Source organism: Arthrobacter sp. 2MCAF15 (genome assembly GCF_052115605.1).
GTDB lineage: Bacteria > Actinomycetota > Actinomycetes > Actinomycetales > Micrococcaceae > Arthrobacter.
On sequence record NZ_JBFRGZ010000010.1, the window covers coordinates 1 to 56,550 of the forward strand.

Here is a 56,550-nt window from a genome sequence, read left to right on the forward strand (position 1 = left end):
GGGCTCGCCCTCGAAGTAGATCGCGACCCGGTCCCCGTTCCCGGCCTTCACGTGCCGGTCCAGGGCGTTGTACGCGGCGTTGACCTCCCCGCCGACGAACCACTTCGCGAACGGCGGCTCGGACCAGTCCAAAGCCTGGTCAAAGTCCCTGGACCAGTCCAGCAGCTCCCGGGCCTGCCTCGCCCAGAACGCGGGCCGGTCCGCGTCGGCCTCGGCATACTCACCCGCGGTCACCACCGCATTCGCCGCGAACTCCGCCGAGGGCGCGAACCGACGGTCCTCCTGCGACAGATTCTCAAACGCATCGCCGTTGGGAGCCGGAGTGGCCATGGAGCCGGGTGCCTGCTGGGACATGGTGAACCTCATCATTCATCGATCCGGTCTGAGCGGCCGTTCGCGTCGCCTCCGCACCGGGCCGCATGCGCGGCGTCGGGCAGTGGCAGACCTCGGCAGTGCCGCAGGAGCTGTCTGGAATAAACACTAATACGTGGGTCCGACCAAACGTGCGCCCAGTCACAAAGGGTGCCGTGAGCGGCGTTTGTTAAGCGCCGGGTGGCTTGTTGGCGGCGCTGGGCGGCGCTTCGGCATGCAGCGTCCGGGATTCGGAAAACGGGAGAATTCTGCTGTGTCCGCCCTCGGCTTGTCAGCTAGTGATCGGCCACCCACTTGGCTAGGCTGAGATGAAGTTGTGACATCCGATGGAGGCGACAGGACCCGCTGGCGGTACTGTCCTTGCCTGCCGTTAGACGGCGCTGTCCAGAGCGCCGCCATGCTAAGGAGATACGGAATGAACGAGCAAGACAACGGACAGCTCCGGGCGCCCGCCCAGGGCCAGGGCGGAACGGCGCAGCCGGGGCCCGCCGGGTTCGGGGATGCGCCGCGCTTCACGGTGGACAAAAAGTCCGCGAAGAGGAACGAAGCAGTCCTTGGTGCCTTCACCATCCGTGACCTCACAGTCTTCGGCTCGACGCTGCTGCTTTTCGTCGCCTCGCTGATTCCGATGTTCGCTTTCGCCTATAACCTGTGGAACCTCGGAAGCCTGTTCTTCCTGGGCCTGGGCATTGTGCTGCCGCTGATTGTCACCGCTTTGTTCGTGGCCCGCCGTCTGAGCCCGACGACGAAAATCCGGATCGGGTCCCTGTCGATCGACCAGTTCGCTTCCGTGGTGGCGTCCTTCACTCTGGCCTTCTTCTTCCTCGCGGCCGCCGGGGCGTTCCTGCCGAGCATGCTGATAGCCCTCCTGGGTGCCGTGGGGCTTTTTGCGGCCACTGTGCTGGCCCGTTGGATCCCGTTCTTCGCCGGAGACTTCCTGGACCGTGAGGAAGCGCCGGCCCACGTGGCGGCGCGTGAAGCGGCTGTCCCGGTGCGAAAGCCCCGTGCGCCCAAGCCGCCGAAGGTGCCCAAAACGGCCAAGGCCTCCGCGGGAACAGGCGAGTCGAAGGCTGCCGGGGCAGCCGCGGCCGCAGCGGGCTGGGCCAAGCGCCCGTTCGGCGGCGGCGCAGGGTCGGCGCCGGCCGCGACCACGCCGGCTGTGCCGTCGGCCCAAGCACCTGCGACGAGTGCCGCGTCCAGCGCGCCGGAAACCCAGATCTCCGGCGTCGTGCCGGCAGCCGGCGCGGCCACCCCCGTGTCGTCCGCGTCATCGGCATCGCCGACGACGTCGGCCACTGAGCCGGCAGCGGCCGCTACGCCCGCCGAAGAGACCCAGGCCGCGGCAGCCCCGTCCGCCGAAAAGACCCAGGCCGCCGGCATCCCGGCATCCACGTCCGCGGCACCCGCCGTTGCCGGTGCTGCCGCCGCCGGTGCCGCTGGCGCCGCGGCTGCCGCTCAGAAAACCCCGCCGGCCGCGGAACAGACCCAGGCGGCCGCCGTTCCGGCAACGTCGGGAGCACCCTCGGGCGGCAGCGCCCCCACCACTGTCAACCCCCAAGTCCGGCCGCAGGAACAGGCCCGGCCGCAGGAGCCCATCGGCGCCACCGTCGATCCTGCCAGCCGGCATGAGGAGGACCACGTCCACCCCGTGCACGAGGCGTTCTGGTTCGCCGTCGCGCAGCCCCGCACCGCCACCGACGAGCGCACCGGAGCTCCGGCGTTCGTCATTGAACCCGGCGGCTGGGTCCTTGCCCTAGAGGACCGGGGCAGCGAATTCCTGGTCCAGCACACCGACGGGCGGCTCGGCGTCCTGCGGGATCTCAGCAACATCGAACGCGGTTAGCCGCATCCCGTGACCACAGAATCCGGCACCGCGGAATCGGGCGCCACGTCCGGGAGCGCCACGCCCGGTGCCTCGAGGGCGTCAGGGGAAACTGTCCTGGCGCTCAAGCGACGGGCGCGCCGGATCAACCGCGCGCTGGCCGAGCAGTACCCCTACGCCCACGCTGAGCTGGATTTCCGCAACCCTTTCGAGCTGGTGATAGCCACGGTGTTGTCCGCGCAGACCACCGATGTGCTGGTCAACCAGATAACACCCCTGCTGTTCGCGCGCTACCCCGATGCGCGGCGGATGGCGGAGGCGGATCCGGCCGAGCTGGAGGCCATCCTTAAACCCACCGGATTCTTTCGCGCCAAGGCCAGAAACGTCCTGGCGCTGTGCAACCGGATAGTGGACGAGTACGACGGCGAGGTGCCGGGCCGGCTCGAGGATCTGGTGACGCTGCCCGGCGTCGGGCGAAAAACCGCAAACGTCGTGCTGGGCAACGCTTTCGGCATTCCCGGCATCACGGTGGACACCCACTTCGGCCGCCTGGCAAGGCGCCTTGGCTGGACGGAGTCGGATGATCCGGTCCGGATCGAGTCCGACGTCGCCGTGCTGTTCGAGCCCAAGGACTGGACCATGCTCTCGCACCGCGTCGTCTTTCACGGCCGGAGGGTCTGCCACTCCCGCAAGCCTGCGTGCGGCGCCTGCGCGGTGGCCAACTGGTGTCCCAGCTACGGGATGGGCGAAACCGACCCGGCGAAAGCGAAGAAACTGCTGAAGTACGAACTCGCCCCGGGGCAGGAGGAGCTGCTGGCCCGGCTGCAGGCCGAGACGCACCGTGCCGCGGAAATCCGTATGGAATCGCAGAGGAAGCAGCGGTGACCGCGCGCCAGGACCTCGTCGAACTCGTTGAGGCGGTGAAGGCGGGCACGGCTCCGGCACCGGATCCGCGCTGGCGGGAACTCGTCGTCGAACCCGGCGAGCGGGTCCGCAAGGCCGCCGTGCTCATGCTCTTTGGGGCGCTCGATAATGTCCCGGCGGTGTCGGAGAAATTGCTCGCTCCAGCCGATCTGGACGTCCTGCTGTTGCAGCGGGCGCAAACCCTTGAGGACCATCCCGGGCAAGTGGCCTTCCCCGGCGGCGGCATCGACCCCGGCGAGTCCGTCGTCAATGCTGCCCTGCGCGAGGCGGAAGAGGAGACGGGCCTGAACCCGGCGGGCGTGGACGTCCTCGGAGTGATGCCCGAACTGGCGCTGCCCCGGGGCAATTTCCTGGTCACCCCGGTCCTGGCCTGGTGGGCCGCCCAGTCGCCGGTCCGGGTGGTGGACTACGGTGAATCCGCGCAGGTGTTCCGTGTCCCGGTGAGGGACCTGCTGGACCCGGACAACCGGGTGCTGGCAACGGTCAGCCGAGCCGGCCAGACGTTCCAGAGCCCGGCCTTCACTGTCAACGGCGTGGTGGTGTGGGGGTTTACCGGGATGATCCTGAACCAGTTGTTTGACCAGCTGGGCTGGGCAGTTCCCTGGGACCGCACGCGGCTCTACGGGATCGATGTGTGAAACTCATTCGGCCGGTCCGATCTGACGGCCGATGTGCAGTGCCGGTCCCTAGGCCGTGGCTACGGCGCTGCCCGCCAGGGGAGCAACCGCCCGTACAGCCGACCTGCTGGTGGCTACTTTCCTGTGCGTACCGGACCGATCCACAACCAGGCCCGTCGCGGCGTTCTCGCGCACGGCATTAATGCCCGCCGCAGCGCTCTTGATGGAGCTGAAGAGCGGGGACACGGCCACTACCGTGCCGTCCGCCGCCGTCAGCCTGAAGAAATAAGCCTTGTCGCCAGCCTGCGCGATCTCAAAAATGCCAGCCAAAACGCTGCCTCCCCAATATTCCTTGCGTCGTTGCAATGGCCGGCGGTTCTTCGGGAAATTTGCCGGCCTTTTCGAGGGTAGCCCGGTGACGGAGCCCACACAACGCTACCGGCCGGTACGTTACAGGCGGTGACTTCTGCCACTCATTTGGCGTTGTCGTATGAGTCGACTACGGCCACGCTGACCGGAAATTCCACTGGAATGCGGCCGAACAGCAGCTCCTTGGCGGCAGTTGCGGAATCCTCGATCGCCTTCATGCAATCCGCGACGGCATTTTCGGGGCAGTGCACCATCACTTCGTCGTGCAGGAAGAACACCAGTTCGCCGGTGGCGGCGCCCTGGGCCCGCATGGTGCGCAGCCGGCGTCGCAGTTCCGCGAGCCAGCACGCCGCCCAGTCAGCAGCCGAGCCCTGGACCACGAAGTTGCGGGTGAAGCGGCCGCGTGAGCGGGCGATCGCGTCAGCCCGGCGCTGCTCTTCCGCGGTGGTGGACTGCTGGCTCTGCAACCAGCGGTCCGACGGCGGCGGGCTGCTCCGGCCCAGACGGGAAGTGACGGTCCTGCCGGCTTCGCCGTCGCGGGCGGCCTGCTCGACGAAGCCGACGGCGCGGGGGTAGGTGCGGGCCAATTGGGGCATCAGCCGCCCTGACTCGCCCGTGGTCGCCCCGTAAATGGCCCCGAGGAGGGCCACCTTGGCTTTTGCCCGGTCACCGCCGAAGCCCTGCGCCGCAATGCCGGCATAGAGGTCCTTGTCCCGGGCGGCCTCGGCCATTTTGGCATCCTGCGCGAGGGCCACGAGTACCCTCGGTTCCAGCTGAGACGCGTCGGCAACAATCAATTTGTAGCCGGGATCGGCGTGGACCGCGCCGCGGATCTGGCGCGGGATTTGCAGTGCGCCGCCGCCCCGGGACGCCCACCGTCCGGACACCACGCCGCCCACCACGTATTCAGGCTGGAACCTGCCGTCCTTCACCCACATGTCCAGCCATGCCCAGCCGTTGGCCGCATGCAGGCGAGCCAGTTTCTTGTAGGCCAGCAGTGGCTCGATCGCCGGGTGGCTGGATTCCTTCAGCTCCCATTGGCGGGTGGTCTTCACTTCGATGCCGTTGCGGTGCAGGGCGCGCATGAGATCCTGCGGGGAGTCCGGGTTCAGCGCCGGTGACTGCAGCAGCCGCCGGAGTTCGGCGGTGAGCGCTTCGAGTTTGGCCGGACGCTGGCCCGGAGCCGGCCGGGGTCCGAGATAATCCGCGAGAATCTGCTCGTGCAGTTCCTCGCGCCACGGGACCCCGGTGTGCTGCATTTCGGCGGCGATCATGGCCCCGGCGGATTCCGCCGCGAGCAGCAGCTGTAGCCGCTGGCGGCGGCCGGCATCAGTGACAATGGCTGTCCCCGCGTGGCGAAGCGCCTCCTGCTGCGCGGCGTACTCGGCGCGCAGGGCCTCAAGGGATTGGCCGGGGCGATGCCCGGGGGCCGGGGCATCGAACAGGGCCCCCTGTTCGGGCGGCGGGGGAGGGGGCTGCAGCCCCCGCGACGGCAGAGGCAGCTCGTCGTCCTGCGTCAGCTTCTCTGCGGCCTGCGCATAGCCGGTGTGGGCGGTGAATTCCGAGTGGGCCAGGATCGAACCGCACAACGTCAGGTCGTAGCAGCGTTCGAGTTCCACCCCGGCGCGCAGCAGCGCGGGATACCAGTCCTGCGTGCGGTGCCAGATCCAGCGCGGGTGCCGCTCCTCGAGCCCGCGAACCACTCCGGGCAGGTCTTCGGGCCTGACAACGCGCGGTTCCGGATTGGACGGTTCAGGGCTGCCATCTGCCGTGAGTTGCTGCAGCGCCGCGCCGTCGGCATGGGCGGCGAGCAGCAGGTACATAGGGTCAATTCTGCCCTGCTCCGGGGCATGGTCCGTGCGCGTGCCGGGGCGGCGGGTTCAGGACAGCCGCGATGCTTGTCCACATAGCCCACGACGGCGGTTACCCTGCGGTTCCGGGCGGGGCACAGTGGCAGCATGAACAGGCACCAGCAACCTGGGCCAGGCTCGCCGCCTCCGCAGAATCCGGTGCCCTGGATCCCCGGGGAATCCGCGGAAATTCTGCTCGTCACCGGGGTTGATGTGCTGCGGAGCGAAGTGGAACGCATCGTTGCCGCGGCCGGGGGCCAGCTGAGGACAGTGCAGAATGTTGCCGATGCGGCACCGTTCTGGGATGCTGCGGCCACCGTGCTGGTTGGCAGCGACATCCGCGACTTGCCGCCCCGGTGGAGGGCGCCCGCGGTGCTCGTCGGCCTCAACGGCGACGGTGGCGGGCTGTGGCATTTGGCAGCCGCCGTCGGGGCCGGACGCGTCGCGGTGCTGCCGGACGCGGCCGCGTGGCTGGCGGAATACCTGAGCCGGTCCCGCGCGCCGGAAGCCGGCGGATTCGTCCTGGGGCTCACCGGTGGCTGCGGCGGCGCAGGGGCCACGACGGCCGCCATCTGGATCGCGCAGGCCGCCGCCGGGGCCGGGGCCCGGGTGCTCCTGATTGACGGCGACCCCTGGGGCGGGGGCCTGGAGCTGGCGTTGGCCGCCGAGGACACCCATGGGCTCCGCTGGCCGGATCTGGCCGGCGCGAGCGGCAGCATCGACGCAGCCCAACTGGAGGATGCGCTGCCGGTCTCCGGCGGATTTTCCTTCCTGTCGTGGCCCGGCGCCCGGGACCGTGCGGCCGTTGTGGACGCCACCGCTGTCACCGCGGTTCTCGACGCCGCCCGGCGCGGCTGCGAGCTGGTGGTGCTGGATATTGGCCGGGACCGGGAGGCATTGCGGTCCTTCGCAAGGGAATGTGACCGGATCCTCGTGGTTGCGCCCGCACGGATCCGGGCCGCCGTCGCCACGGCCTGGCTGCTGCGGGAGCTTCCCGGGGTGGAAACCGCGCTCGTGGTCCGGGCCGGTCCGGGCGCAGCCCTGGAGGCGCCGCTGATCGCCGACTCCGTGGGCCTGGCCCTCGAAGGGATCATGCCGGATATCAAGGGGCTGGCCGCGGCAACCGAAGTAGGACGCCTGCTCGAAGCCGGCCGGCAGCGCGCCGTCCGCCGTTTCGCCGCTGGCCTTCTTGACCTGAATGGGAGAGATTCCAGATGAGTGGCCATGCCGCGGTGGAACCCGCCGATCCGGACCGGCCCTCCCGGAGGGCCCCAGGCCGCCGCCGCTCGCAGGGATTTCTCGACCAGAGACTGCTGGAATCGGTGCGCGAGTCCGTCATGGCCGATGCCTCGCCCGTAACCCCGTCGCGGGTCGCGGCCGCGGTTCAGGCCAGTGGGCGGCTGCTGGGCACGGCCGGTGCGCTGGCTGCGGTGGAGAGCATCAGCGCCGAACTGAACGGCCTCGGCCCGCTTCAACCGCTCACCCGTGATCCCGCCGTGACGGACATCTTTGTCAATGGGCCGGACTCGGTCTGGCTGGACCGCGGCAGGGGTCTGGAAAAGGCTCCGGTCGCCTTTTCCGGGGAGCCGCAGATCCGGGCCCTCGCCTCGAGGCTCGTGGCGGCCGGCGGCCGCCGGCTGGATGACGGTTCGCCCTGCGTCGACGTCCGGCTCGACGGCGGCTACCGGGTGCACGCGGTACTGCCGCCCATTTCCACGGCCGGAACCCTCCTGAGCGTGCGGATCCGCCGCGCTACCGTGTTCTCCATGCCCGAGCTGCGGCGGGACGGCATGTTCGGGACCGGGACGTCCGCGGATCTGGTCCAGACCGTGCTCGAACGCATGGTGGCATCCCGGCTGAGCTTCCTCATCAGCGGCGCCACCGGCTCGGGGAAAACCACGTTGCTGGCGACGCTGCTGGGACTGTGCCACCCGGGGGAGAGGCTTGTCCTGATTGAGGACGCCGCCGAGCTGAACCCGGTCCACCCGCATGTCGTCTCGCTGGAATCCCGGCACGGAAACCTCGAGGGCGGCGGCGCCGTGGACTTGGGCGAACTGGTCCGCCAGGCCCTGAGGATGCGGCCGGACCGGCTGGTGGTAGGCGAATGCCGCGGCGCGGAGGTCCGTGAGCTGCTCTCGGCCATGAACACCGGGCACACGGGAGGCGGCGGGACCCTCCACGCGAATGAGGCGGCGGCCGTCCCGGCACGGCTGGCGGCCCTGGGTGCGCTCGCCGGCATGGGCCAGGACGCGGTGCGGCTGCAGGTGGCGAGCGCGATCGACGCCGTCGTGCATGTCGAGCGGACAGAGGCCGGGCGCCAGGTCGCGAGCATTGGAATCGTGCAGGCCCAGGACTCAGGCCTGGCCGTCACCGCCGCCTTGGAACTCCAAGGGGGCCAGGTCCGCTCCGGCCGGGCCTGGCCGCAGCTGGCGAGCCGGCTCGGCCTGGCTCCCGGCGTGTCCGGTGCGGATACGTCCGGGCTGGAGGCGGCGTGGCTGGCCGAGTTGCTTCCGGGTTCCGGACATGAACCCCCGCAGCCGCGGACACCGCGATGACCGCCCTGCTGATCATTGTCTTGGTCCTCGCTGTGTGGCTGGCCTTGCCCTCACCGCACGCCGCCCGCGGCCGGGTCCGCCGGGCACTGCAAAGCACGCGTCCGCGAAGTTCCGGGGCCCGAGATCATCCGCGACCCGGCCGGCGGATACCCGGCCGAGGAATGCTTGCGACGGGGATGTTTGGGCGGGCGATGTTGGGGCGGGGAGCCGGAGGGAAAGCCCGCGAGACGGACGGCGGGAGAGCCCACAGGGCCGTAGGCCGTTGGCGGGCCCCGGGATCCGCGGGGACGGAACCAGTCCCCTTGACCGTGGTGGTCCAACAACTGGCCGCGCTGCTGAAGGGAGGGCGCATTCCGGCCCGGCTGTGGGATGAACTATGGGTCCTGTACGGCGGGGACGCTGCGCGGGACGGGACCGCGGGCCACATCCCGATTGGTGCTGGCCATGGCCCGGGCCAGGACCGGGGCCGGGAAGGCTCTGGGCCGGCGCTCGGCCCGGAGTCCCTCAGGGTTGTGGCAGCCGCACGAGCGGCCGCCTTGCGCGGGTCCTCCGTGGCCGCTGCCATCCGGCGCGAGGTCGCAACGGGGTCCTTCGGCGGGCGCACCGCCGTCGTCGTCGCCATGGGGGCGGTGAGCGCCCCGGCTGCCCGCGACGTGCGTGTGTGGGGCGAGCTCGCTGCTTGCTTTGACACCGCGGAGGCCACCGGGTGCCCGCTTGCCGACGTGCTGGCGCGCTTTGCCGCTCACCTTGAGACGGAGGACGACGCCGAGTCCGCCCGGCAGACGGCCCTGGCGGGGCCGCGGGCAACCGTCCGTCTCCTGACCGGGCTGCCTCTCTCGGGCCTGGGCCTCGGCCTGCTGCTCGGCGTGGACCCGGTGGCGACCCTTTTGGGCAATCCGTGGGGGCTCGCGGCGTTGGCCGCAGGCGTGGTCCTGACCGCCGTCGGCCGGTTGTGGTCCTCCTGGCTCGTCCGGGCCGCGGCGGAAGCCCAGCCGTGACTCCGCGGCCGCTATGAGCCCCGAACTGGCCGGCTTCGCGGTGGCAACGAGCCTCGCCGGTGCAGCAGCCATGCTCCTCGCAGGCCCGGGCCCTGTCCGCAGGAGGCTCCGGCGCCAGTTTCTGGGCCCGGCCGACGGAGCAACTGGCGATCCGGCGGGCCGCGACGCCGGCTGGCGCGGACGTCCCGGCTTCGCCGGTCTGCGGGACACCGCCATGATGCTGGAACTGATTGGCGCGATGCTGGACGCGGGAGCCGGCCTTGGCCGGTCCCTCGAACTCGTCGCCGCCCTGGCGCCACCGGAACTCGGGCGGCAGCTCCGTCCGGTGGTGTCAGCTCTCGCCATCGGAGCGGACTGGAACGCGGCGTGGTGGAGTTCCGGCACCCAGGCGCCCCAGCTCCTTGCCCTTCGGGACGCACTCTTCTTCGCCGCGCTCACTGGCGCGCCGTCCTCGGCGCTTCTCTACGCCCAGGCGGCCCGGCTGCGCCGCGAACGCAACCGGGCCGCGGAGCAGCGCGCGGCGGCCCTCGGCGTGAAGCTCGTTGTGCCGCTGGGCTTATGCTCCCTGCCGGCGTTTGTGTGCCTCGGCGTCGTGCCCGTGCTACTGGGGCTGCTCCCATCCTGAAGCCGGGGCCCGCGGCGGCTCGCGGGCCCAAGCTTTATTCAAGTTGTTGGGGGATACCGTTGGGACAGGCACCGTCGGAGTATGAGCGGTCTCGTGCATCGGCTTCTCACAGCGCTTCTGTGGCGCCTCGAACCTCGGATATTTCTGGGGTCTCGTACCGAGTGGGGGCCATGCCAGGGGGGCAGATCTATGATTCGACTGCATAAAGTGGGCGTCCTTGCAGCGCTCAACCTACTAGTTTTGGCCGGCTTGGCGGTGGGTTCCAGTCCGGCGTCCGCGGCCGTGCCGACCTGTCAGCCGGGGGCGCCGCAACCGACGAACCAGTACCCGGGCACCACGGTGATTGCGACCAACTTCGAGTCGGGAGCCCTCACGACCGCAGGCTTCAGCGCCGCCTTCACGGCCGGGACCGGGACGGCCGACGTTTCCTCCGCCCAGCAACACTCGGGCCGCTGCTCGGCACACGTGCACGTGACCACGGCGGCCGGTTCGGTGGCCAATTTTTCCGCCCCACTTCCCGCCGGCAGCAATGAGGTTTATGCCGACGGCTGGTTCAACGTCACCCAGGAAGGCGTCGCAGGCAACAACGTCCCCTACTTCCGCTTCTTCAACGGAAACACCCGCTTCGTGGACGTATACCGTTCCAATGGAGGCGGTGGGCCGCTGTGGCTGCGCGTCGCGGCGCCCGACGGAACCCTCGGCTACACCCCGATGAAAGTCAACGTCCCGCTCGGCACGTGGCACCACCTTGTCACGCACGTCGTGTCAAACGGGTCCGCCTCCACGGTGGAGGTGTGGTTCGACGGCACGCTCCTGTACTCCAGCAGGCAGGTCGCCACGGGCTTTACCGCGGTCACCAAGATGCAGCTCGGCGCCGAGCACCGGCGGCAGGCCGGCGACAGCTTCATTGACGACGTCGTCATCAAAGCCGGCAAAGCGGCCGGCCAGCTTCCCGGGACGTTTACCCCGATTGCCCCGCACCGGTTCCTCGACACCCGGAAATCATCGCCCGTGGGCGCCGACCAGGCCGTCTCCTTCCAGGTTGCAGGGGCCAACGGGATCCCGGCCAAGGTCGCGGCGGTCGTCTTCAACCTGACCGTCACCGAAGCGAAATCCAATGGCTTCATCACCGCCTACCCCTCCGGGACAGTAAAGCCAAATGCATCCAATCTGAACTTCGGAGCCAACCAAAACGTGCCGAACCTGGTCACGGTCCGGGTCGGTGCCGACGGTAAAGTGGCGCTGTTCAACAGATCCAATGGCACCTCCCACCTGATCGCCGATGTCACCGGGTACTACACCACAGGGACGCCGGCGACGCCCGGGGCCTTCCAAAGCCTCGCGCCCAAGCGACTGCTGGATACGCGGTCCTCGCTCGCGCTGGCCGGGGATTCCCCGGTGTCCCTGCAGGTTGCCGGCGCCAACGGCATACCGGCGACGGCCGCTGCCGTGGTCTTCAACCTCACAGTGACAGAGCCAAAGAAGATCGGATTCATTACGGCCTATGCTTCGGGCTCCCAGCGTCCCAACGCATCCAACCTCAACTTCAACGCAGGACAGACGGTGCCTAACCTGGTCACGGTCCCCATCGGTCCAGACGGAAAGGTCACGTTGTTCAACCGTTCCGGCGGATCATCGCACCTGATCGCAGACGTTGCCGGCTACTACCTCGGCGGCACGCCGTCGGCCACCGGAGCGTTCAAGGCCACGGGCCCGTCCAGGATCCTCGACACCCGAAACGCCACGGCCGTGCGGCCGGATTCCGAAGTGTCCTTCCAGATTGCTGGGACCACGGGCATCCCCGCCAAGGTCCTGGCCGCGGTCTTCAACCTGACGGTCGTCTCTCCGCAGGCCATCGGCTTTATCACTGCCTACCCCTCCGGCACCATCCGTCCGGACGCGTCCAACCTGAACTTCGTCGCCGGACAGACTGTGCCGAACCTGGTCTCGGTCCCTGTCGGCTCCGACGGAAAAGTGACGCTGTTCAACAGGTCCGCCGGCTCGTCACAACTCATCGCCGACCTCGCGGGGTACTTCCTCCCCTAGAGACGCGTGATGAGGTTCTGAACACAAAATTGAACCCGAGGGGCTGTGGTCGCAGGACGGACCGCGGCCCCTCGGGTTCAGTTCTGCGGGAAATGCTGTACGGAGCCGGGCCAACACCGTCACGGCACGGCCGCTGTGCGGGCGGCCCGGTAGTCCGGTCAGTTCTCCTCCACAGCCCGCCACGGTGCGGCCCACGGGCAAGTTTTCCACTTGGCGAACCTCACGGGTTACGAGGCACGGTCCCAGCCGGGAGAGTCGAATCAGCCGGCGGTTATGCCGGTGTCCCGGGGAAGGAAAACAATGGAAGGAAAACAGATGTCAATCAATCAGGACACACCTGCCGCACGCCGCTTGGATGCAGGGGCGGAAGGCGACGCCGAGGTGTATGAGATCTATCCCGGCGCCAGCTCGGTGGTCCCCATACAGCCGCGCGGACGGACAGGGCCACCGTCCGCGCAGGCGGGAATGGCCACCGCTGAATACGCCATTGCAACCCTCGCGGCCGTGGGGTTCGCCGGGGTCCTGGTGTTCATCATGCGCAGCGATGAAGTCCGGGGATTCCTGCTGAACCTCATCCGGACGGCGCTCGCGTTGCCATGACGGGCGTCCGGCGCGAGAGGGGGAGCGGCAGCGGCAGCCAGGGGAAGCGGACGCCACTCGCCAAGAGCCGCGGGGCTGTGACTGCCGAGTTCGCCGTGGCGTTGCCCTCCGTCATCCTCCTGCTTGCCCTGCTGCTCGCGGGGTCGGCGGCCGGCGTGACCCAGCTCCGCGTCGAGGAAGCGGCCCGCGGTGGTGCCCGTGCACTGGCCAGGGGAGCCGCGGTCGGCGAGGTCGGAGACATCGTCCGCCGGCTCGCCGGCGAAACGGCACGGTCCGAGGTGGCGCTCGACGGCGAGTGGGGCAGGGTCACCGTCACTGGCCGGGTTCCCGGGGCTGTCGGGACCCTTGTTCCGTGGGTCCTCAGCGCCACTGCCTGGGCGCGTCCCGAGGCCCCTGGCGCGGCAATTCAACCCGCGGTGGACGGTACCTCCCGCGAGGCGCGGCTGGGGACCTGATGCTGCCCACACGTTCCCTGGCCAGCAGGCCTTGGCCGCGGAATCCGTCTCCGGCCCGGGACCCGCGCCGTTCCCGGCCTTCAGAGCGGGGGTCCGGAACCGTCCTGGCTCTGGGACTCGGACTGGTGGTCATCATGGCCTTGGCCTTGCTGCTGCTTCTGGCCCAGTCGGCCGTCGCAGCGTCGAGGGCTGCGGCGGCGGCCGACCTCGCGGCACTGGCTGCCGCGGATGCCGCGCGGGGAATCACGTCCGGCGAACCGTGTGCCGTGGCCCGGGAAGTCGCGCTGAAGAACAAGGCCTCGATACTTGCCTGCGCTGAAGGCCCGGACGCCACAGTCCAGGTCCGCACCGAGTTCAGGGCGGGACCGTTCCTGGGGTCGGCCACTGGGCTGGCCAGAGCGGGACCGCCCCCTCGCTGAGACGCGGTTCAGTCGCGGCGGGGTCAGGCGCGGAGCGGTTGGGCGGGGTTTTCGCCCGTCCTCCCGGCCGCGGCTTGGTCGGCGTTGCCGGTGGACATCAGTTCGGTGGCGTCGTTGAGCAGCACGTCGATCAGCGTGACGGCAGCGCCCTTGTCGAGCGGGTTGTTCTTGTTGCCGCACTTGGGGGACTGGACGCAGGAAGGGCAGCCGGACTCGCATTCGCAGGCCTTGATGGCATCGCGCGTGGCGGTCAGCCACACCCTGGCTTTGTCGTAGCCGCGTTCGGCAAATCCGGCCCCGCCGGGATGGCCGTCGTAGACAAAGATCGTGGGCACGCCGGTGTCGGCGTGAATGGCCGTGGACACTCCGCCGATGTCCCAACGGTCGCTGGATGCCACGAGCGGTAGGAGCCCGATGGCCGCGTGTTCGGCAGCATGCAGGGCTCCCGGGAACTGCGCCTCGATCAGGCCCGCGCCGGTCAGTGAGCGGTTGTCCACTACAAACCAGACGGCCTTGGTAAACAGGTCCCTGGCGCCCAGCTCCAGGGGTTCTTCACCGAGGATCTCATTGGAAATCAACGCCTTGCGCTGGAAGGAGACCACCTGGGTTGTCACTTTCACATCGCCGAAATGCACGGCCACGTCTCCCCACTGGGTGGTGCGTTCCGTTTCCAGGACCTCGATCTGGGTCACGTCCCGGGCGGTGGTGTAGTAGTCGGGGTTCGCCCGGCGCACCATCACACAGTGATCGTCTTCGTTCAGGTCCTCCACCAGGTAGCTGTCACCTTGGTGGACATATATGGCGCCGGTGTGGGCCTGGTAGTGGGTTTGGGGCGAATCCATGGTGCCGAGCAAGGACCCGGTATCGGCATCTACGATGCTCACCGGCCCCCCGCCGTCGGCCCGGAGGTTCACCATCGCGGCGGCACTCTGCGGATGGGTCCAAAACCACCCCGCCGGCCGCTTCCGCAGGTAGCCCTGCACAACCAGCCGATCCAGCAGCTTCTCCGAGGTAGCCCCGAAGAGCTCCAGTTCGGCGAACCCCAGGGGAAGTTCCGCGGCCGCGGCGCAAAGATGCGGGCCCAGGACATACGGATTGGAGGGATCGAAGACCGTGGCTTCAACCGAGACGTCGAAAATCGCCTCGGGGTGGTTCACCAGGTAGGTGTCCAGCGGGTCGTCGCTGGCCACGAAGGCCGCGATCGCGTCCTGGCCGGCGCGGCCGGCCCGGCCGATCTGCTGGAACAACGACGCGCGGGTGCCCGGCCAGCCCGCGACCAGCACGGCGTCGAGACCGGGGATGTCGATGCCCAGTTCCAGTGCAGAGGTGCTGGAGACGCCCAAGAGTTCACCCGAGCGGAGCGACTTTTCCAGGGCCCGCCGCTCTTCCGGCAGGTAGCCCGAGCGGTAGGCGGCCACGCGCTGCGGCAGGCTGGGGTCCACCTCGTCGAGCAGGCGCTTGGCGATGGAGGAAATCGTCTCCGCCCCGCGCCTGGACTTGATGAACGCAATGGTGCGGGTACGGGAGGACACCAGGTTGGCCAGCAGATCCGCGGTTTCGGCGACGGCGGTCCGGCGCTCCTTGGCGCCGTTCTCGCCCCGGAGATCTGTCAGGGCCGGCTCCCAAAACGCCACGGTGGTGGACCCGTGGGGCGAAGTGTCGTCGGAAACGGCGCGCACTGGTGCGCCGATCAGCCTGCCGAAGGACCGCTCGGGGTCAGACGCCGTGGCCGACGCCGCGATGAACACCGGGCCGGGGTGTGAGCCGCCGGGACTGTAGTAGGCGCAGATCCGACGCAGCCGGCGCATGAGGTTTGCCACGTGGGAGCCAAAGACTCCGCGGTAGCTGTGGGCCTCATCGACGATCACATAGCGGAGGCGCCGGAAGAACCTGGCCCACCAGGCATGGTTCGGGAGGATGCCGAAGTGCAGCATGTCGGGGTTGGCCAGGATGAAGTTCGCATGGTCCCGGATCCAGCGCCGGGAAGCGGGGTCGGTGTCGCCGTCGTAGGTTTCGGCGCGGACGGTGGGGAGCTTCAGGGCCCGGATCGCGGCCAGCTGGTCGGCCGCCAGCGCCTTGGTGGGGGACAGATAGAGGGTCACTGCGCCGTCGTCGTGGATCTTGCCGGGATCGGACAGGACCCTGAGCTCGGAGCGGTGGATGGCGTCCAGGGCAGGCAGCTGATACGCCAGGGACTTCCCGGACGCCGTGCCGGTCGCAATCACCACGTGCTCCCCGGCATGGGCCAGCTCGGCGGCCTGGACCTGGTGCAGGTAGGGCTCGTGGATGCCCAGGGAACCGTAGGCGGCCACGAGATCCGGGTGGGTCCACTCCGGCCACGGCGCGTTGACGGCCTGGCGGGCCGGGATCGTCCGCACATGACGCAGCTGTTCCGGGTCCGGGCCTCGGCCCAGCAACGGAATCAAGGACTCATGCGGGTTCACTCACATATTCTTTCATCCGGCCTCAAATCGCCCGCACAGCAGACACTCCCGCACAGCAGACACTGCGGCGTGGGCGCGGTCGAAGCCCATCGGGGAACGCACGCAGAAGTGCACATTTCCCCCAGCCCGGGCCCTCGTGCGCTGCGGCCTTCATCAGCCGGCGCCCCGGAGGCGCCGCGGGCGCTCGCTGCGCCTCAACCGACGGACAAAGCTCTGAGCCTCCATCGACGGGCAGAGGCGCCAAGCGTCAACCGACGGACAGGTCCGAGCCTTCCTCCGACGTCGACAGCATCAGGACGTGGCACACCATGCGCCAGCCGAGGTGCGAATAGAGTTTCTGCCCGTCCAAGGAAGCGAGCAGCAGCCCGGAGTCGACGTCGTGTTCGAAGGCCTGGGCCGCCAGGGCCTTCATGATGAAGCTGCCGAGTCCCCGCCGCTGGTACATCGGCGACGTCACGATGTTGTCGAAGATGGCGGTGTGTCCGACCACAAACACGCGTCCGCTCGCGGCGACCTCATCGCCGCCACGGACCACGGCGTGGTGGACGCCGTCCGTCCTGGACGTCTCCAGTTTGAGGTCGTCGTCCGAAAGCCACGGGTCCTCCGAATCCTGGGTCTCCATGTCCACGATCATCATGGTCTGCGAAGCCGAGGTGACATGGAGGCCGTGCCGCGGTGCCAGGAACGTGTACTTGGCCACGTCATTGGTGAGGATCGTGAGGACCCTTGCCGGCGCTTCGGCCGTCTTCGCCGCCAGCTCCGCGAACTCTGAATCGGACGGGTCGAAGGCGAAGTATTCCCATTCGTGGGTGGTGTCCGCGCGATAGGCCGCAGGGAACCGTCCCTCCCTGCGCGTCTCATATCCGCGGCAACCTGCCCATCCGGCAACCCAGATTTCCAGCAGGTGAGTGGTGTCTTCAACCATGGCGTCAAGACTCATGTGATGAGCGTATTCCAGCAGTGCCACAAGCAACAGGGGCCGGATCGGGGAAGGTCTCTTGCTTATCCAATTGTGACTGTTGCCCGGCCGCCCATCCCAGCCAGTACCCTTAAATGTGTGGCTTTGAACAGGATTGTGCTCTTTTACGGATTCACCCCTCTCGCTGACCCGGACGCAGTCCGGCTCTGGCAGCGCGCCCTGTGCGAAAAACTCGGGCTAACCGGCCGCATCCTCCTTTCCAAGGACGGCATCAACGCCACCGTTGGCGGCGAAATCAACGCCGTGAAGCAATACGTCAAGGCCACCCGCGAGTACAAGGGATTCCACGACATCGACGTGAAGTGGTCCGACGGCGGCGCGGCAGACTTCCCGCGGCTCAGTGTGAAGGTGCGGGACGAAATCGTATCCTTCGGTGCCCCCGGCGAGCTCAAAGTCGACGCCGGCGGAGTGGTGGGCGGCGGGACCCACCTCAAACCCGAGGAACTCCACGAACTCGTTGAAGCCAAGAAGCAGCAGGGGGACGAGGTCGTGTTCTTCGACGGCCGCAACGGCTTCGAGGCACAGATCGGCAAGTTCAAAGACGCGGTGGTCCCGGACGTCGCCACAACCCACGACTTCATCAAGGAACTCGACTCCGGCAAATACGACGCCCTCAAGGACAAACCGGTCGTCACCTACTGCACCGGAGGCATCCGGTGCGAGGTGCTGTCCAGCTTGATGGTGAACCGCGGCTTCAAAGAGGTCTACCAGCTCGACGGCGGAATTGTCCGCTATGGCGAGACCTTCAAGGACAAGGGCCTGTGGGAGGGCTCGCTGTACGTGTTCGACAAACGCATGCACCTCGAGTTCAGCGGGGACGCCAAGACGATCGGCGAGTGCGTGCGCTGCTCGGCACCCACGAACAAGTTCGAAAACTGCTCCAATCCGAGCTGCCGGACCCTGACGCTCTATTGCGCCGAATGCGCGGCAAGCCCCGAAACCCTGCGATGCCCGGACGGCTGCACGGTCTAAGGCACCTTTTCGCTGAGGCAAGGTCTCGCCGAGGAACCGTTTCGCTAAAGCACCGTCGCGCTGAGGCATCGTCTCGAGATTTGGCCGGCCGGGACCCTCAGATTCGGTTCACCCGGTACGCATAGTTCGCCGGTCCGTTCGCGTCCACTTTGATCGAAAGCGCCGCAGCTGCGGGCAGATAAACCACGTTGACCCTGGACGTCCCGCACCGGAGACTCAGGTCCACGAGTTCGCTGTCACCGTTCTCGATGGAAAAGGACACCCGGAGGGCGCTTCGGCACGCCAGCGTCAGGGCGTAAGTACCCGTGGGCAGCACCGTTGTGGTCTCGGTCCGCTCCTGATCAGCCTCCAGTGTCCCGAAACCCCTATGGAAGACCTGCCCCTCGGCGTCGGGCAGTGCGTCGTGAACCCAGTCGTCCAGCTCCTTGCCGGACACGGGCTCGTTGAGGTGGGGGTCCCGGGGCAGTGCGGCGTCAGTGGTCGGCGGAGCGGCAACAGCGGTCGTTTCTTCCCAGTTGTCGGCGCTGTATTGATATTCGCAGCCGGACAGGACCGCCCCAAGAAACACCGCAACTGAGAGCACCACGGCGGCCGCCGGGGTGCGCCGTCGCGGCACCCTCCTGGCCGGCACAGTTGGCATAGTCTGAGATTAAGGTTGCCCCGGATCAAACGCTAGAGCCAAAGGTCCGGGTCTGACAGGCCAGTCGGAAGGCGCCGGTCCGGACGCCGGTGAAGCAGGCGCTGCGGGCGGGTCTTACTCCGACGGCACCAGGTGGTAGGCGTAAATCAGAGGGGCATCCACACTGGATGTGCTGAGCCGTACCGCGCCCGCGGCCGGTACTTTGATGCGGGCAGTTTCACGGCTGCCGTTGCAGGCGGCACCTGCCTCGGCCAACTGGCTGCCGTCCAGACTGACGGCGAAGAAGGCTTTTCCGCCGCCCTCGCACGTCATGGTCAGCGTGTACGTGCCGGCGGGCACGGCGGCGGACCGGACGATCGGGTCCCGGTTCAGGATCTTGCCGGCATCCTCCAGCACCGTCCCGGGGGCCGAGGGCAGCGCCGTGGCCTTCCAGGCGGGGACATCGGCGTTCTCAACAGAACCGGCCGGGGCGCAGGCCGCTGCGGCAAGCACGACGCCGACGGCGGTCGCAGCCATGAGCGTCCGCCGGACCAGCAGGGCGGCCGGGGCGCGGAAAGAAGGGAAAATCATGCCTCCAACTTACCGTCTTGCACGCACCCGTCCGGCCGCGCGGCCTTCCCTGCGCCATCTCCCGCGGACCCTTGACTTTGACGCAGCGTCAAAGTTTAGAGTCGAAGGGACGGGCCGGCAGCGGCCGGTCAGCACCGGGAGACCAGGCGCAGCAGAAGCCACAGCGGGACAGCAGAACAGCTGAACAGCAGAACCGCAGGACAGCAGCAGCAACAACAGGAACACGCGGCCCGAGGCATAAGAAAGGCGGAGGCATGGACTGGTCCGTTCAGCAGATCGCGAAATTAGCCGGGACCACCGGCCGGACTTTGCGGCACTACGACGACATTGGCCTGCTCAGGCCGAGCCGCACCGGGAACAACGGCTACCGGTATTACGGCCAGGAGTCGCTGGTCCGCCTGCAGCGGATCCTGCTCCTGCGCGAGATGGGACTTGGGCTGCCGGCGATTGCGGACGTGCTCGCCAACGAGGCGGATGCGGAACGGGCACTGGACCGGCATCTGGCATGGCTGCTGCAGGAGCAGGACAGGCTGGGGCGGCAGGTTGCGTCGGTCCGGCACACCATTGAGGCATTGCAAACAGGAGGAAAGATCATGGCAGAGGAAATGTTCGACGGTTTCGACCACACCCAGTACCGGGAAGAAGTCGAGCAGCGGTGGGGCAAGGACGCCTACGCCACGTCAGACGCCTGGTGGCGCGGCATGGACGCCGGGCAGAAGGCCGCCTGGACTGAGCGGTCGCGGGAGCTCGGCGCGGACTGGACGGCCGCGGCAGCGTCGGGCGTTCCTGCCGACAGCGCACAGGCACAAGACCTGGCCCGGCGCCACGTCCAATGGCTCAGGGGCATCCCCGGCACCCCGGCGTCCCCCGCCGCAGGCGGGAACGCCGCCCGTGCGGACATCAAGGCGTACGTGACAGGGCTCGGTGAGATGTACGTGGCTGATCCCCGGTTCGCCGCGAACTACGGCGGTGCCGACGGCGCGGCCTTCGTCCGGGACGCCCTGAGGATCTATGCGGAAACCGAGCTCTAGGCGGACCAGCACGGTCCGGTCCAGCCCGGACCAGCACGGCCCGGGGCAGAACCCCGGACCACGTTCAGGCCTGAACCCCGGACCAAGTTCCGGCCTGAACTCGGGACCAAGTTCCGGCCTGAACCCGGGACTAAACTTGTCCGGTGACTTCCTCAGCGCAAGGCCCCGCCGTGTTTCGTTCAACGCAGGCTCGTTCAACGCAGGCTCCCGCAACCCCGCCCCTAATGCCCACAGCAGCCACCCCCGATGCTCCGCGGAGCGACCTACCGGGCCTCCTGGAGGCCCTGGCCACGGACCTGCGTGCCGTGGGCTACTCGGTGGACGGGGTTGCGGAATTGCTCGGCGAGGCTGCGCACTCGGCGCTTAGCCGGGACCAGCTCATCCCTGCGCTGATCGTCACCGGGCGCGCCTCCGGGGAGGCGGCGACGGCGGCGCTCGCCGCCGTCGTGCGCCTCTGGCTCCTGGCAGAGCCCCAGCGCGCTCAGACCCTCGACGCCGCCCTCCCCGGCATCCGCACGGAGGGGCTGCTGGAACTCGGGCTCGTGGAACCGACGGGCGGGGACCAAGACGGGGACCAAGGCGGCGACCAGGACCTGGTCCAGGCGAAGGTGGACCTGAGGCCCTACGGCTGGGACCCGATCCTGGGCGAGGACGGCGCCGGCGAGGGCGGGGCGGACCTCTGGGTGGCCAGCGACCTCGCGGCCCACCAGCGCGCAGGCGTCCTTCGCCACGACCACGTCCTCGGGATCGGGCAGGCCTCCACCACCCTGGTCCAGGTCACCGCCCGCCGCCATGTTGCCAGGGCCCTTGACCTTGGCACGGGCTGCGGCATCCAGACCTTCCACCTGCTGCACCATGCGGAGCACGTGACCGCCACGGACATTTCCGAACGCGCACTGGCATTCACCCGGTTCAACCTCCTGCTCAACGCCGCCGAGCTGCACCTGGACCCGGCCGACCTCGACGCCCGCGTCAGCCTCAGGCTCGGGTCCCTGCTGGAACCGGTCGCGGGCGAGGCGTTCGAGCTGGTGGTGTCCAACCCGCCGTTCGTCATCACGCCCCGCAGCCTCGGCGAGTCCGCCACGGACCAGTTCACGTACCGCGACGGCGGCCTGCCGGGGGACGAGATTGTGTCCTCGCTGGTCCGCGCGCTGCCCTCCGTCCTTGCCCCGGGCGGAACAGCCCAGCTGTTGGGCAACTGGGAGATCACGGAGGGCTCCGGCTGGGCCGAACGGCCGCAAACCTGGGCCGGCCCCGACGCCGACGCCTGGTTCATCCAGCGCGAGCAGGTGGGCCCGGAGCAGTATGCCGAGACCTGGCTGCAGGACGCCTCGGAAAACCGTGACCGCCGGCTCTACCAGGACTCGTACGCGGCCTACCTCGATGACTTCGCCGCCCGCAATGTGGCGGGCATCGGCTTCGGCATGATCTGGCTGCGCCGGCCCGCCGAGGGTGCCGGGAGGGTGATTTCCCGCTTCGAGGAGATCACGTACCCGATCGAACAGCCCGTGGGCCCGCACCTGGGCGCCGCCGTCGAGCGTGCCGACTGGCTGGCCGCCCACGATCTCGCCGCCGCCCACCTGCTCGTCGCGGAGGACGTCACCGAAGAGCGGCACCAGCGCCCCGGTGCGGAACACCCCGGCGTCATCCTGCTGCGGCAGGGCGCCGGGCTGCGCCGGACCAACCTGCTCAGTACCGAGCTGGCCGGCCTGGTTTCAGCGTGCGACGGCGACCTCTCCGTCGGGCAGATCATCGGCGCCCTCGAGGCGCTGCTGGGCGGATACGAGGGGTTCGACAGCGCGGAGTTCCGCGCCGGACTCCTCGAGGAGGTCGGGAACCTGGTCCGGGACGGCTTCCTGCTGCCGGCCTGAATCGGAGGCGGACGCCCCGGCGTCCTCCCGGCCGAACCGCGGAAGGACGTACGCGGTGAGGGCGAGGGCCACCAGGACGCCGACGGCCCCGGTGAGCACGAAGCTGGCGCGCACCGGCACAAGGGCGCCCAGGAGCCCGCCCAGCGCCAGCGCGCCGATGGAGACGGCCCGTGTCATCCCGCCAACGATCGCCATCGCCTGGCCTCGGCCGCTTTCCGGAATCCGCAGGATCGCGATCGCGCCGAAACAGGCGTTCAGGACACCGCAGGCCGCGCCCGTCGCCGAGTAGGCCACAAAGAGGAGTTCCACGTTGGGGACCAGACCCGTGAGGACCAGGAAGGCCGAGGCTCCGGTCATGGAGGCCAGCAGCRCGCGCAGCCGGACCCGGGATGTCCGGATCCTGCCGGCCATCGCCGCCCCTGCCGCCATGCCGAGGCCGAACGCTGCGGACAGGAGCCCGTACTGCGTCTCCGTGGCGCCAAGTTCGTCGCGGGCCAGGAACACCTCCAGCACATTGGTGGCCTCCCCGACCACGATGAAGAACATCGCCCCCAGCACCAGGGCCCAGACCAGGCTGTCCCGGCGGATCACCCGCAGTCCGTCCAGCAGCGCGGGCTTCGCCTTGCCGGCCCGTTCGGCCGCCGTGCCGCGGCGGGTCCGGATCAGCAGGGCGCCCAGCCCCATGGCCACATAGCAGCCGCTGGCCACGGCGAACACCAGTCCGGTCCCGCCCCAGCCGCTGAGCAGGCCGCCCGCGGCGGGACCGGCCATGCCCGCAATCATGATCGTCGCCTGCATGGTCCCCATCGCCCGCGGGGTGCGGTCCTCGCCGACGATCCGCGGCAGCAGGGCCTGCCAGGTGGGGCCGGCCACGGCCTGGGCCGCGTCGAGCAGGAAAGTCATCGCAAACAGCACGGGCAGATAATTCTCCAGGTACTGCATGCCCAGCCCCATGCCGGCGACGGCGGCGGCGCTGACCGCCGAGCTGGCCGTCGCCAGGGTCCGGGAGTCCATGGTGTCGGCGAGCCGGCCGGCCCATGGAGCCAACAGGACCAGCGGCAGCGCCGAGCAAAGCAGGTACGCGGCCACGAGCCAGGGCCCGGCGACCGGCGTTTCGCCGGCGGCGGCCGCGTTCTGCAGGTGCAGCATGACGCTGACGACGACGGCGCCCATGCCCGCCGTCGCAACGAACCGTGCCGTGCCGGCGATCAGGAAGTCTCGGTTGCGCCAGAGCGGCCGAGCCGCTGCCGCGAGGGCCACTGATTTATGAAGTGTCTGTTTCATAAATAGCAAGCTAGTCCTGTCCCGGAATTAATGTCAAGCATTTCTTTCATAGTTTGGCGTGGCTGGATACACTGGAGGAGTGAATGCAGAAACCCCGACGGCGGAGACCACGGCCCCGCCGGCCACCAATCGCCGGCATCGTCCGGAGAAGCAAGTGGAAATCACCGACCCGAAGGCGATCCGCGCCCTGGCCCACGCCGCGCGGCTGGAGGTCATTTCCGAGCTGTATTCCACCCAGGTGAGCCGGACGGCGACGGAACTCGCCGCGCAGACCGGCCTGACTCCCAGTGCCATGAGCTACCACCTGCGGGCCCTGCAGAAGTGGGGCATCGTTGTTCCGGCAGCCACCGCCGGTGACGCCCGAGAGCGGCGCTGGAAGGCCGCCGGCACGGATTTCACCATCAATTCGGGCGGGGGAGTGGCGAGCCCGGAATTCGCCGTGCTGGACCTTGAGCTGGATGCCTACCGCCGGCGCGTCAACGCCTACGCGAGGGCCCGGGACGAGCGGCGCCAGCGCGGCGAAGCTGTGGACGGACCATCTTCGGTGGTGCTGGCCAGCAACCTGCTGTACCTGACCCCGGCCCAGCGCGGTGAGCTGAACGAGCGGCTCTTCGATCTGCTCAAGGACTACGAACTCGAGGACCCGGACCACGTGCCCGAGGGCGCCGAACGCATGGCAACAATGTGGTCAATGATTCCGGACGACCGCGGACCGGCCGCAACGAAACCCGCGCCCACCGCCAAGCCCGCCGCGAAGCCCTCCGGCGGCACGGCCTGAGACCGGCGGCGGAGCGGCTCAAGTCCGCCGCCGGAGCACCCGTCAGGACTGCCGGACAGCCGGTCGCATTTCGGCCGGAAGCCGCCTTCACGGGACCGTCATTTCCGGCCGGATGCGCGGGATTCTGCAAAATATGGTGAACTAGGCGGGTATGGGCGCATCTGCCCGAGCCACCTTTTTCTGTAGGAGCATCGTGCCAAGCAAGGCCAAAACCGGCAAGAAACTCGTGATCGTGGAGTCTCCCGCCAAGAGCAAGACCATCGCCAAGTACCTGGGCGAGGGCTTCATCGTTGAGGCCTCCATCGGTCACATCCGCGACCTTCCCCAGCCCTCGGAGCTCCCCGCGGAACTGAAGAAGACCCCGCTGGGCAAGTTCGCCGTCGACATTGAAAACGACTTCAAGCCCTATTACGTGGTCTCCTCGGACAAGAAGAAAAAGGTCGCCGAGCTCAAGGCCCAGCTCAAGGACGCCGACGCTCTCTATCTCGCAACCGATGGGGACCGCGAGGGCGAGGCCATCGCGTGGCACCTGCTGGAAGTGCTCAAACCCAAGGTTCCCGTCTACCGGATGACCTTCGGTGAAATCACCAAGGAAGCCATCCACCGCGCCATGGACAACCTGCGCGACGTCGACCAGGACCTGGTGGACGCCCAGGAAACCCGCCGCGTGCTGGACCGCCTCTACGGCTATGAGATCTCCCCGGTGCTGTGGCGCAAGGTGGCCCGCGGCCTCTCCGCCGGCCGCGTGCAGTCCGTCGTGACCCGCATGGTGGTGGACCGCGAACGTGAGCGGATGGCCTTCAAGGCCGCCTCCTACTGGGACCTGACGGGCCAGTTCGGGGCAGACTCGGGCTCCTTCAAAGCCAAGCTCGCGGCCGTCGACGGCGCCAAGGTGGCCAGCGGCCGCGACTTCAACGACAACGGTGAACTGACCTCCCGGAACGTCGTCCACGTCAACGAGGAACTCGCCACAGCCCTGGCAGCCGGCCTGCAGAGCGCCGACTTCAGCGTCCGCTCCGTCGACACCAAGCCGTACACCCGCCGCCCGGCGGCGCCGTTCACCACCTCCACGCTGCAGCAGGAGGCCGGCCGCAAACTGCGCTTCTCCTCCAAGAGCACCATGCAGGTTGCCCAGCGGCTCTACGAAAACGGCTACATCACCTATATGCGTACGGACTCGTCCGCACTGAGCGACGAGGCCGTCACGGCCGCCCGGCGCCAGGCCTCCGAGCTGTACGGCACCGAATACGTTCCCCAGTCGCCGCGGGTCTACAGCAGCAAGGCCGCCAACGCCCAGGAAGCCCACGAGGCCATCCGCCCCGCCGGCGACTCCTTCCGCACGCCCGCCCAGGTGGCCAAGCAGCTCTCCGGCGACGAGTTCCGGCTCTACGAGCTGATCTGGAAGCGCACGGTCGCCTCCCAGATGGCTGACGCCAAGGGCTCCACCGCCACCATCCGCCTGGGCGCCGTGACTGTGGGCGGCACGGCCGCCGGCCGCGACACCGAATTCTCCGCGTCCGGCACCGTCATCACCTTCCCCGGCTTCCTGGCCGCCTACGAAGAGGGCAAGGACGAAAGCCGCGGCGATGACGACTCAGAGGAAGCCCGCCGGCTGCCGAACGTGGCCAAGGGCGACGCGCTGCAGGCTTCTGACATCGTCGCCGTCGGCCACGAGACCTCGCCGCCGCCGCGCTTCACGGAAGCCTCGCTGACCGCGGAGCTGGAAAAGAAGGGCATCGGCCGTCCGTCGACCTATGCCTCCACCATCTCCACCATCCAGGACCGCGGCTACGTCCGGAAGCAGGGCTCCGCGCTGGTTCCAAGCTGGATCGCGTTCTCCGTGATCCGGCTCCTCGAGCAGCACTTCCACGACTACGTGGACTACGAGTTCACGGCGGACATGGAAGCCGACCTGGACAAGATCGCCAACGGCCAGGCGGCCGGACCCGCCTGGCTCAAGCACTTCTACTTCGGCGCGGACTCCGAGCCCGGGCTGCTCAGCATCGTCAACAACCTCGGCGAGATCGACGCCCGCGAGATCAACTCCATTCCCATCACGGACGGGATCACGCTCCGGGTCGGCAAGTTCGGCCCGTACCTGGAAAGCTCCGTCGCGACGGTGGATCCGGAGACCGGCGAAATCGTTGAGGCGGCCCGCGCCAACGTCCCCGAAGACCTGGCCCCGGACGAACTCACCGCCGCCAAGGCCGTTGAACTCATGGAGACGGCCGCCCCGGAGGAACGCGTCCTGGGCACGGACCCGCACACCGGGCACACGGTGGTGGCCAAGAACGGCCGCTACGGCGCCTACGTCACCGAGGTCATCCCGGAGATGACCGATGAACAGCTGGCCAACCAGCCTGTTGAGTACTACAAGAACGGCAAGCCGAAGCCGGCCAAGAAGCCCGTCAAGGCCAAGCCGCGCACGGGTTCCCTGTTCGCATCCATGAGCGTTGACACCATCACCCTGGACCAGGCCCTGCAGCTCATGAGCCTGCCCCGGGTGCTCGGCCAGGACGCCGAGGGCAATCCCATCACGGTGCAGAACGGCCGGTTCGGACCCTACCTGAAGAAGGGAACGGACTCCCGCTCGATCGGCTCCGAGGAGGAGATCTTCACCATCACGCTGGAGCAGGCGCTGGAGATCTACTCGCAGCCCAAGCAGCGTGGCGCCCGTGCCGCCGTGCCGCCGCTGGCCGAATTCGGCCCGGACCCCGTCTCGGAGAAGAACATCGTGGTGAAGGAAGGCCGCTTCGGCCCGTACATCACCGACGGCGTCACCAACATCACCGTGCCGCGCAGCACCTCGATCGAGGAGCTGACCCGGGAACGCGCCGTCGAACTCCTGGCGGAAAAGCGGGCCAAGGGCCCGGTCAAGCGCACGACGACGGCCCGCAAGGCACCGGCGCGGAAGGCCGCTGCGAAGAAGTAGTGAAGAAGTAGGACAGCCACACTGGAGTCGCCGGAAACGTGCGGACCCGCCGGAAAATACCGGCGGGTCCGCAGGTTTCCGGCGATTTCGCGTTTGCGGACCGGCCGCGGACGTGATCGAGTAGGAATATGACTGAACAGCCCGCACACCTGGACAACCAGCCGCTGAACGAACTCGAAGAGCAGCTTGCCCGGGGGGAGCAGCCGGACGCCAACCCGGTGGACGTGATCCTCGCCTTCCTTAACAACGAGGTCTACGTGGTCAGCTCCGACGCCCTGGAGGGCCCGGACTCCCAGGTGGAACCGCTGGTCCTCGCCAACTCCTCCGGCAAGCCGGTCCTGGCCGTGTTCTCGCACCCGAGCCGCGTCACCGAGCAGTACCTCGCCGCCGCCCCTAACGTGCTAGGCACGCAGGGCGCCGCGATCATCGGCAACCTCGGCGAAGAGCTCGGCATGGTGATCAACCCGGGAGCCGCGTACGGCTTTGAAATCGATCCGGAGGGCGTGGCCAACATCCGCCGCGACTTCAAGCCGACGGACGAGCCCGCTGACGCTGACGCTGAAGTGGACGCGGACGCTGACGCTGCCGCGGACCGGCCGGCACAGGGCACCGGTCCGGCCTAAGCCCGCGGCCCGACGTAACCCCCGCGACGGCGGTATTCTTCGCGAATACCGCCGTTGCTGTAGGCCAGCCGCTTCCGTGGGGGGAATAATGGCAACATGCGTCTAGGCGTCCTCGACATCGGGTCCAACACTGTCCATCTCCTGCTGGTCGACGCCCACCCCGGCGCCCGTCCGGTCCCCTATGCCTCGCACAAGCGGCGGCTGTCGCTCGTGCAGTACCTCGACGACGACGGCAACATCGACGACGAGGGGCAGCACGAACTCGTCGAGTTCGTCCTCGAGGCGTGGGAATTCGCGGCCAAGCACAAGGCCGACGACCTCCTCGCGTTCTGTACCTCGGCCATCCGTGAGGCCACCAACGGCGCGGATGTCCTGGCCCGGGTCAAGCATGAAACCACCGTCACCCTCCGGGAGCTCACAGGCAGCGAAGAGGCGTCCATGACGTTCTTCGCCGTCCGGCGCTGGTACGGCTGGGGCGCCGGGTCCATCCTGAACCTGGATATCGGCGGCGGCTCCTTCGAGATGGCCCTCGGACAGGACGAGCTGCCCGAGCTGGCACTGTCCGTTCCGCTCGGCGCCAGCCGGCTGACGCGGGACTGGCTGCCCGAGAATCCGCCCTCGGCCAAGAGCATCAAGGAGCTGCGCCGCTACATCCGCTCCACGCTCAAACCTGCGGTGCGCAAATTCGAGAAGCTGGGCCCGCCCAACCTTGTGGCGGGCACGTCCAAAACTTTCCGGTCCCTGGCCAGGATTGCCGGTGCCGCCCCCAGCGGCGCCGGGCCGTACGTCAAGCGGGAGCTGCTGGCCCTGGACCTGGGGCTCTGGGCTCAGCGGATCTCGGCCATGGAGATAGGGGACAGGCTCCACCTGCCCGGCGTATCGGAGGCCCGCGCGCCGCAGGTCCTGGCCGGCGCCCTCGTCGCCGAAGCGGCCCTTGAAATGTTCAAGTTCGACAGCATGGTGACGTGCCCGTGGGCCCTGCGTGAGGGACTCATCCTCCGCCGCCTGGACCAGCTGGTGTTCGAGGGGCCGCTCGATCCCGCCCCGCATGTGGCAGAGCAACCGCCGGCGCGGCTCCAGTCGCCGGACAAGACTTCCTGAGACCGCACGGGCAGCGGCGGTGTCGAGACCGTTGTCGATCCGTAGCGTCCTCGATCGTGTAAATGCTGAGAGGCCGGCACGCCGCCGGCCGATTCGACAAGGAGGCACCGAAATGACGCAGTACCTGCTCAGCATTTACCAGCCGGACGGCCCCGCCCCGAGCCCGGAAATCCTCGAACCGATCATGCGTGACCTGGCGGTCCTGAACCAGGAAATGCAGGACGCGGGAGCCTGGGTGTTCGCCGCGGGACTCCATCCGGCGGAGTCGGCGACGGTCCTTCGGCCCGRCGGCGACGAGATCCTTATCACCGACGGTCCCTTCACCGAGGGCAAAGAGCACCTCGGCGGATTCACGGTCATCGAGGCCGAGGACCTTGATGCGGCCCTGAGCTGGGCGCGGAAGCTGGCCGGCGCCACCACGCTTCCCGTTGAAGTCCGTCCCTTCCAGCACTAGCTGCCGGGCAGAGGACGCTGCTGTGGGCGACCGGGAGGTACGTAGCGCGGCGACCGAGGCAGACATTGCCCGGGTGTTCCGGCACGAATACGGCCGCGCCGTAGCCGTCCTGACGCGCACGTTCGGCAACATCGATATTGCCGAGGACGCCGTCCAGGATGCTTTTGCTGCGGCGGTCCAGCGCTGGCCCGCCGCAGGCGTCCCGCCCAGCCCGGCCGGCTGGATCATCACCACAGCACGGCACAGGGCGATCGACCGGCTGCGGCGGGAGGCCTCACGCGAGGACAAACAGGCCCAGGCGGCCCTGCTCGCGGCGGCGCGGTCCGGGAACGGACCCGCGCCTGCCGCGGAGGAGCAATTCCTGGCGGACCAGTCAGGGGTGGAGGACGTGGACGATGACATATTGCGGCTGATGTTCACCTGCTGCCATCCGGCGCTGGCCAGGTCGGCCCAAGTGGCGCTCACGCTCCGGCTCCTGGGTGGATTGACCACGCCGGAGATCGCCCGGGCCTTCCTGGTGCCGGAGCCAACCATGGCGCAGCGGCTGGTCCGGGCCAAGGCGAAAATCCGGGATGCGAGGATCCCGTACCGTGTCCCGCAGGGCGCCGAACTGCCTGAACGGCTGCAATCGGTGCTGGCGGTGGTGTACCTCATCTTCAACCAGGGATACACCGCGGGGCCGACGGACAGTCCGGCCCGGACGGAGCTCTGCACGGAAGCCGTCCGGCTTGGCAGGCTGCTGGCGTCTCTGATGCCGGACGAGCCGGAAGCGACGGGTCTGCTGGCACTGATGCTGCTCATTGAGTCCCGGCGCGCGGCCCGGTTCGCCCCCGACGGTGCTCTGGTGCTCCTGGCGGCCCAGGACCGGATGCGCTGGGACAATGCCCTGGCCGCCGAAGGCCAGGAGCTGGTGCGCCGGTGCCTGCGCAGGAACCGTCCGGGGCCGTATCAGCTCCAGGCGGCCATCAACGCCGTCCACAGCGACGCCGCAACCGCGGGGGACACAGACTGGGCGCAGATCCTGCAGCTGTATGACCAGCTCCTGGCCGTCGCGCCCGGACCGGTCGTGGCGCTCAACCGTGCGGTCGCCCTTGCAGAGCTGCACGGGCCCGCCGCCGCTTTGGCCGCGGTGGAGGACCTGGAACTGGAGAACTACTACCTCTTCCACGCCGTCCGCGCCGATTTCCTGGTGCGCCTGGAGCGCTTTCCCGAAGCCGCCGGCGCCTACAGTCGGGCCCTGGTGCTGGCTGGAAGCGCCGTGGAACGCCGGTTCCTGGAAGAGAAACTCCGGAGCGCAGAGTCTGGCCGGGCAGCGTCCGGCGGGGCAGAGAGCGTGAACTCAGCAACACAGGGTTAAACGAGTAGCGCCGGTTAGACGAGTAACGCCGGGCGATGGGAGCAGGACTTGGGGGAACACTGCTGCACATCGCCCGGCGCACCGCCGGCTCCTGGGGAGCCGGCTATCATCACTCGCACCTGTTGAGGCACTTTCCAAGGTAGTAGCCGATCATGGATGTCCGGCGAGTATTACCTGTGCATTGGCTGGCAATCCGGATGTCCCCGACGGCGGCGGCCGGCGCCGCGGCGGGCCCCACAGACTGGCCGGCCGGGACTGGCCATTTAAACGGCAAAGGCACCGGCCGTCCGCCGCAGGAAAAATGGAAAAAATCCGCTGCAGACCGCCGGTGCCGCGCAGGCATCCGCATGCCTGCTGCATCACTCGCACCCTCAATGAGGTATCTACTACGTTAGGGTCCAAAGTTGTGCACTGACTGCGCTGAAGGTGTGAGCTGGCTGGGAATCAGGTCAGACTGCAATGATGGGGGCATGAGCAACCGAATCGCATTCCTGGGCTGTGGGTCAATGAACGAGGCAATTCTGGGCGGGCTGATCGACGGCGGCGTCGACCCGGCCGACATCGTCGCTACTGTCCGCAGGGCCGAGCGTGCGGCCGAACTGGCCCAGAGGCACCACGGGATCACGGCCATCGCGGGCGAAGAAGAGCCCGACAACAACAAGCAGGCGGCCACCGGCTCCGGCGTCGTGATCCTCGGCGTCAAACCCGTGGGCATCGCGGACCTGGCCCGGGAAATCAGCGGCTCCCTGTCGCCGGACACGATCGTCATCAGCGTCGCCGCCGCGGTATCCCTGGAGCAGCTGGAAGCGGCGCTCCCTGCCGGCCAGCCTGTCATCCGCACAATGCCGAACACTCCGGCGAAGCTGGGCCGCGGCGTCGTCTCCGTCTCGCCCGGAACCCATTGCTCCGCCGGGCAGCTCCAGCACGCCAAGGACATCCTCGCGGCCGTCGGCACGGTGGTCGAGATTCCCGAAGACCAGGTGGACRCCCTCTCCGCGATCAGCGGATCGGGACCGGCCTACGCCTTCTACCTCGCGGAGGCCATGGCTGATGCAGGGACGAAACTGGGCCTGGACCCGGAGCTGTCCCTCTTGCTGGCCCGCGAGACGGTCGCCGGGGCGGGCTTCATGCTGGCCGAGCCCGGTGCGGATCCTGCCGCGCTGCGCAAGGCGGTCACGAGTCCGAACGGGACCACGGAACGGGCCATCGCCACCTTCGACGAGCGGGGACTTCCGGCCATCATCGCCGACGGCGCCCGCGCCGCCGCTGCGCGCGCCGCGGAAATCACCCGGCAGCTTGCCTGAGCCTGCCCGGCCGGCGGCGGGTCGGCGCTGATCGGCCCTGCCCGCCGGCGACGGCGGTTCCTGTTGTGCCCTAGGGGCGCGCCGCGAACCGCTCGAGCAGGTCCACGTGGCCGGAAACAATGAGCATGTCCCGTGAGGACACCTTGGTTTCCGGCCGCGCGTACGTGAAGTCCTCGCCCGGGGACTTCACGCCCACAATCGTCACGCCGTACTTGGAGCGGACCTTGGACTCATCGAGGGTGAAGCCCACCGTCTCGCGGGGCGGGTACATCTTCACGATCGCGAAGTCGTCGTCGAACTCGATGAAGTCCAGCATGCGGCCCGAGACCAGGTGCGCGGCACGGACGCCGGCGTCGGCCTCCGGGTAGATGACGTGGTTGGCGCCGATCCGGGTCAGGATCTTGCCGTGCGAGGGCGTGATCGCCTTGACCCAGAGGTGTTCGATCCCGAGGTCCACGAGGTTCACCGTGATCAGCACCGAGGATTCGATCGAGGTGCCCACGCCCACCACCGCGGAGCTGAACTCCTGGGCGCCGAGCTGGCGGAGGGCATCGATGTTGGTGGCGTCGGCTTCCACGACGTGGGTCAGGACGCTCGCCCACTTCTGGACGAGGGTGCGGTCCCGTTCAATGGCCAGGACCTCCCGGCCCTGCTTGACCAGTTGCTCTGCGGTGGATGCGCCAAAACGGCCCAGCCCGATCACCAGCACGGGGGCGTTGTGGGCGGGGCGGTTGACGGCGCCTGAGGAACTAGCCAATGATCGGTCTCTCTTCCGGGTAGTGGTACAGCTGGCTGCGCTGGCGCAGGGCCAGGCCGGCGGCAAGGGTGACCGTCCCGACGCGCCCGGCAAACATGAGCAAAGCGAGGACGTAGACCCCCGACGGCGGCAACTCCGCGCTGAGGTTGGTGCTTAGGCCTACCGTGGCGAAGGCGGAAATCGTTTCAAACAGGACCCGGTCCAGGGAGGCGTGGCTGATGTGCAGGAGCAGGAGGGCCGAGACCGAGACGAGGGTAGCGCCGGCGACGATCACCGAAATGGCCACGCGCATGGTGCCCTCGGGGATGGTGCGGCCATAGATCTTCACGTCAGCGTCGCCGCGGGCCTCGGCGGTGATCGCCAGGAACATCACGGCGATGGTGGTGACCTTGATGCCGCCGGCCGTGGAGGCGGAGCCGCCGCCGGCGAACATGAGGGCGTCGGAGAGCAGCATGGTGGTGGACTCCATGTGGTTCTGGTCCACAAGGTTGAAGCCGCCGGAGCGCAGCATGACTGAGGCAAACAGCGCATGCGTGATCTTGTCGCCGAGGTCCATGTCCCCGATGGTGCGCAGGTTGTCCCACTCCAGGAAGCCCCACAGGACCGTTCCGGCGGCCAGGAGGATCAAGGACACCTGGATGGTCAGCTTCGTGTGAAGGTTCCATTTCTTCCACCGCAGCCCGTTCTGGTGCAGCACCATGACCACGGGGAAGCCCAGGCTGCCCAGGAACACCCCGAGCATGAGCGGGACGAGGATCCAGAGATCTGTTTCGTACGGGACGATTCCATCCGAATGCGGCGTGAATCCGGCGTTGTTGAAGGACGAAATGGCGTAGAAGACGCCGTGCCAGACGGACTGCCAGAAGCTTTCCCCGAGGATGAGGAAACGGGGGATAAGAGTCAGCGCCAGGGCGGCCTCGATCACCACGGATGTCACGATCACGATCCGCAGCAGCGTACCAACTTCGCCGAGCCGGCCGGCATTCATGGCTTCCTGGGCGATCAGCTTGCCGCGGACACCGAGTCTCTTGCTGACCATGAGCGCCAGCAGCGACGCGAGGGTCAAGGTGCCCAAGCCGCCCACGAAAATGCCGACCAGAATCACGAGCTGGCCGAAGAAGGACCAGTGCACAGCCGTGGAGACCACCGTCAGGCCCGTGACGCAGACAGCGGACGCCGCGGTGAAGAACGCCTGATGCAGTGGTGTGACCTGTCCCGTCGCGGAAGCCAAGGGCAGCGAGAGCAAAGCGGTGAAGACCAGGATTACGACGCCGAAGGCCGTAAGCGCCAGGCGGGCCGGCGAGCTGTTTGCGATGCTGTCAATGAAGTCGCGCAGGCGTGTGAAGATCCACAGGCCTTCCCGCTCCGGCATGCCTGGCTGCCAGCTGGCCGGGCTCGTAGACCTCGACTGGCTTTGCGTCATGTTTTTCCTCGGTTGAAACTTCTTCCCCAAGTAGTAAACCACTAAACGCCGGGTAATGGCCGGGGAAGCACCCGTGCACGCGCGGGAAGCCGGGAACCGCTCAGGTAGCCTGTGATTGATGACATTCCTGCCCGGACTCGCTCAGACCGCGCTGCCAACGACGGTGGTGTGGGCTCCTGCCATGACCGCCTACAACTTTGGCCACTCCCACCCGATGGCGCCGGAGCGCATGGAGCTCACCGCGAAGCTGGCCGGCAGCCTGGGGCTTCTGGATCTTGACCACGTCACGGTCGCGGCTCCGGACGTCGCGGCCGACGCGGAACTGTGCACGGTCCACAGTCCGGAGTTTGTGGCCGCCGTGCGGCAGGTCAGCGAAAACCCTGACACTCCCGACCACGCCAGGGGCCTGGGCACCGAGGATGACCCCGCCTTTGCCGGCATGCATGAAGCCAGCGCCCGGCTGGCCGGCGGGTCCCTGCTGGCGGCAGCTGCCGTGCTGGACGGAAGCGCGGTGCGGGCTGTGAACTTCGGCGGCGGGATGCACCACGCCTCCCGGGACCGCGCGAGCGGTTTTTGCATTTATAACGACGCTGCCCTTGCGGTGCAGCGGCTGCTCGACGGCGGTGTCCGGCGCGTGGCCTACGTCGACATCGACGCGCACCACGGCGACGGCACCCAAAGCATCTTCTGGGATGACCCGCGCGTGCTGACTATTTCGCTGCACGAGTCCGGGCTGACCCTCTTCCCGGGCACCGGCTTTGCCAACGAGATCGGCGGCCCGAACGCCCAGGGCAGCGCGGTGAACGTTGCCCTGCCGGCCGGCACCGCCGACGCCGGGTGGCTGCGGGCCTTCCACGCCGTCGTGCCCCAGCTCATTGGCGCGTTCGAACCGGAAGTGATCGTCAGCCAGCACGGCTGCGACTCGCACCGGCTTGACCCGCTCACCCACCTGAACATCAGCGTGGACGGCCAGCGTGAGGCCGCCACAGCCATCGGCAACCTCGCCGCGCGCTATTGCGAGAACCGGTGGATTTCCACGGGGGGCGGCGGGTACAACGTGGTCAGCGTGGTGCCGCGGTCCTGGAGCCACCTCATCGCCATCGCCGCCGGCCGCCCTATACCGCTGCGGACCCGGGTTCCGGAGGACTGGCGAAGCTACGTCAAAGACAAATACGGGGACCGGTTCGGTGTGGAGCCCCCGGAGGCGATGGGCGACGACGTCGACCTCTGGTGGCGGTCCTGGGAAGTGGGTTTCGACCCCAACGACGCGGTGGACCGCACCATCATGGCCACCCGCAAGGAAGTCTTTCCCCTGCACGGACTGGACCCCTGGTTCGACTAATTCCGGGCCGGGGTTGCAACCCTGTTTGGGGGCATCAAGTGGTGGATGCCATCTGGCGTATATGTCGCTAGTGTGGAGGGCATGGTGACAGACGACGTATTTGCCGTCATTGCTGAGGCAACCAGGCGTGACATTCTGATAGCCCTCCGCAAGGGGGACAAAGCGGTGGGGGAACTGGTCCAGGAGCTTGAAGCAAGCCAGCCCACCATTTCCAAACATCTCAAAGTCCTGCGGGAAGCGGACCTGGTGAGCATGCGCGCCCAGGGCCAGAAGCGCTACTACACGCTCAACCCCAAGCCCCTTGCCGGGATCGCCACCTGGCTGCAGGCGTTCGACGTCGGCCCCGCGGCGACAGCCGACCCGGCCGCAGCGCGCCTGCCTGAATCCCGCCCCGTCGCCGCCCCGGATGGACTGGCCGCTGGACTGGCCGCCGCGGCCAGCCCTCAACCCGTCTCCGCGCAGGCCGTCGCCGGACAGGCGGCCGCACAGACCGCCGCCGCACAGCCTGCCGCTGCGCTGGCGGGCCGCCCCGCCGGCAGCCCGCTGAGCCCCGCCGTCGTCATCCCGGTCGGTACCGCAGGCGAGGACAAGATGCCCCAGCAGATCGGGCGGACCGTGGGCCGCGCCGCCACCAAGGCCGCTGACCTCCTGGCCAACCTGCCCAAGTTCGGCCGCAAGAAGTAACCCAACTAGCAGCACGGGCCGTTCTGCGTGCTCAGAACGGCTTTTGCTGCGAGTCAGTTGGGTGCCGGCCGGCTACTTTGTGAGGATCCGTACGTGGTCCGGGGTGAGGTCCTTGATCCGGGTGACGCCGAGCAGGGCCATGGTGCGTTGCATGTCTTTTTCGAGGATTTGCAGGGCGCGGTCCACTCCGGCGCGTCCGCCGGCCATGAGGCCGTAGAGGTAGGCGCGGCCGATCAGGGTGAAGTCGGCGCCGAGGGCGAGGGCGGCGATGATGTCCGCGCCGCTCATGATGCCGGTGTCCAGGATGATCGCGGAGTCGCTGTGGTCTGCCTTCAGCGCGGCGGAGACCTCGGGGAGCAGGTGGAAGGGGATGGGGGCGCGGTCCAGCTGGCGGCCGCCGTGGTTGGAGAGCACGATCCCGTCCGCGCCGTGGTCCACGACCTTGCGGGCGTCCTCGACTGTCTGGATGCCCTTGACCACGAGCTTGCCCGTCCAGGTCTCGCGGAGCCAGTCGAGGTCGGCGTAGGTCAGGGTGGGGTCGAACATGGAGTTGATGAGGTCCGCGACGGTGCCGGTGTACCGGGACAGGGAGGCGAAGGTCAGCGGCTCGTGGGTGAGGAAGTTGAACCACCAGGCGGGCCGGTAGGAGGCGTCCAGGACGGTTTTGAGGGTCAGGGCGGGCGGGATGGTCATGCCGTTGCGGACGTCGCGGAGCCGGGCGCCGGCGACGGCGGTGTCCACGGTGACCATGAGGGTGTCGTTGCCCGCGGCGGCGGCACGCTGGATCAGTTCCAGGGAGCGGTCCCGGTCCGTCCATAGGTAGAGCTGGAACCAGTTGCGGCCCGCCGGTGCGGCGGCGGCGACGTCCTCGAGGGACGCGGTGCCCATGGTGGAGAGGGTGTAGGGGATGCCGGCGGCTTCGGCGGCCCGGCAGCCGGCGTATTCGCCCTCGGACTGCATCATCCGGGTGAAGCCGGTGGGCGCGATCCCCACCGGCAGGCGGGAGGGTCCGCCCAGGATGTGGGTGCTGAGGTCAATGCTGGAGACATCCCGCAGGATTCCGGGCCGGAACTCGATGTCCAGGAAGGCCTGGCGGGCGCGTCGGAGGCTGATTTCGGCCTCGGCGGCGCCGTCAGTGTAGTCGAACGGGGCCTGCGGGGTGCGGCGTTTGGCCATGTCGCGGAGGTCCCAGATGGTGCTTGCCCGGCGCAGCCTGGCGGCCCGGCTGAACTCCGGCTTCTTGAACTGCATCAGCGGAGCAAGATCGGCGTACTTCGGGACGCGGCGCTTCAGCGCGTCAGGGACCCCGCGGGCGGCCGCGGCGGCTGTGCCTTGCCCGGTCAAGGAGGCCCCAGCGTCCGGCGCGGTGGCCCTGGGAGTGGTGGGAGCCTCGGGGTTGCCGGGCGGGACGGTCTGCCTCATTGCTGCCTCCGGTTCTGCAGGATCTTCAGCGTGTGCTCCAGAACACTCTAGCGGTGATGTTTTCCGGGCTCTTTCGTCCTTATTGCTTCGGCGGCTTGCTCTGCCCGTGTGCGCACCCGGAACGCAGCTGGCGGCAGCGCCCGCAGGGGGACACTGCCGCCAACTGCCCGTTCAGTCGACCGCGCCGGCCAGGAAGCTAGCGCAGCTCGATGTCCAGGGCCTGGAAATCGTCCGCCGAGTGGCGTCCCACCAGCAACCGGAAGGTGCCGGGCTCGAACTGCCAGCCGCCGTCGTAGTGGCCGAACGCCCGTGCCGGAATGCGGATTTCAACACTCTCCGTGCCGCCGGGCGCGAGGTGCGTTCCGGCGTAGCCGGCAAGCCAGCGCACCGGCCGTTCCACGGCGGAGTCGGCGCGGTCCAGATAGACCTGGACGACGTCGCGGCCGGTGCGCGTCCCCGTGTTCCGGACCGGGACGTGCACGACGACGTCCTGGTTGGCGGGTACGGAGGCCGGAGCGTGAGGGTTCCCCAGTTCGAACGTCGTGTACCCGAGGCCGAAGCCGAACGGCAGGGCCGGTGCAGCTCCACCGCCGGCCTGCTGCCGCAGCCAGGCGCGGTAGCCGATGTGGATGCCTTCGGAGTACACCACCTTGCCGTCGACCGGCGTGGTGTCCAGGACCGGGACGTCCGCCAGGGCTGCGGGCCACGTCGTGGGCAGCCGACCGCCCGGCTCCTCGGCGCCGAGCAGGATGTCGGCCACCGCGGTGCCGAATTCCTGGCCGCCGAACCAGCCCAGCAGGACCGCGTCCGCCTTCTCCAGCCACGGCATGAGCACCGGGGAGCCGGAGTTGACCACAACAACGGTGCGCGGATTGGCCGCGGCCACAGCTTCCACCAGCTGGTTCTGCCGGCCGGGCAGATCGAGGTTCTTGCGGTCGAAACCCTCGGATTCAATCGCCGCGTTGGTGCCGACGACGACAACCGCGACGTCCGCGTTCCGTGCGGCTGCCACGGCGGCGTCGATTTCCGCCTGGGGATCGGTGACCACTGTTTCCTCGCCGAGCAGGATGGCCGTGAACGGGATGACCTGCTGCTTCGGCAGTTGGTATTCTGCCTCGATCCGGACCTTCTGGCCGGCCGCGGCTTCAAGGATGTGGACGGTCTTGGGCGGGTCGAACAAGGCGGCGCCGAGGACGTCGGTGTCATCCTCAAGCTCGCCGTTGAAGACCTCTTCCCCGTCGAGGGCGAACCGGATCTGGCCCACCGTCCCGACGCCGAGGTGGTGGACGCCGGCCGTTTCCGGGGTCCAGTCGGCCTCCATCCGGATGGCTGCGGTGCCTTCGGGAATGCCCACGCCGAACCAGATCAGGTGTGAGGCAAGCCGGTCTTCGCCCGAGATCTCCGTTCCGTCCGTTGCGAGGAACGTGACGCGGAGTCCGGGCACGCCGGATACCGGGTTGTGCAGCGACGTGCGCGGGAACGCCTGGATGCCTTCGGCCACCTTGGCGCCGCGGACGTAGGTGACGTCGACGTCGTCGGGCAGGGCATTCCGGAGTCCCTCCAGCGGCGAGACGGTGTATTTGGGCATCACCGTGGCGCTACCGCCGCCCTGGGTCCGCGCCTCTTGGGCGTTGTGGCCGATCACGGCCACGCTGCCCAGCTTCGAGGCGTCCAGTGGCAGGATCCCGCCCTCGTTGCGGACCAGCACCGCGCCGCGCACCGCCACTTCACGGGCGACGGCGGCACCGTCCAGCTGGGCGCGCAGATCTGTCACAGCGGGGGCGAAACCTTCGAGGGATCCCACGCGGGCCGCAAGGCGCAGGATGCGGGTGGCCTTTTCCAGGATGGCGTCCCGGCTGACCCGGCCGTCGCGGACCGCTTCGAGCAGCTTGGGCCCCCAGTGGCCCACGGGACCGGGCATTTCCAGGTCCTGGTGTGCGTTGGCCGCTTCCACGGACCGGACACCGGTCCAGTCAGAGACCACAACGCCGTCGAAGCCCCATTCCGTGGAGAGCGGGGTCTCGAGGAGTTTGTTTTCGCTGGCCGTGGTGCCGTTGATGGAGTTGTACGAGCTCATCACGAGCCAGGCGCGGGCTTCAGTGATGGCGTCTTCAAAGGCGGCGAGGTAGAGCTCGCGCAGCGGGCGCTCGGCCACGACGGAATCTGACGTGAAACGGTCCGTCTCGGCCTCGTTGGCGAGGTAGTGCTTGGGGGTGGCGCCGACGCCCATGGACTGCACGCCGGAGACGTACCCGGCAGCCAGCGTCGCGGTCAGGCGGGGATCCTCGCTCATGCATTCGAAGTGCCGTCCGCCCAGCGGCGAGCGGTGGAGGTTGATGGTGGGGCCGAGGACGGCGTGGACGCCCTTGCGCCGGGCCTCCTGACCGAGGACCTGGCCGTAGCGGCGGGCGGTCTCAACGCTCCACGTCGCGGACAGGGCGGAGGAGGACGGCAGCGAGACGGAGTCGTGGCGCTCATCGAAGTCCTCGCCGCGGACGCCGGCGGGGCCGTCCGACATGACAATGCGGGTGAGGCCGATTTCGGGAATGGCGTGCGTGGACCACACGTCGGCGCCGGTCAGCAGCTGGATCTGCTGCGCCAGGCTCAGCCCGGCGGCGAGCTCGCGGATCCGGGCCTCCGCGTCCGGGGAATCCGGGGAGAGGGCCAGCACGGCGGGGGACAGAGCGGGATTCATTACTTGACTCCTTTGATGCGGGTGACGAGGATGGCGCCGATGATGCCGACGGCAGCGCCGCCGAGGAACAGGGCGGGGTATCCGCCCAGGGCGATCACGGGGAAGGCGACGGCGGGCACCAGGGACTGCGGGAGCGCCTGGGCGATGTTGAATACGCCGAAGGTCTTGGCGTTTTCGGACTGCGTGCCCGGCAGGAGGTCGGCGATGAGGGCCACGTCCACGGCGCCGAAGCAGCCCAAGCCGAGTCCCGCGATGGCCTGGCCCACCAGGACCTGGTCTGTGGTGCTGGAGGTGGCGATGACGATCAGGCCCATCATGATGATCAGCGCGGAGGCGATCACCATGCCTTTTCGCTTGCCGATCCTGTCGCTAAGCCAACCGCCGGCCACACTGGTCAGCACCGTGCCGGCGGAACTGATCAGCGTCGCCTGGAAGACCAGGGTGGTGACCTGGGACGGGGCTACGTGGAGCTGGTCGGTGAAGAAGTACGGCAGGTAGAGCAGGGCCGCGCAGTAGCCGACGTAGACCATGAACTTGGTCAGCCAGGCCCAGCCCAGGCCAGGGTAGGTGCGGGGATTGAAGTAGAACGAGCCCAGGACCTCCTTGAGGTTCAGCGGCGCGGGCTTCTCGGTGAGGACGCGGTCCTTGAAGGTGAAGGCGAAGCCGATGGCCAGGGCGGTCCCGACGACGCCGGGTACAACGGCCATCTGCAGGGCGTTGTCGAACAGCTGCGCGAAGAACGCCGCGGCTACAAGCCCGACCGACAGGGTCATACCGATGAGCCCGGACAGGCGGCCGCGTTCCGACGGGGCGGCCTGGTCCGGAAGGGTGGCGACCAGTGCCGCGAGGGCCGCGTTGAACCCCAGCTGGGCAAAGATCCACGCGACCAGAACCCCCGGAACGCCGGTGGCCGAACCCAGGAAGAACAGCGCAACGAGTCCGGTCAGCGAGCCGCCGATGATCCAGGGCTTGCGCATCCCGAAGCGGGACGTCGTGCGGTCGCTCAGCCGGCCAAAGAACGGGTTGGCGAGAAGGGCGACCACGGCACCAACTCCGGCGACGAGGCTCAGGGCCCCGGCGCGGGTGTCCGGCGTCGTGATTTCGGAGACCTTGATGGCCAGGACAACGATGGCCGGCGCCAGCACCGCCATCCAGAGGCCGGCGCTGGCGATCGGCATGCCGATCACGTAGGCGCGCGGGGCCTTGCTGCTTGAAGTGTCCAGGCTGCTGGGAGCCTGGCGGGCGGACTGAGCCGCTAAATCCTGGTTGATGGTCCTGACGGCCACATTGCCTCCTGACGAAAAGTGGCCCTCCGTTGGGCCCTGCGAATGATCGTAGCCACAAAAACCGAGTGTGACTAGGTTTTTACCAAAAAAAGTGAAATAAGCTGGACCAATGTCAATGTCGAAAACCCGCGGACCCTACGCAAAAGGGGCCGAACGCCGCGAGCAGATCGTCCGGACAGCCACGGACGTGTTCGCCACGGAGGGCTTTGAGGGCACTGCCCTGAAGCGCGTTGCCGAACTGGTCGGGGTCAAGGAGGCAACGCTCTTCCACTACTTCACCGGCAAACAGGAACTCCTGACGGCGGTTCTCGCCGAACGCGACCGCCGCAGCAGGGAAGTCGGCGGGGCCGGGGACGTGGGCCTGCCTTCGCTGGCCGTCGTTGCCGAGCGGAACCGGCACGAACCGGGCCTCACCACGCTGTACGCAGTGGCGTCGGCGACCGCCAACGATCCCGGGCATGATTCCCACAGCTACTTCCAGGACAGGTACGCGCAGCTGGTGGAGGAACTGAGCCAGGACATCGTGCGCCGCCAGGACGCCGGGACTGTCCGGACGGACGTTGCGCCGGACGTTTTGGCCAGGCTGGTGATCGCAGCCTTTGACGGCCTGCAGCTGCAGTGGCTATATGACAAAGACGTCGATATGGCTGACGGCTTGACCCAGCTTGTCGACGTGCTGCTGGCTCCGTCGCAGGGTACTGCGCCGAGATGACACGTCGCGGCAGTGTCGGCGCCAAACACTGCCGTGAACTGCCGTCTCGGCGGCTTGCGGCTCCGTGGCCAGGGGCTGCAGCGGCCGTGCGCCGGTGAAATGTTACGCCGGGCGTTTGCCCCGGCTGCGGCTCCCGGGCTATGGTCGGGGCTATGACTAACCGTTGGTATGCGTATTTTTCGTTGGCTCTGGAGGGGCCCGCGTCTAACTGACACGCATCCAACTTTCCTTCAGAGCCAACAGGGCAGAGATCATTCTCTGCCCTTCGCCATTTCTCCGGCGGGTTCTGATCAGGGCCCGCTCCGCATCCGGAACAGGACCCGAAAATGAGCATCGAAGCAGCAGCCGATACCCAGCACTCCACCTCGAATTTGCGCGTAAGCGAGTTCACCCCGCTGCCCACCCCCCAGGACCTCATGGCGGAACTGCCGCTGGAGGCCCGCATGGCAGAAGTTGTCGGGCGGGGCCGGGACGAGGTCCGGGCCATCATGGATGGCGTGGACGACCGGCTGCTCGTCATCGTGGGCCCCTGCTCCATTCATGACCCCAAGGCCGGGCTGGAATACGCGCGCCGGCTGGTCAGCCAGGCCGAGAAGCACCGCGAGGACCTGCTGATCGTCATGCGCACGTACTTCGAGAAGCCGCGCACCACAGTGGGCTGGAAGGGCCTGATCAACGATCCCCGGCTGGACGGCAGCCACGACATCGCAGCGGGCCTGCGCGCGGCCCGGGCCTTCCTGCGGCAGGTCACCGCCCTCGGCCTGCCCACAGCCACCGAGTTCCTCGAGCCCATCAGCCCCCAGTACGTCGCCGACCTCGTCGCCTGGGGTGCGATCGGTGCCCGCACGACGGAGAGCCAGATCCACCGCCAGCTGGCCTCCGGGCTGTCGATGCCGATCGGCTTCAAGAACGGCACCGACGGCGACCTCCAAGTGGCGCTGGATGCGTGCAGCGCGGCCGCCGCCGCCCAGGCGTTCCTCGGCATTGACGACGACGGCCGGGCAGCGCTCGTGGCCACTGCCGGCAACCCGGACACGCACATCATCCTCCGCGGCGGACGCAAGGGGCCCAACTACTCCGCCGCCGACGTTGAAGCGGCGTCCGCCAAGCTGGCCGCGAAGCAGTTGAACCCCCGCCTGATCGTCGACGCCAGCCATGCCAACAGCGGCAAGAACCACCACCGCCAGGCCGAGGTCGCCCTCGAAATTGGCTCCCAGCTGGAAAGTGCCGGAGCCGCTGCCGGGGCCATCGCCGGCGTCATGCTGGAGAGCTTCCTGGTGGGCGGGGCGCAGAACCTGGACGTCGCCGTGCCCGCCGCGGATCGGGACGAGCTGGTCTACGGCCAGAGCGTCACCGATGCCTGCATGGACTGGGACGTGACGGCGTCGGTCCTCGGTCAGTTGGCCGCCTCGGCCCGCACGCGCCGGACGCGTTCCTGAGCCGCGAGCGCGTGGTGCCGGCGCGGTAGGGAATTTCGAGATTCCTGCGGAAATCGTGTGGGGATTCCTGCGGAAGCCTTTCACATTGGCACCATGAGCAACTAGTGTTGCTAACACATGGTTGTTTGATGGCTCAGCATCGGCACACCGCCATGTCAACAGGTGGGGCTGCCGTTCGCTGGAGCAAAGGAATAGGGAAATGTCTACGGAGGCCAACTTCTCCAAGGCCCGTTTTTTGACCGTGGCCGAAGTCGCGGAACTGATGCGGGTATCAAAAATGACCGTGTACCGACTTGTACATTCAGGGGAGATGCCGGCCGTCCGGTTCGGCCGCTCCTACCGCGTTCCGGAAAACGCCGTCGAACAGTACCTCAAGGGTGCCGTCGTCGACCGGAACGACGGTCACGCCGGGACTGGCTGAACAGTCCGCGGCAACATTCACAGTGTCAATCGGCTGCTTTGGGCCCACACCGGGCCCGCGGTCGTGGGGTGCCTCGCAGAGGCGGTACCCTGTTAAGGAACGTTTTACGTCATTGTAAGAACCTGTCAGTTGTTTCAGTCTGCAGCTTAGCCCGCGGACCCTTCCCAACAGGCAGGTACTGCATCTAGCCGGTAAGGAACTTTCGTGGGTTCAGTTATTAAGAAGCGTCGCAAGCGTATGGCCAAGAAGAAGCACCGCAAGCTGCTTCGCAAGACGCGCCACCAGCGTCGCAATAAGAAGTAGCAATACTTCGCACTGCATGAAATGCCCGTTGCCTTCCAGGCGGCGGGCATTTTTCTTGCCCTCCTGCCGGCGGTGTCCGAATACGGCGGCGGGAACGGACTTGGGCTACGGGATCGGACGACGGCGGCCAGGATCCGCGCCGCGCGGGTCCGGAACCGCAGCGGAAAAGACGCCGTGCGGAAAAGGCGCCGGGTCTAGCGGCTAGGGCCGCGGAAGCGGGAGAACCCCCGCCACAGGCCGTAGATGACCCCGCCAACCGTCGCGGCCTTGAATCCGAGAGTGGCGGCGCGCCGGCCGGAGCGGAAGTCGTAGACAGGCCAGTTGTGCTCGCGGGCGTAGCGGCGCAGCTTGGAGTCCGGATTGATGGCCACGGGGTGCCCCACCATGCTCAGCAGCGGGATGTCGTTGTGGGAATCGCTGTAGGCCCAGCAGCGGCCGAGGTCCAGGCCCTGGTCCTCGGCGATTTTCTGGACCGCCACCGCCTTGGCCGGGCCGTGGAGGATCTCTCCCACCAGCCGCCCCGTGTAGGAGCCGTCCAGGATCTCGCCCACAGTGCCCAGCGCCCCGGTGAGGCCCAGCCGGGCCGCGATGACGGTGGCCACCTCGATCGGCGTGGCCGTGACGAGCCATACTTTGCGCCCGACCCGGAGATGCTGCTCGGCCAGGGCCTTGGCCCCCGGCCAGATCCTCGACTCAATCATTTCGTCGTAGACCTCTTCGCCCAGGGCCTCGATGTCGCTGGCAGTGATGCCGGCGGCGAGCGTCAGGGCGGAATCGCGGACGGCGTGGACGTCATCCATGTTCTCGCCGCGCAGCACGAACATGAACTGTTTCCAGGCGAAACCGGCGGCCTGCGGCAGCGTGAATGCGCCGCGCTGGTAAAGCTTGCGGGCGACGTGGAAAAGGCTTGCGCCCTTCATGAGGGTGTTGTCGACGTCGAAAAATGCGGCCTCGCCGTGCTGCGTCGATGCAGCAGGCTCACTGGCCACAGTGACGTATTTCTCCTCGGGCATGCCACGAGTCTAGTCAATGACAGGCCCCGGGCCGCCCGCGGGGCGCGCGATGCGGCGGCAGGAAGGCCCGGCTCCCGGTGCACTACGCCCCGCGTCGACGCGGAAGCGGCCACCGGGCTACGGTGGATGCATGGCCAAATCCGCGTCTTTCCCCGATGTAGTGCTGATCACCAAAGCTGACTGTCACCTGTGCGCGGAGGCACGCGCCGCCGTCGGGCGCGTCACGGCCGCGCTCGGGATCGACTGGTCGGAGCAGTCGGTGGACGACGACGCCGGACTGCGCGAACGCTTTGCCGAGGAGATTCCGGTGGTGCTGGTGAACGGTGTCCAGCGGGATTTCTGGAAGATTGACGAGGCCCGCCTGACGCGGACGCTGCAGCGGGTCCTCAGCCAGCCGTCCTGACGCCCGCCTGCTTTGTTGCGCGATGCACGGGGGCTCTAGAGTGGGAAGCACAACGCGACGCAATGGAGCAGATAGTGACTTCGCTGGATTCATTTTCCGAGGCTGTGCCCGGGGGAGCCGGAACTGCCGCCAAACAGATACCACCCGCGGCCGTGGCCCGGTTGACCATCTATCTGCGCGCCCTGACCACACTGCTGGCCGACGGGGTGGACCGCGTCTCCTCCGAGTCGCTGGCCGAGGCCTCCGGGGTCAGTTCCTCGACGCTACGCAAGGACCTCTCCTACGTCGGCTCCTATGGAACCCGGGGTGTCGGCTACGAGGTCCAGTACCTTAACCGCAACATCGCTGCCGCCCTCGGGCTGACCCATGACTGGAAAGTTGCGATCGTCGGTGCCGGCAACCTGGGCAAAGCCCTGGCTCGGTACGGCGGATTCGAGTCGCGGGGCTTTGACATCGTGGCGATATTCGACGCCGACCAGATGGTTGTGGGAAGCGAAGTCGGCTGGCTGCGGGTCAGCGACGCCGCCGACCTAGAGCCGGTACTGCAACGGACCGGCGCCAATATGGTGGTCCTGGCACTGCCCGCAGCGGTGGCCCAGGACGTCTGCGACCGCGTGATTGCCGCAGGCGTGCGGAGCATCCTCAGCTTCGCGCCGGTGATGCTGCAGGTCCCGCCGGGGGTCAACCTCCGCAAGGTGGACATGGCCACCGAACTGCAGATTCTGGCCTATCACGCACAAAGGGCGCAGGATCCGGAGGACGCCGACTAGTTCGGCCAGGCCTTCCGGTTCCCGCGCCCGCTGCACGGTTCGCTTTGCGGCTACTTCCCGAAGGGGGCCCCGGGCTGCCCGTAGGGGTTGGCGAAGGACTGCCGCTTCTGGAAATAGGGCGACGATGCGGGCAGGTACAGCAGGACGATCGCCGCGATCCCGACCAGCGCCGCCAGTGTGGCAAGGCTGAGCGGGACGATGTTGAAGACTGACAAGGCGGCGAACACGGTGCCCAGGATTCGGGCCCAGTTCTTGCCCTTGCGAACATTGAATGCCACGAGGGCGTAGAGTCCGGCGCTGATGACGGCGAACACCACGATGGTGCCGATCAGGATGCCCCTGATGGACTCGAAATCGACGTTCGTGCCGCTCGATGCCATCTGCTGCTCGAACAAGTCCCGGACGGCAGGGGTGTCCAGGGTTCCGAGGGACACCAGCATGGAGATGACCCACACGGCTCCCGCCGCGATGATCAGCCAGAACGACGTGTTGACCAGTTGGGGAACTGCGACCGGAACCTGCGGCTGTTCGGACGGGTACTGGGCATAGGGGGACTGGCCGTAGGCCGGGGGCTGCTGGCCGTACTGCGGTGCGTTCTGACCATACTGCGGGGCGTTCTGGCCGTAGGCCGGCGGCGTCTGCTGCCCGTACTGCGGTGCCTGCGGGGCGTTCTGGCCGTAGGCCGGCGGCGTCTGCTGCCCGTACTGCGGTGCCTGCGGGGCGTTCTGGCCGTAGGCCGGCGGCGGCGTCTGCTGCCCGTACTGCGGTGCCTGCGGCGCGTTCTGACCGTACTGCGGTGCCTGTGGGGCGTTCTGGCCGTACTGCGGTGCCTGCGGGGCGTTCTGCCCGTACTGGGGGGCCTGCGGTGCCTGCGGCGCGTTCTGACCGTACTGCGGTGCCTGTGGGGCGTTCTGGCCGTACTGCGGTGCCTGCGGGGCGTTCTGGCCAAACTGGGGAGTGGACTCCCCGCCCGGCTCGGAGCCGTTCGGGGGCGGTGGCTGGACTGGAGGGTTGCTCATGAAGCGGTCCTTTGCGTGTCGATCACTGAATCGGCCACCGGGACCAGCGCTCGTGCCCTGCCCCCAGCATGGTTTAGCTCAACCGTACCGCGGGCGGGCCGCCGTGTGGATCATTCCGGAGAGGTATTCTCAACCCTCATTCGAACTCCATCACGGCCACGGCACGGACCTGGCCTGACGGCCCCAGGGAAGGGCCGGCGCCGCCAGGATGGGCCGGGATTCCTCTGGAGTGGCGGGCCTAGATTCGGCCCCGGTTTGCGACAAACCAGGCCTGTGCGTTCGGCAGCCACATGAGCACGGTGGCCACCAAGCTGATGAGGAAGCCCGGCAGGCTTCCGCCGCCCCGCCCGTCGGCGACGCCGGCACTGATGATCGTGAGCACCAGGGAGACTCCGACAAGAATGGTGAGGGCAAAGCGGGCCCACTCCCTGCCTTCCTTCATCTTCATGGCCAGGACTATCTGAGCAGTTGCGAGTGCAATAGCCACGATGACAAGAAGCAGCACCAGGAGCCCGATTGGCGGCGCGAAAGCGATCAGGACAAAAGACCCGAACAATCCGATGATTCCACCCAGAAGGCCCAGGAGTCCGCCGATAAGCCAGATCCAGTACGAGACCTTCAGTTCAGTGGGCATCGCAGCGACCTTGAACATGCCGGAGAGACCTCCTACAGGCAGGGCCTCGCTGAAGTTCCTGGGCCGGTCGGCCGGTATCTCGAAGCGGAATCCGCCCGTAGGCGCGGGCTGGCCCTGGTACCCGGGCTGGCCCTGGTACCCCGGCGGTGATGCCTGGTACCCGGGCGGTGGCGCCTGGTACCCCAGTGGTGGCGCCTGGTACCCCGGTGGTGGTGCCTGGTACCCCGGTGGTGGTGCCTGGTACCCCGGTGGTGGTGCCTGGTACCCCGGTGGTGGTGCCTGGTACCCCGGTGGTGGTGCCTGGTACCCCGGCGTGGGCGGCTGGTTCACCGGCTGTTGCCCTGGGCCGGTTGGCGGGACGTTGCCCGACGCGGGAGGTTGCGCGCCCGGCTGCTGCGGCGGTACATCACTCGGGTTGCTCATGGCTCTCACTGTAGACCGCCGATTCCTTGATATCTAGGAAGTTATCCGGGGACTCCCGGGCCTGTCGCGGTGCCGTTATTAAAGGATCCTCCGCGGCCCCATCACTGGCAGAAAGCCCGGGAGCTGCGACGCCGGAAACGGCAGCGCCCTGCTTCCTCACGGGGAGGAAGCAGGGCGCTGGAGTCAGGTGCCGCGGGTTGCCCTTACCGGGCCAAAGCGGTCCTTACTGGGCTGCTGACTAGGCTGCGGGAGCGATGAAGGCCAGTTCCAGGTTGATGGCAACCTTGTCGCTGACCAGCACGCCGCCGGCTTCGAGGACGGCGTTCCAGGTCAGGCCGAAGTCCTTGCGGCTGATGGTGGTTTCGGCGCTGAGGCCGGCGCGGGTGTTGCCGAAGGGATCGACGGCCACGCCGTTGAATTCGGTCTCGAGGGCCACGGGGCGGGTGATGCCCTTGATGGTGAGGTCGCCCTGGAGCTCGTAGGCGTCGCCCTTGGGGACGATGGTGCTGGAGACAAAGGAGATCTCCGGGAAAGTCTCGACGTCGAAGAAGTCTTCGCCGCGGACGTGGCCATCGCGGTTGGCGTCGCCGGAGTCGAAGCTGGCGGTCTTGATCGAGGCGCTGACCTTGGAATCGGTGACGTTCTCGGCGAGATCCAGGGTGGCTGCGGCGTCGGTGAACTGGCCGCGGACCTTGCTGATGCCGGCGTGGCGGACGGTGAAACCGATCTCGCTGTGCGACGGGTCGAGGGTCCAGGTGCCGGTGGTGACGTTTGCGGGAAGTGCCATGATGATTCTCCTTGAGTCGGGTTCTACTGCGGTTGGTCCGTCTGATCGTTAGTCAAAGCATCATTGGTTGAACTCTCAACTAACTGCTTCACCCAGTATAAACATGCATTTGCATCTTTTATTCCAACTCCGGGGAACATTTTTCCAAACTCCTCAGTTCTACCTCTCGTAGAAGATTTCAGATCGACCGTCATCTTTGAGAAACTGGTAGACATGCCCCAAGCCACTGTTCATTTGCTCCGCCACGGCGAGGTCCACAATCCCGATGGTGTCCTGTACGGCAGGCTGCCGGAATTCCACCTCTCCGAACTCGGCCGGGAGATGGCCCGCACGCTGGCGGAACACTTCAGCGAGCGTTCCGCACAAGGGGCCCGGATTGTCCACCTCGCCGCGTCGCCGCTGACCCGCGCGCAAGAGACGGCACAGCCGATCGCCGATGCCCTGGGCCTCGAGATCGCCACCGAGTCCCGCATCATTGAGGCCGCCAACTACTTTGAGGGCATGCACGTCTCCAAGGCCGAACTGCTGCGCCCGAAGCACTGGGCCAAGCTGTACAACCCGCTGCGGCCGTCCTGGGGCGAGCCGTACAAGGAGCAGGCCGCGCGCGTGATCGCGGCAGTCCAGGATGCACGCATCCGGGCCATCGAGCTGGGCGGTAACGGGGCCGAGGCCATCCTTGTCAGCCACCAGCTGCCCATTTGGGCCACGCGGCTCAGCGCCGAGGGCAGGCCGTTGTGGCACGACCCGCGCAAACGCGAGTGCACGTTGACGTCCCTGACCTCCCTGGTGTTCGACGACGCCGGCGGGCTCGTGCGGGTCGACTACAGCGAGCCCGCCGCCGCCCTGCTGCCTGGTGCCGCCAGCACCCCGGGAGCCTGACCATGGCCAGGAACAGGCACGAAGGGACTCCACTGTCCCGCCGCCATGTCCTGACCGCCGGCGGCGCCGCCCTGGCCGCCGCGTTTGGGCTGTCCGGCTGCGCCCAGGACGATGCCCTCGCCAAGCAGGCCAAGGCCGGGGACAACAAGAACTACGTGGCCGGCGACGGTTCCGTGACCGAATTCGCCGTCGCGGACCGCAAGAGTCCCGTGGCGCTCAAGGGGACGCTGTTCGACGGCACGGCCGTCACCTCGGCGGACTTCCCCGGCAAGGTCACCGTGCTGAACTTCTGGTTCGCCGCCTGCGCCCCCTGCCGGGTCGAGGCGCCCTCCCTGGAGGCGCTGAACCAGGAGTTCAAGGGCAAGGGCGTGCAGTTCTTCGGCGTCAACCTGCGCGACGAGAAGGCCACTGCCGACGCGTTCGACAAGACCTTCAACCTGACCTACCCGAGCTTCAACGACAAGGACGGTGCCGTGCTGCTGGCCGTCTCCGGACTCGTGCCGCCCGGCGCCGTGCCCACCACCCTCGTGCTGGACAAGCAGGGCCGCGTCGCTTCCCGGGTCCTGGGCGAAATCCAGCCGGGCACCCTGAAATCCCTCATCGCCTCCGCCGTGGCCGAGTAGCGCGGTCCGGACAGTGAACAGCCCCTTCGCCGAAGCCATCCTCAACGGATCGCTCCTGCTCGCCATTCCCGTCGCATTGCTGGCCGGACTCGTCTCCTTCCTCTCGCCCTGCGTCCTTCCGCTGGTGCCCGGATACCTGGGCTACGTCACGGGACTGACCGGCGTCGACCTGCAGAAGCAACGGCGCGGGCGCATGCTGGCCGGCATCGGGCTGTTCGTCCTCGGCTTCTCCGTGATCTTCGTGCTGCTCGGCGGGGCCTTCGGGCAGCTGGGCAGCCTCATCACCGGCACGCAGAACAGGTGGATCACCCAGCTGCTGGGCGTTCTGGTGATCGTCATGGGCGTGGTGTTCATGGGCGGCTTCGGCTGGCTCCAGCGCGATGCCAAGATCCATGCCAAGCCGCCGGCCGGGCTGTGGGGCGCGCCCCTGCTGGGCGTCACCTTCGGCCTGGGCTGGGCGCCGTGCATCGGTCCCACATACTCTGCCGTCCAGCTGCTCAGCCTCTCCGGCGGCTCGTCCGCGGCCAAGGGGGCGTTCCTGGCGTTCGTGTACAGCCTTGGGCTGGGAATCCCGTTCCTGCTGATCGCCCTGGCCGTGCGCCGCGGCATCGGCGTGATGTCCTTCTTCCGAAAGCACCGGCTTGCCATCCAGCGCACCGGCGGCGGCATCCTGGTCCTCCTCGGGATCCTGATGGCCACCGGCGTGTGGGGCACCTGGGTCTCCGGGTTGCAGTACTGGTTCCAAACCGATGTGAAATTGCCAATCTGATGAGCGAGCGCGTGAACGTAAAGAAGAAGAAGTCCCCGAAGTCCGAGGCAGTCCTGCCCTCGTTGGGTCCGCTGGGCATGCTCCGGTGGGCGTGGACGCAGCTGACCAGCATGCGCACGGCCCTGTTCCTGCTCCTGCTGCTGGCCGTCGCTGCCGTGCCCGGATCGCTGTTCCCGCAGCGCCCGGCCAACCCGGCCATTGTCACGCAGTACATCAAGGACCACCCGGACTACGGCAAGATCCTGGACTCGCTGCAGCTCTACGACGTCTACTCCTCGGCCTGGTTTTCCGCGATCTACATCCTGCTGTTCATCTCGCTGATCGGCTGCGTGATCCCGCGCGCCATCGCGCACTACAAAGCGATGCGCTCCCAGCCGCCGCGCACCCCGGCAAGGCTGTCCAGGCTCCCCGAATACGGCACCCTGGTGCTGCCGGCCGACGCCGGGATCCCGGCGTCGGAAGCGATTTCCGACGCCGCGGAGCTGCTGAAGAAACGCGGCTACCGCGTGGACGTCCGGGACCGCGACGGCGACCGCCCCTCCCTGGGCGCCGAGCGCGGCTTCCTGAAGGAAGTGGGCAACCTCGTCTTCCACACCGCCCTGATCGGCGTGCTGGTCTCGGTGGCCGCCGGAGGCCTCTTCGGCTACAGCGGGCAACGGATCCTGGTGGAGGGCGACACATTCGTCAACACGCTCGTCGGCTACGACCAGTTCACCCCGGGCACCAACTTCCAGAGCAGCCAGCTCCAGCCGTATTCGGTTCAGCTGGACAAGTTCGACATCACCTTTGACCGTGAATCGAAGGGTAAGTTCGGCCAGCCCATTGACTTCAAGGCGGCCGTGACCACGAAGGAAAACCCGGACGCACCCGCCAAGAAGGAAGTGCTCAAGGTCAACGACCCGCTCAGCCTCGGCGGCACCAGCGTGTACCTCACGGGCAACGGCTACGCCCCTGTGGTCACCATCCGCGACGGCGCCGGCAATATCGCCATGCAGGGTCCCGTGGTCGCCAAGCTGCAGGGCGAGAACTACTACTCCTCCGTGGTCATCAAGGTCCCGGACGCCAAGCCGGAACAGCTCGCCTTCGCCGGGTTCTTCCTGCCGACTGCGTTCGTCACCGACCAGGGCGTGTCCTTCAGCGGCGATCCGGAGCTGATCAACCCGCAGCTGACCCTGAACTCCTACTTCGGCGACCTCGGCCTGGACGCAGGCTCCCCGCAGAACGTCTTCGAACTCGACGTCAAGAAACTGACGCCGCTCAACGCCCGCAACCTGGACACCAAGGGCATCGTCCTGGCGCCCGGAGGCAGCTACACGCTGCCGAACGGGAAGGGCTCCATCAGCTTCGACGGCGTGAAGCGCTACATCGGCGTGGACATCCACCACAACCCGGGCCAGCTGTACGCCCTGATCTTCGCGCTCCTGGCCGTCGCCGGGCTGGTGACCTCGCTCTATGTGAACCGCCGCCGCGTCTGGGTCCGCACCGGCACCCACGAGGACGGCCGCACCATGGTGGAGTACGGTCTCCTGGCCCGCGGCGAAGACCACCGGCTCGCCGGCGAAGCCGCCGCCATCCGCAAACTCCTGTCCGGCGAATGGCAGCTGGGCGAGGACACCGCGCCCGGCTCCCAGCCAGCTCCCAGCGCGACGGCGGATAATGACCGGGCGGACAACGCCGGCACGGCAACAGGCAGCACGGCAGCCGGCGGCACGCACGCCGTCACTGAACAACCCGCAGAAGACTTCATCCAGTCAACAGCCGGCTCGTCCGAGTCGAAGAAGGATCAGTAATGTCGTTCCCGATCAACGAAACCATGGGCCAGTACAGCGAGCTTTTCATGCTGCTGGCGGCCGGCACGTACACGGTGGCGTTCATCGCCTTCGCCTGGGACCTGGCCAAGAGCAGCAAGATGCTGCGCGCGGTGGATCTCAAGGCCGCGGAGCTCTCCGGGCAGGCGGCCGGGACCGATGCGGCCCGGATCCCCGTCGGCGTCGGAGCAGGAGCCGCCGGAGGCGCCGCTGACCGCTCCGAGGCGCACATCAGCGGACCTGCCGGCCGTGCGGAGCGTCCGACGTCGGCCGTCTCCGGCCGCGGGGCGTCGGCGGGTGCGGGCCAGACCGCTGACGGCAGCATGCGCTACGGCGGCGAGCGGCGTGCCCCCGCGCGGGTGGCCGTCGCGTTGACCGTCCTCGGCGCCGCCATTCATGCGGCCGGCGTGATCACCCGCGCGCTGGGTGCGGGCCGGGTGCCGTGGGGCAACATGTACGAATTCCTCACCACCGGCGCGTTCGTGGCCGTGGCTGTCTTCCTGCTGGTGCTGATCCGCCGCGACCTGCGCTTCCTGGGCACGTTCGTGATCGGCCTGGCCATCATCATGCTGGTTGCGGCTTCGATCTCCTTCTGGACACCGGTGGGCCACCTCGTGCCGGCGCTGCAGAGCTACTGGCTGATCATCCACGTTTCCATCGCCGTGATGTCCTCGGCGCTGTTCACCCTGACATTCGCCATGTCCGCGCTGCAGCTCGTGCAGTCGCACCGGCAGAAGACCATCGCCGCCGGCGGTGCCGACAAGCTCGGGTTCATGCGCCTCGTACCTAACGCCCTGAGCCTGGAGAACCTCTCCTACCGCATCAACGCCATCGCGTTCGTCGGCTGGACGTTCACCCTCATGTTCGGCGCCATCTGGGCGGAGAAGGCATGGGGCCGGTTCTGGGGCTGGGACACGAAGGAAGTCTGGACGTTCGTGATCTGGGTGGTCTACGCCGGATACCTGCACGCCCGCGCCACCCGCGGCTGGACCGGAACCCGGGCCGCCTGGCTGTCGATCGTCGGCTACCTGTGCGTGGTCTTCAACTTCACGATCGTGAACCAGTTCTTCAACGGCCTGCACTCCTACTCGGGGCTGTAACCACCAGCCCGGTGCACGATTTGACGCAGATGGCCGCCAAGCTACCCCGCTTGGCGGCCATTCGTGTCAGATGAGTGTGGGACGGGGCGGTTAGGGGCGAGCACTTTTACGTCGGCCTGGCCTCTCACCCGGGTCGGGAGTCCAGCCCCGTTCGGCCAGCGCCGCACGCACGCGGGTAACCGCAGGCGGCTCCACCCCGCCGGAGACCGGGGTCATATGCCATTGGGTCAATACGACGACGCGCCACCCGGCGTCCCTGGCGTTCTCATCCCGGAATATGTCGCTGCGGCGCTGAGCCGGACTGGCATGATGCCCGCCGTCGTATTGAATCGCGATCTTTTCTTGCTCGTAAGAGAGGTCAGGGTCCTGGATCCAACGGCCGGTCTCGTCGAACATGGGGACGTTAATTCCGGGCTCGGGCAGGCCATGCCGAACCAAAAGTAGCCGGAGTTCGGTTTCTTTGGGGGAGTCCGTGCCGGTCCGGATCAGGGCGCGGGCACACATAGCGCGCCGGTAGCCCGCCCTGCCCTGTTTCCTTTCGAGGAATGCGTCCAGCTTTTGGATCGTGGTCAAGGGATTCCGCCGCCACAGCAGGAAGTCCCCGGCAATCACCAGTTCATCGAGGCTCAGCATGCCTGCGAGATCGAACCATGTCCGCAGCGGCGAGGTGCAGCTCACCCTGCTCCCGCGCGCGATCTCATCCGGTTCAAGTGACTACTGATGGCCCACCACATTCTTATGGCGCACAGCCCGCTGGCCCGGCTGACTCGTCAAGTGGACGACAGCAGCGTTCTCAAAGGCCTGAGAAAGGGGGAAGCCCCACAGCACGGCCGCAGACAGATGGCTCACGACTGCCCCCGTCACCGCAGTCAGGGCATGGCAGCGTGCCAGCAAACTTTCGGGGTTGGCGGCCGGGGCGCGCACTCCATAACACGGGCTGACTAGATCCGTGGCCCGGGTCCGTCGCCGACTCAGGCCCGCAGCGCGCGCCTCGGCCACGGTGAAGGGCTGGTTTCCAAGCTGCGGGGGAAGCTTACTGGGCTGGCGCATAAGAGGATTCTGCGCCCGCGCCGAGGGGGCTCGGAGGTTATCCACAGAGCGGGCACGATGTGGGGGAAGAGTAAGCCCCGTGGGCAGCACGAGCGCGAGCGGATGAGTGGTGGCTGTTCGCCGCAGAAGGCCGCTTCGAGGCTGGGATTCCGGCCATCTGTGGCTACTGGCCGCAAACAGGAATGCCAAGAGCGACTATTTAGCACCGCGCCACCAAAACCCTGCGCCACTTAGCCCTCGCCACTTAACCTCGCGCTATTTAACCTCGTCGGTACCTTGCGTCCCGGCGTCGCCAGGTTCGTGGGCGTCGCCGGTGCCTGCTGTGCCGGCGGCTTCGGCGTTGCCGGCGTCGGGCTTGCGCTCCTTGGCGTCGAGTTCGTCCTTGAGCTTCTTGAGCCTGGCGGCCTCGGTCTGGTTGCGGCGGCGGATTTCAAGGTTGCGCAGGAATTCCGGGTCGTCGTCGGGCGCTACTGGATGGCTGTAGGCAACCGGGGCGGTGTCCGTGGCGCGGGGGCGTCCAAGGAGGAACCACAGGGTTGCGCCGACCACGGGGAGAAGGATCTGCACGAAGATCCAGGCGGTCTTGGAAATGCCTCTGGTCAGCCGCGCGTCAGTCCGGATGAGGTCGACCAGTCCATAGACAAACACGACCAGTATGACGATCGGAACCACTACACGGAGCATACCTTCAGTCTAGCCGTCGGGCGGCCCGACGGCGCCGGTCACTGTGTGCGGTCACTGTGTGCGGGTGCGGGCCGCCGGCGTTCCCGGCGCGGGAGGATAAGGGCCGAAGCGC

General features: G+C 67.8%; 52 protein-coding genes and 1 pseudogene. 34 read left to right on the forward strand and 19 right to left on the reverse strand.

Annotation, left to right across the window (positions count from 1 at the left end; all coding sequences use genetic code 11):
- Positions 1-354 (reverse strand): acetyl-coenzyme A synthetase N-terminal domain-containing protein (locus AB4089_RS12745; RefSeq protein ID WP_441409656.1); only part of this gene is annotated, 354 nt, incomplete at its 3' end.
- A gap of 433 nt (positions 355-787) precedes the next feature.
- On the opposite strand from AB4089_RS12745, the gene AB4089_RS12750 reads away from it, so the two are divergent.
- The 3 genes from AB4089_RS12750 (at position 788) to AB4089_RS12760 (ending at position 3,756) form a co-directional block, all read left to right on the forward strand.
- The gene (locus AB4089_RS12750; protein WP_441409657.1) at positions 788-2,215 is read left to right on the forward strand and encodes a hypothetical protein; all 1,428 of its coding nucleotides are present in this window, start codon (positions 788-790) and stop codon (positions 2,213-2,215) included.
- A 96-nt stretch (positions 2,216-2,311) separates the two neighbouring features.
- On the forward strand, positions 2,312-3,079 hold the full coding sequence (gene nth / locus AB4089_RS12755) for an endonuclease III (RefSeq protein ID WP_441409780.1): 768 nt from the start codon (positions 2,312-2,314) through the stop codon (positions 3,077-3,079).
- On the forward strand, positions 3,076-3,756 hold the full coding sequence (locus AB4089_RS12760; RefSeq protein ID WP_441409658.1) for an NUDIX hydrolase: 681 nt from the start codon (positions 3,076-3,078) through the stop codon (positions 3,754-3,756). The genes nth and AB4089_RS12760 overlap by 4 nt, the downstream gene beginning before the upstream one ends.
- Positions 3,757-3,804: 48 nt before the next feature.
- On the opposite strand, the gene AB4089_RS12765 is transcribed toward AB4089_RS12760, so the two are convergent.
- Positions 3,805-4,065, reverse strand: coding sequence for a YegP family protein (locus tag AB4089_RS12765; protein ID WP_441409659.1), 261 nt, complete (start codon positions 4,063-4,065; stop codon positions 3,805-3,807).
- Between the two features lie 143 nt (positions 4,066-4,208).
- On the reverse strand, positions 4,209-5,927 hold the full coding sequence (locus AB4089_RS12770; RefSeq protein WP_441409660.1) for a bifunctional 3'-5' exonuclease/DNA polymerase: 1,719 nt from the start codon (positions 5,925-5,927) through the stop codon (positions 4,209-4,211).
- Positions 5,928-6,062: 135 nt separating this feature from the next.
- Between AB4089_RS12770 and ssd the strand changes: the two genes are divergently transcribed.
- From ssd to AB4089_RS12810, 8 genes are all read left to right on the forward strand, one after another.
- Positions 6,063-7,172 carry a septum site-determining protein Ssd gene (gene ssd / locus AB4089_RS12775; RefSeq protein WP_441409661.1) on the forward strand — a complete coding sequence of 370 codons (1,110 nt, stop codon included), beginning with the start codon at positions 6,063-6,065 and terminating at the stop codon, positions 7,170-7,172.
- Entirely contained in the window at positions 7,169-8,509 is a 1,341-nt protein-coding gene (locus AB4089_RS12780) for a TadA family conjugal transfer-associated ATPase (protein ID WP_441409662.1), read from the forward strand. The genes ssd and AB4089_RS12780 overlap by 4 nt, the downstream gene beginning before the upstream one ends.
- A 302-nt stretch (positions 8,510-8,811) precedes the next feature.
- Complete coding sequence (locus AB4089_RS12785; RefSeq protein ID WP_441409663.1) at positions 8,812-9,507, forward strand: hypothetical protein; 696 nt, start codon at positions 8,812-8,814, stop codon at positions 9,505-9,507.
- A 13-nt stretch (positions 9,508-9,520) separates the two neighbouring features.
- Positions 9,521-10,132, forward strand: coding sequence for a type II secretion system F family protein (locus AB4089_RS12790; RefSeq protein ID WP_441409664.1), 612 nt, complete (start codon positions 9,521-9,523; stop codon positions 10,130-10,132).
- A gap of 207 nt (positions 10,133-10,339) precedes the next feature.
- On the forward strand, positions 10,340-12,178 hold the full coding sequence (locus tag AB4089_RS12795) for a hypothetical protein (RefSeq protein WP_441409665.1): 1,839 nt from the start codon (positions 10,340-10,342) through the stop codon (positions 12,176-12,178).
- Positions 12,179-12,493: 315 nt separating this feature from the next.
- Positions 12,494-12,778: a DUF4244 domain-containing protein gene (locus AB4089_RS12800; RefSeq protein WP_441409666.1), complete on the forward strand. Its 285-nt coding sequence runs from the start codon at positions 12,494-12,496 to the stop codon at positions 12,776-12,778.
- Positions 12,779-12,855: 77 nt separating this feature from the next.
- Positions 12,856-13,233: a TadE family type IV pilus minor pilin gene (locus AB4089_RS12805; protein ID WP_441409667.1), complete on the forward strand. Its 378-nt coding sequence runs from the start codon at positions 12,856-12,858 to the stop codon at positions 13,231-13,233.
- Positions 13,233-13,652: an Rv3654c family TadE-like protein gene (locus AB4089_RS12810; protein WP_441409668.1), complete on the forward strand. Its 420-nt coding sequence runs from the start codon at positions 13,233-13,235 to the stop codon at positions 13,650-13,652. The genes AB4089_RS12805 and AB4089_RS12810 overlap by 1 nt, the downstream gene beginning before the upstream one ends.
- A 23-nt stretch (positions 13,653-13,675) precedes the next feature.
- On the opposite strand, the gene AB4089_RS12815 is transcribed toward AB4089_RS12810, so the two are convergent.
- The gene (locus tag AB4089_RS12815) at positions 13,676-16,096 is read right to left on the reverse strand and encodes a DEAD/DEAH box helicase (protein WP_441409669.1); all 2,421 of its coding nucleotides are present in this window, start codon (positions 16,094-16,096) and stop codon (positions 13,676-13,678) included.
- A 247-nt stretch (positions 16,097-16,343) separates the two neighbouring features.
- The gene (locus tag AB4089_RS12820) at positions 16,344-17,036 is read right to left on the reverse strand and encodes a GNAT family N-acetyltransferase (protein WP_441409670.1); all 693 of its coding nucleotides are present in this window, start codon (positions 17,034-17,036) and stop codon (positions 16,344-16,346) included.
- Between the two features lie 117 nt (positions 17,037-17,153).
- Between AB4089_RS12820 and trhO the strand changes: the two genes are divergently transcribed.
- Positions 17,154-18,047, forward strand: coding sequence for an oxygen-dependent tRNA uridine(34) hydroxylase TrhO (gene trhO, locus AB4089_RS12825; protein ID WP_441409671.1), 894 nt, complete (start codon positions 17,154-17,156; stop codon positions 18,045-18,047).
- A 97-nt stretch (positions 18,048-18,144) separates the two neighbouring features.
- Here the strand turns inward: trhO and AB4089_RS12830 are convergent, their stop codons facing one another.
- Complete coding sequence (locus AB4089_RS12830) at positions 18,145-18,687, reverse strand: hypothetical protein (RefSeq protein ID WP_441409672.1); 543 nt, start codon at positions 18,685-18,687, stop codon at positions 18,145-18,147.
- Positions 18,688-18,801: 114 nt separating this feature from the next.
- Entirely contained in the window at positions 18,802-19,257 is a 456-nt protein-coding gene (locus AB4089_RS12835; RefSeq protein WP_441409673.1) for a hypothetical protein, read from the reverse strand.
- A gap of 254 nt (positions 19,258-19,511) precedes the next feature.
- Here AB4089_RS12835 and AB4089_RS12840 point away from each other — a divergent pair, with 254 nt between their 5' ends.
- Entirely contained in the window at positions 19,512-20,288 is a 777-nt protein-coding gene (locus AB4089_RS12840) for a MerR family transcriptional regulator (protein ID WP_441409674.1), read from the forward strand.
- Between the two features lie 224 nt (positions 20,289-20,512).
- Entirely contained in the window at positions 20,513-22,159 is a 1,647-nt protein-coding gene (locus AB4089_RS12845; RefSeq protein WP_441409675.1) for a DUF7059 domain-containing protein, read from the forward strand.
- A 21-nt stretch (positions 22,160-22,180) separates the two neighbouring features.
- On the opposite strand, the pseudogene AB4089_RS12850 reads toward AB4089_RS12845, so the two are convergent.
- A pseudogene (locus AB4089_RS12850) lies at positions 22,181-23,443 on the reverse strand (MFS transporter); the annotation flags it as partial.
- Between the two features lie 79 nt (positions 23,444-23,522).
- Between AB4089_RS12850 and AB4089_RS12855 the strand changes: the two are divergent.
- The 7 genes from AB4089_RS12855 to proC all read left to right on the forward strand — a co-directional run bounded on the left by AB4089_RS12855 (position 23,523) and on the right by proC (position 31,992).
- On the forward strand, positions 23,523-24,221 hold the full coding sequence (locus AB4089_RS12855) for an ArsR/SmtB family transcription factor (RefSeq protein WP_441409676.1): 699 nt from the start codon (positions 23,523-23,525) through the stop codon (positions 24,219-24,221).
- 193 nt (positions 24,222-24,414) lie between these two features.
- The gene (gene topA / locus AB4089_RS12860) at positions 24,415-27,153 is read left to right on the forward strand and encodes a type I DNA topoisomerase (RefSeq protein WP_441409677.1); all 2,739 of its coding nucleotides are present in this window, start codon (positions 24,415-24,417) and stop codon (positions 27,151-27,153) included.
- 128 nt (positions 27,154-27,281) lie between these two features.
- The gene (locus AB4089_RS12865) at positions 27,282-27,776 is read left to right on the forward strand and encodes an SseB family protein (RefSeq protein ID WP_441409678.1); all 495 of its coding nucleotides are present in this window, start codon (positions 27,282-27,284) and stop codon (positions 27,774-27,776) included.
- 96 nt (positions 27,777-27,872) lie between these two features.
- Entirely contained in the window at positions 27,873-28,877 is a 1,005-nt protein-coding gene (locus tag AB4089_RS12870) for a Ppx/GppA phosphatase family protein (RefSeq protein ID WP_441409679.1), read from the forward strand.
- Between the two features lie 112 nt (positions 28,878-28,989).
- Positions 28,990-29,331, forward strand: coding sequence for a YciI family protein (locus tag AB4089_RS12875; RefSeq protein ID WP_441409680.1), 342 nt, complete (start codon positions 28,990-28,992; stop codon positions 29,329-29,331).
- Positions 29,332-29,353: 22 nt separating this feature from the next.
- Positions 29,354-30,688 carry an RNA polymerase sigma factor gene (locus AB4089_RS12880; RefSeq protein WP_441409681.1) on the forward strand — a complete coding sequence of 445 codons (1,335 nt, stop codon included), beginning with the start codon at positions 29,354-29,356 and terminating at the stop codon, positions 30,686-30,688.
- Between the two features lie 470 nt (positions 30,689-31,158).
- Positions 31,159-31,992, forward strand: coding sequence for a pyrroline-5-carboxylate reductase (proC, locus tag AB4089_RS12885; protein ID WP_441409682.1), 834 nt, complete (start codon positions 31,159-31,161; stop codon positions 31,990-31,992).
- Positions 31,993-32,062: 70 nt separating this feature from the next.
- Here proC and AB4089_RS12890 read toward each other — a convergent pair whose 3' ends face one another.
- A complete protein-coding gene (locus tag AB4089_RS12890; RefSeq protein ID WP_026266712.1) occupies positions 32,063-32,701 on the reverse strand; it encodes a potassium channel family protein in 639 nt (212 codons plus the stop codon).
- Positions 32,702-32,741: 40 nt separating this feature from the next.
- On the reverse strand, positions 32,742-34,172 hold the full coding sequence (locus AB4089_RS12895; RefSeq protein WP_441409683.1) for a TrkH family potassium uptake protein: 1,431 nt from the start codon (positions 34,170-34,172) through the stop codon (positions 32,742-32,744).
- 118 nt (positions 34,173-34,290) lie between these two features.
- Here AB4089_RS12895 and AB4089_RS12900 point away from each other — a divergent pair, with 118 nt between their 5' ends.
- Together AB4089_RS12900 and AB4089_RS12905 are read left to right on the forward strand one after the other, a co-directional pair.
- The gene (locus AB4089_RS12900) at positions 34,291-35,514 is read left to right on the forward strand and encodes an acetoin utilization protein AcuC (protein ID WP_441409684.1); all 1,224 of its coding nucleotides are present in this window, start codon (positions 34,291-34,293) and stop codon (positions 35,512-35,514) included.
- 81 nt (positions 35,515-35,595) lie between these two features.
- Positions 35,596-36,198, forward strand: coding sequence for an ArsR/SmtB family transcription factor (locus tag AB4089_RS12905; protein ID WP_441409685.1), 603 nt, complete (start codon positions 35,596-35,598; stop codon positions 36,196-36,198).
- Between the two features lie 72 nt (positions 36,199-36,270).
- Here AB4089_RS12905 and AB4089_RS12910 read toward each other — a convergent pair whose 3' ends face one another.
- The 3 genes from AB4089_RS12910 to AB4089_RS12920 all read right to left on the reverse strand — a co-directional run bounded on the left by AB4089_RS12910 (position 36,271) and on the right by AB4089_RS12920 (position 41,601).
- Positions 36,271-37,620, reverse strand: a complete 1,350-nt coding sequence (locus AB4089_RS12910; protein WP_441409686.1) for an alpha-hydroxy acid oxidase — start codon at positions 37,618-37,620, stop codon at positions 36,271-36,273.
- 196 nt (positions 37,621-37,816) lie between these two features.
- A complete protein-coding gene (locus tag AB4089_RS12915) occupies positions 37,817-40,315 on the reverse strand; it encodes a beta-glucosidase (RefSeq protein ID WP_441409687.1) in 2,499 nt (832 codons plus the stop codon).
- The gene (locus AB4089_RS12920) at positions 40,315-41,601 is read right to left on the reverse strand and encodes an MFS transporter (protein WP_441409688.1); all 1,287 of its coding nucleotides are present in this window, start codon (positions 41,599-41,601) and stop codon (positions 40,315-40,317) included. Before AB4089_RS12920 ends, AB4089_RS12915 begins: the two co-directional genes overlap by 1 nt.
- A 109-nt stretch (positions 41,602-41,710) precedes the next feature.
- Between AB4089_RS12920 and AB4089_RS12925 the strand changes: the two genes are divergently transcribed.
- The 4 genes from AB4089_RS12925 to AB4089_RS12940 all read left to right on the forward strand — a co-directional run bounded on the left by AB4089_RS12925 (position 41,711) and on the right by AB4089_RS12940 (position 44,476).
- The gene (locus AB4089_RS12925; protein WP_441409689.1) at positions 41,711-42,313 is read left to right on the forward strand and encodes a TetR/AcrR family transcriptional regulator; all 603 of its coding nucleotides are present in this window, start codon (positions 41,711-41,713) and stop codon (positions 42,311-42,313) included.
- 326 nt (positions 42,314-42,639) lie between these two features.
- Positions 42,640-43,752: a 3-deoxy-7-phosphoheptulonate synthase gene (locus tag AB4089_RS12930; RefSeq protein WP_441409690.1), complete on the forward strand. Its 1,113-nt coding sequence runs from the start codon at positions 42,640-42,642 to the stop codon at positions 43,750-43,752.
- Positions 43,753-43,951: 199 nt separating this feature from the next.
- Positions 43,952-44,173, forward strand: coding sequence for a helix-turn-helix domain-containing protein (locus AB4089_RS12935; protein ID WP_018775046.1), 222 nt, complete (start codon positions 43,952-43,954; stop codon positions 44,171-44,173).
- Between the two features lie 204 nt (positions 44,174-44,377).
- Positions 44,378-44,476, forward strand: a complete 99-nt coding sequence (locus AB4089_RS12940) for a 30S ribosomal protein bS22 (RefSeq protein ID WP_003792170.1) — start codon at positions 44,378-44,380, stop codon at positions 44,474-44,476.
- A 194-nt stretch (positions 44,477-44,670) separates the two neighbouring features.
- Here the strand turns inward: AB4089_RS12940 and AB4089_RS12945 are convergent, their stop codons facing one another.
- Positions 44,671-45,489: an HAD family hydrolase gene (locus AB4089_RS12945; protein ID WP_441409691.1), complete on the reverse strand. Its 819-nt coding sequence runs from the start codon at positions 45,487-45,489 to the stop codon at positions 44,671-44,673.
- A gap of 130 nt (positions 45,490-45,619) precedes the next feature.
- Here AB4089_RS12945 and AB4089_RS12950 point away from each other — a divergent pair, with 130 nt between their 5' ends.
- Together AB4089_RS12950 and AB4089_RS12955 are read left to right on the forward strand one after the other, a co-directional pair.
- A complete protein-coding gene (locus AB4089_RS12950; protein ID WP_441409692.1) occupies positions 45,620-45,892 on the forward strand; it encodes a glutaredoxin family protein in 273 nt (90 codons plus the stop codon).
- A 74-nt stretch (positions 45,893-45,966) separates the two neighbouring features.
- The gene (locus AB4089_RS12955; RefSeq protein WP_390204246.1) at positions 45,967-46,662 is read left to right on the forward strand and encodes a redox-sensing transcriptional repressor Rex; all 696 of its coding nucleotides are present in this window, start codon (positions 45,967-45,969) and stop codon (positions 46,660-46,662) included.
- A 50-nt stretch (positions 46,663-46,712) separates the two neighbouring features.
- Here AB4089_RS12955 and AB4089_RS12960 read toward each other — a convergent pair whose 3' ends face one another.
- From AB4089_RS12960 to AB4089_RS12970, 3 genes are all read right to left on the reverse strand, one after another.
- Positions 46,713-47,681: a hypothetical protein gene (locus AB4089_RS12960; RefSeq protein WP_441409693.1), complete on the reverse strand. Its 969-nt coding sequence runs from the start codon at positions 47,679-47,681 to the stop codon at positions 46,713-46,715.
- A gap of 238 nt (positions 47,682-47,919) precedes the next feature.
- Positions 47,920-48,333, reverse strand: coding sequence for a hypothetical protein (locus AB4089_RS12965; protein ID WP_441409694.1), 414 nt, complete (start codon positions 48,331-48,333; stop codon positions 47,920-47,922).
- A 643-nt stretch (positions 48,334-48,976) separates the two neighbouring features.
- Positions 48,977-49,525: a YceI family protein gene (locus AB4089_RS12970; protein WP_441409695.1), complete on the reverse strand. Its 549-nt coding sequence runs from the start codon at positions 49,523-49,525 to the stop codon at positions 48,977-48,979.
- Between the two features lie 213 nt (positions 49,526-49,738).
- Between AB4089_RS12970 and AB4089_RS12975 the strand changes: the two genes are divergently transcribed.
- Genes AB4089_RS12975 through ccsB form a run of 5 tightly spaced genes read left to right on the forward strand, consistent with a single transcriptional unit; the run spans position 49,739 to position 54,704 of the window.
- Positions 49,739-50,404, forward strand: coding sequence for a histidine phosphatase family protein (locus AB4089_RS12975; protein ID WP_441409696.1), 666 nt, complete (start codon positions 49,739-49,741; stop codon positions 50,402-50,404).
- A gap of 2 nt (positions 50,405-50,406) precedes the next feature.
- On the forward strand, positions 50,407-51,027 hold the full coding sequence (locus AB4089_RS12980; protein WP_441409697.1) for a TlpA family protein disulfide reductase: 621 nt from the start codon (positions 50,407-50,409) through the stop codon (positions 51,025-51,027).
- Positions 51,028-51,040: 13 nt separating this feature from the next.
- Positions 51,041-51,796, forward strand: a complete 756-nt coding sequence (locus AB4089_RS12985) for a cytochrome c biogenesis CcdA family protein (RefSeq protein ID WP_441409698.1) — start codon at positions 51,041-51,043, stop codon at positions 51,794-51,796.
- Positions 51,796-53,586 carry a cytochrome c biogenesis protein ResB gene (gene resB / locus AB4089_RS12990; RefSeq protein ID WP_441409699.1) on the forward strand — a complete coding sequence of 597 codons (1,791 nt, stop codon included), beginning with the start codon at positions 51,796-51,798 and terminating at the stop codon, positions 53,584-53,586. Before AB4089_RS12985 ends, resB begins: the two co-directional genes overlap by 1 nt.
- Positions 53,586-54,704: a c-type cytochrome biogenesis protein CcsB gene (ccsB, locus tag AB4089_RS12995; RefSeq protein WP_441409700.1), complete on the forward strand. Its 1,119-nt coding sequence runs from the start codon at positions 53,586-53,588 to the stop codon at positions 54,702-54,704. Before resB ends, ccsB begins: the two co-directional genes overlap by 1 nt.
- A gap of 90 nt (positions 54,705-54,794) precedes the next feature.
- Here the strand turns inward: ccsB and AB4089_RS13000 are convergent, their stop codons facing one another.
- Positions 54,795-55,337, reverse strand: a complete 543-nt coding sequence (locus tag AB4089_RS13000; RefSeq protein ID WP_441409701.1) for a hypothetical protein — start codon at positions 55,335-55,337, stop codon at positions 54,795-54,797.
- A 672-nt stretch (positions 55,338-56,009) separates the two neighbouring features.
- Positions 56,010-56,438, reverse strand: coding sequence for a PLD nuclease N-terminal domain-containing protein (locus AB4089_RS13005; RefSeq protein ID WP_441409702.1), 429 nt, complete (start codon positions 56,436-56,438; stop codon positions 56,010-56,012).
- Positions 56,439-56,550 lie beyond the last annotated feature (112 nt).

Excerpts from the sequence above, each read along its gene's own strand:
- AB4089_RS12750 (WP_441409657.1), top strand. The coding sequence starts at position 788 with ATGAACGAGCAAGACAACGGACAGCTCCGGGCGCCCGCCCAGGGCCAG.
- AB4089_RS12945 (WP_441409691.1), bottom strand. The coding sequence starts at position 45,489 with ATGCCCGAGGAGAAATACGTCACTGTGGCCAGTGAGCCTGCTGCATCG.
- AB4089_RS12800 (WP_441409666.1), top strand. The coding sequence starts at position 12,494 with ATGTCAATCAATCAGGACACACCTGCCGCACGCCGCTTGGATGCAGGG.
- AB4089_RS12960 (WP_441409693.1), bottom strand. The coding sequence starts at position 47,681 with ATGAGCAACCCTCCAGTCCAGCCACCGCCCCCGAACGGCTCCGAGCCG.
- AB4089_RS12780 (WP_441409662.1), top strand. The coding sequence starts at position 7,169 with ATGAGTGGCCATGCCGCGGTGGAACCCGCCGATCCGGACCGGCCCTCC.
- AB4089_RS13005 (WP_441409702.1), bottom strand. The coding sequence starts at position 56,438 with ATGCTCCGTGTAGTGGTTCCGATCGTCATACTGGTCGTGTTTGTCTAT.
- AB4089_RS12835 (WP_441409673.1), bottom strand. The coding sequence starts at position 19,257 with ATGATTTTCCCTTCTTTCCGCGCCCCGGCCGCCCTGCTGGTCCGGCGG.
- AB4089_RS12830 (WP_441409672.1), bottom strand. The coding sequence starts at position 18,687 with ATGCCAACTGTGCCGGCCAGGAGGGTGCCGCGACGGCGCACCCCGGCG.
- AB4089_RS12840 (WP_441409674.1), top strand. The coding sequence starts at position 19,512 with ATGGACTGGTCCGTTCAGCAGATCGCGAAATTAGCCGGGACCACCGGC.
- AB4089_RS12895 (WP_441409683.1), bottom strand. The coding sequence starts at position 34,172 with ATGACGCAAAGCCAGTCGAGGTCTACGAGCCCGGCCAGCTGGCAGCCA.
- AB4089_RS12925 (WP_441409689.1), top strand. The coding sequence starts at position 41,711 with ATGTCAATGTCGAAAACCCGCGGACCCTACGCAAAAGGGGCCGAACGC.
- AB4089_RS12930 (WP_441409690.1), top strand. The coding sequence starts at position 42,640 with ATGAGCATCGAAGCAGCAGCCGATACCCAGCACTCCACCTCGAATTTG.
- AB4089_RS12915 (WP_441409687.1), bottom strand. The coding sequence starts at position 40,315 with ATGAATCCCGCTCTGTCCCCCGCCGTGCTGGCCCTCTCCCCGGATTCC.
- AB4089_RS12965 (WP_441409694.1), bottom strand. The coding sequence starts at position 48,333 with ATGTTCAAGGTCGCTGCGATGCCCACTGAACTGAAGGTCTCGTACTGG.
- AB4089_RS12870 (WP_441409679.1), top strand. The coding sequence starts at position 27,873 with ATGCGTCTAGGCGTCCTCGACATCGGGTCCAACACTGTCCATCTCCTG.
- ccsB (WP_441409700.1), top strand. The coding sequence starts at position 53,586 with ATGTCGTTCCCGATCAACGAAACCATGGGCCAGTACAGCGAGCTTTTC.
- AB4089_RS12865 (WP_441409678.1), top strand. The coding sequence starts at position 27,282 with ATGACTGAACAGCCCGCACACCTGGACAACCAGCCGCTGAACGAACTC.
- AB4089_RS12845 (WP_441409675.1), top strand. The coding sequence starts at position 20,513 with ATGCCCACAGCAGCCACCCCCGATGCTCCGCGGAGCGACCTACCGGGC.
- AB4089_RS12975 (WP_441409696.1), top strand. The coding sequence starts at position 49,739 with ATGCCCCAAGCCACTGTTCATTTGCTCCGCCACGGCGAGGTCCACAAT.
- AB4089_RS12790 (WP_441409664.1), top strand. The coding sequence starts at position 9,521 with ATGAGCCCCGAACTGGCCGGCTTCGCGGTGGCAACGAGCCTCGCCGGT.
- ssd (WP_441409661.1), top strand. The coding sequence starts at position 6,063 with ATGAACAGGCACCAGCAACCTGGGCCAGGCTCGCCGCCTCCGCAGAAT.
- resB (WP_441409699.1), top strand. The coding sequence starts at position 51,796 with ATGAGCGAGCGCGTGAACGTAAAGAAGAAGAAGTCCCCGAAGTCCGAG.
- AB4089_RS12950 (WP_441409692.1), top strand. The coding sequence starts at position 45,620 with ATGGCCAAATCCGCGTCTTTCCCCGATGTAGTGCTGATCACCAAAGCT.
- AB4089_RS12900 (WP_441409684.1), top strand. The coding sequence starts at position 34,291 with ATGACATTCCTGCCCGGACTCGCTCAGACCGCGCTGCCAACGACGGTG.
- AB4089_RS13000 (WP_441409701.1), bottom strand. The coding sequence starts at position 55,337 with ATGCTGAGCCTCGATGAACTGGTGATTGCCGGGGACTTCCTGCTGTGG.
- AB4089_RS12980 (WP_441409697.1), top strand. The coding sequence starts at position 50,407 with ATGGCCAGGAACAGGCACGAAGGGACTCCACTGTCCCGCCGCCATGTC.
- AB4089_RS12810 (WP_441409668.1), top strand. The coding sequence starts at position 13,233 with ATGCTGCCCACACGTTCCCTGGCCAGCAGGCCTTGGCCGCGGAATCCG.
- AB4089_RS12970 (WP_441409695.1), bottom strand. The coding sequence starts at position 49,525 with ATGGCACTTCCCGCAAACGTCACCACCGGCACCTGGACCCTCGACCCG.
- AB4089_RS12770 (WP_441409660.1), bottom strand. The coding sequence starts at position 5,927 with ATGTACCTGCTGCTCGCCGCCCATGCCGACGGCGCGGCGCTGCAGCAA.
- AB4089_RS12935 (WP_018775046.1), top strand. The coding sequence starts at position 43,952 with ATGTCTACGGAGGCCAACTTCTCCAAGGCCCGTTTTTTGACCGTGGCC.
- AB4089_RS12820 (WP_441409670.1), bottom strand. The coding sequence starts at position 17,036 with ATGAGTCTTGACGCCATGGTTGAAGACACCACTCACCTGCTGGAAATC.
- AB4089_RS12905 (WP_441409685.1), top strand. The coding sequence starts at position 35,596 with ATGGTGACAGACGACGTATTTGCCGTCATTGCTGAGGCAACCAGGCGT.
- AB4089_RS12910 (WP_441409686.1), bottom strand. The coding sequence starts at position 37,620 with ATGAGGCAGACCGTCCCGCCCGGCAACCCCGAGGCTCCCACCACTCCC.